Source organism: Aeromonas sp. s11, from assembly GCF_040907945.1.
Classification (GTDB): Bacteria; Pseudomonadota; Gammaproteobacteria; order Enterobacterales; family Aeromonadaceae; genus Aeromonas; species Aeromonas veronii.
This window is the reverse complement of the sequence record NZ_JBFOCU010000028.1, coordinates 1-54,974: the sequence shown is the minus strand read 5'-3', so window position 1 is coordinate 54,974 and position 54,974 is coordinate 1. Positions and strand designations below refer to the sequence as shown.

The following is a 54,974-nucleotide window of genomic DNA, read 5'->3' as shown; positions in this document are numbered from 1 at the left end:
CAACAGATCCCGAATGAGGTCTACACCCCGGATCAGCTCGGCACCTACTACTACGCCTTCAATACCCGTCAGGCGCCACTGAACGATGTGCGGGTGCGCAAGGCGCTCTCCTACACCATCGATCGCGCCCTGATCGCCGACAAGGTGCTCGGCACCGGCGAGAAACCGGCTTATCACTTCACTCCGGATGTGACCGCCAGCTTCACCCCGGCCGCCAACCTGCTCTCCACCAGCAGCCAACCGGCGCTGGACAGCAAGGCCAAGGCCCTGCTCAAGGAGGCCGGCTATGGCCCGGACAAGCCGCTCAAGCTGACCCTGCTCTACAACACCGCGGAAATTCACAAGAAGATGGCGCTGGCGATTGCCAGCATGTGGAAGCAGAAGCTGGGCGCAGAGGTCGAGCTGACCAATCAGGAGTGGAAAACCTATCTCGACAGCCGCCAAAGCGGGCAGTTCGAGGTGATCCGCTCCTCCTGGGTCGCCGATTACAACGACCCGTCAGCGTTCCTTGGCCTGTGGGGCTCTCGTCACAGCGGCAATATGGCAGGCTTTGCCAATGCCCGTTATGACCAGCTGCTGGCAGAGGCGGCCAGCACTCAGGATGCCGCCAGCCGCAGCAAGCTGTTTGGTGAGGCGGAGACGATCCTGCTGGCTCAAGCCCCCATCGCCCCCATCTACCAGTACACCAATGCCCGCCTCATCAAGCCATGGCTCAAGGGCTACCCCATCAACAACCCGGAAGATGTGGCCTACAGCCGCCAGCTGTACCTCGTCAAACACTGACACCGGCCACAACGATGCGAGGCCCCGCAGGGCCTCGCTATTGATACTGTTCACACCCCGATTTCCAGCCTAAAATGCCGCCCCTTCTGTTCAATTAATCTTCAATGCCCAGTCAGACATGCGTTATTTGATACTGCTCTCGTTGTTGTGGACCCTGCCTGCGCAGGCCAATAGCGAATCCCAATGCCAGCAAGAGTTTGTCGGCTGGATGCTGCACCAGCAGCAACAGTTCAGCGATCGCAAGTCTGACAAGATGGAGCGGCGCCGGGCCGAGCGGGCCATCGAGTTGGCTCGTCAGGAGTACGACAAACAAGCCAGCTTCTGCAAAACCATGCAGCTTGTACATGAGTACAAAGATGATGATCCTCGCCTCGCCCCAAGAAAGGGCGAAGTTCACGATTTCACCCCGGCCAGCTGACCCTTACTTCATCAATTCATTGTGTTGATTAATTGACCCAAGCCAAGTTCGGGTCACTGAAGAGCCTTAGAATGATTAACTGAGAACGACAATAAAAAACATAGTTATCAGTTATTTGGATTTTTCAGGAACGACACATGACCAGACTCCATCAGGAGGGGGAGATACACTTCCCCGACAACATCGCACTCATCTCGACCACGGATCCCGCCAGTCATATTACCTATGCCAACCAGCACTTCTGTGATGTGGCCGGGTATGGTGCGGCCGAAATGGAAGGGGTGCCCCACAATCTGGTGCGACACCCCGACATGCCCAAGGCGGCCTTCGCCGACATGTGGCAGCGGTTGCGACAGGGCAAAAGCTGGATGGGGCTGGTCAAGAACCGCGCCAAAAGCGGTCAGTTCTATTGGGTAAACGCTTACGTCACCCCGATCCTCAATGCGCAGAAGGAGATCGTCGAGTTCCAGTCGGTGCGCACCAAACCCGCCACCAGCGATGTGGCCTGGGCCGAGCAGCTCTATGGCCTGCTGCGAAGCGGCAAGGCACTTCCCTGGCTGAGCCGGTGTCACATTGAACCGGGTCAGCTGACCCTCTGGCTCTCCGTTTCTGCCTTGCTCACTACCCTTGCTACCTTTGCCACCGGCAACCTGTTATGGCTGCTGCCCACCGCTCTGTTGCTGTTGGCACAGGCAATCCACGGCTGGCGACTGCAGCAACGGCTGGCTCATCTGCTCACCCTTGCCGATCAAGACAAGGGAACCCGCCTCTGTCAGGTGCTCTACACCCGACGGCGCGACACTCTGGCGGCCGTCGAACTGGCCCTGCGGATGAAGCAGGCCGAGCTCAAGGCCGTGGTCGGGCGCAGTGCCGACACCAACCAGCAGATCCTGCAGGCAGCCGAAGATGACCGGGGCAATATCCAGACCATTGATACTCATCTGCAGCAGCAGCGCGCCCACAGCGAGCAGCTGGCGACCGCCATCACCGAGTTGAGCCACTCCATTCGGGATGTGGCCCACAGTGCCCATGAGGCAAGCAATCTGGTCATAGAGGTACAGCAGGTCTCCGATGAGGGGCTGCAAGCATTGGCGACCACCCGCTCCGCCGTCAACCAACTCCATCAGGAGTTGGATGCCAACCACGCCGTGCTGGCCCAGCTCACCAGCGACAGCCAGAAGATCAGCGGTATTCTGGAGGTGATCAGTCAAATCGCCGACCAGACCAACCTGCTCGCACTCAATGCAGCCATCGAGGCAGCCCGTGCTGGCGAACAGGGGCGCGGTTTTGCCGTGGTGGCGGATGAAGTGAGGGCGCTGGCTCAGAAGACCCGTGCCTCGACCAGCGAGATCCACGAGATGATCCAGGCGCTGCAACAGACTACACGACAGCTGTCGGACGGGATGACACAAGGGGCACAGACCTCGGTGCGCTGCCAGCAGCACGCGGGCACCACCGCCGACGTGCTCACCCAGATAAACCAAATGTTGGGGCAGGTGACCCGCACCAGTGACGAGATCGCCCAGGCGGTGAGTCAGCAGGCCGATGTGACGGCGACCCTCGATGAAGGGGTGCACCAGATCCACCAACTTGCCAGCCACACCGCCGACAACAGCAGGCAGGCCCTCGATGGCATCACCCTGCTGGTAGAGCGGCTGCAGGATCTCTCGCGGCTGATCAACCAGTTCAGACATTGAAGCGACAGCGATCAAAAAAGCGCGTCACAAGACGCGCTTTTTTCGCTTTGCCTGACAGGAGAGTTATTCGCCCTGCTCGCTGGCGGCAAACTCCGGCACCTTGGCCATGGCATCCAGCACCACCTGAATATCCGCTCCCGGTTTGCAGGCATTCTCGCTCAGGTGACGGCGCCAGGCGCGGGCCCCCTGCATGTTCTGGAACAGACCCAGCATGTGGCGGGTCATGTGAGAGAGGTAGTTACCCTTGGCCAGCTCCTGCTCGATATAGGGCAGCATCATCCGCACCACCTCGTGGCGGCTCGGCACGGCGTTATTCTGGCCGAACACCAGATTATCCACCTGCGCCAAAATGTAGGGATTCTGATAGGCTTCGCGCCCCATCATGACGCCATCAACGTGTTGCAGGTGCGCGAGAGTCTGCTCCATGGAGGTAACACCGCCGTTGAGGGCAATGGTCAGCTCCGGGTAATCCTGCTTGACCCGATAGACGCGAGGATAATCGAGCGGCGGGATCTCGCGGTTCTCCTTGGGGCTAAGGCCGCTCAGCCAGGCCTTGCGGGCATGGACGATGAAGGTGTCGCAACCGGCATCGCGCACCTGTTCGATAAAGGTCTGCAGAAATTCGTAGGAGTCCTGATCATCGATGCCGATACGGGTCTTCACCGTTACCGGAATATCGACCACATCGCGCATCGCCTTGACGCAGTCAGCCACCAGCGCCGGTTCACCCATCAGGCAGGCGCCAAAGCGACCGTTCTGCACCCGATCGGAGGGGCAACCGACGTTGATGTTCACCTCGTCATAGCCGCGCTCCTCGGCCAACTTGGCACAGCGCGCCAGATCGGCCGGATTGCTGCCACCCAGCTGCAGGGAAATGGGGTGCTCCTGCTCGCTGTAACCCAGATAATCCCCCTTGCCGTGGATGATGGCACCGGTGGTCACCATTTCGGTATAGAGCAAGGTCTGGCGGCTCATCAGTCGATGAAAGTAACGGCAATGCCGATCAGTCCAGTCCAGCATGGGGGCGATGGAAAAACGCTGCGCCTGCATAAAAATCATCCGGGTTGGCTAAAGAAAGGGGCGGATTTTATCACAACGTGAAGCAGCCCCAGAAAATGAATTTTGTCGCCGCGCCATGCGAGGCCCTGTGATAGTATCCGGCTAATAGAAAGGGTATCTGCGCGATCATGAATCAAGACCAACTTTTACAACGAGCCGAGCGACTCTGTATACAGCGAGGGATCCGCTTCACCCCGACCCGACGTCAGGTATTTCGCCTGCTGGCGGCACACGGCAACGCCATCAGCGCCTATGATTTGTTGGCCCAGCTGCAACAAACCGAAGCGAATGCCAAGCCGCCAACCGTCTATCGGGCACTCGATTTTTTGCTCGAACAGGGCTTTGCTCACAAGGTGGAATCTCTCAACGCGTTTATCTTCTGCTGCCACTTCGATCACGCTCACCCGATGCAGTTGTTGATCTGCGACGAGTGCGGGGATGTGGTCGAGCTTCACGATACGGCGATCGATAGCGCGTTTTCCGAGCAGGCCCACTTGCATGGTTTTACTATTACCAATAAGACGATAGAGGCACATGGCCAATGTGCCCGTTGTACGCCCACTGTAGGAAGTCATCATGAAGGCTGATTTTGTAAATCCGTTCCTGCTATCCCTGCTCAATGTGCTCTCGACCATGGCACAGCTGGAACTCAAACCGGGCAAACCGAAACGCAAGATGGATGAGCTGGCGCGCGGCGACGTCTCCGGCCTGATTGGCATGGTCGGCCCGCAGACCCGTGGCTCCCTCTCCATCAGCTTCGAGAAGGGGCTGGCGCTGGAGATCATGCGCCGCATGCTGGGGGAAGCTCCCGCCTCCATCAACGAAGAGGTGACCGACATGGTCGGTGAAATCACCAACATGGTGACCGGCGGTGCCAAGCGGATGCTGGGCGAGAAGGGCTACGAGTTTGACATGGCGACCCCCATCATCGTCTCCGGCCCCAACCACACCATTACCCACCGTGCCGATGGTACCAAGATCATGATGCCGTTCGAATCGGATTTCGGTCGCGCCACTATCGAAATCTGCTTCGAGTAACCCTATGTGGAAAGCATTGAAATGGATTTTCATCTGCTGGGCCCTGCTGTTGATCCTGTCGGACATTCAGATCAGCACCTCCCTCTACAAGTACGAAGATAACCGGGTGATCATCAACTTCCCGCGCTGGGAAGCCAAGCAGCCCTGGGGCACCTTCGAGTGGCATGCCGGACGGGTAGAAACCCACTGGTATGGTCTGGAGGGCAAACCCAAGCCGAAAGGCCCGCAAATCTGATCCGGTAACGGATCCGGCAGAAACAAAGAGGCCAGCAGTTGCTGGCCTCTTTGCTATCTCGTTGACCCTGAATCAAGCCGCTTCGGCAGCCAACTTCCCGCTTGGTCGCACCAGGATGCCGACGATGCAGGCCAGCAGAGTCGGCAGCAGCCAGGCAAGCCCCTTGTCGAACAGCGGCAGGAAGGCAAAGCCGTCCATCGCCATCCCGGCAGCCCCCAGCCCATCGAGGCAACCAAACAGAAAGGCGACCGTCAGCACGCCGCGAAACGCCAGCCGTGGCTGGGCAAACCATCCCTTGAGGAAGGTCACCAGCACCAGCGCGATGGCAACCGGATAGATGGCCACCAGCACCGGAATCGAGAGGCCGATCAGCTCGCTCAGCCCCACATTGGCCACCAGCGCACAGAGCGCCCCCAGCAGCATGACCCAACTGCGATAGGCCCAGCCAGTCAGACCATGGAAGTAGTCGGCACCGGCACAGAGCAGGCCGACCGCGCTGGTAAAGCAGGCCAACGTGATAATCGCCGCCAGAATGAACTGACCCGGCTGACCAAACAGGCTCAGGACGTAGGCATTGACGATGGCGCCGCCATTACTGATATCGCTTGCCACCCCACCGGCGCTGTTGCCCAGCTGAAAGAGCGAGACATACACCGCCGACAACCCGACCGCCGAGATCAAGCCCGCAATGGTCAGATATTTGAACTGGCTGCGATAATCCTCGATCCCCTTCTGGCGCAACAAACCGATGATCAGGGCACCAAACATCAGGGAGGCCAGGGTATCCATGGTGTTGTACCCCTCCAGCATTCCTTTGGTCAGGGCTGCATCTATGTACTCACCGCTGGCATCAGGCATGGTGCCCTGCGGCGTCATAAAGACCGCGACCGCCAGAATAAGCAGCATCGCCATCAGGGCTGGGGTCAGATACTTGCCGACCGCATCGAGCAGTTTGCCGCGATCGAGCGCCACCAGGATCACCAGCGCAAAGAAACTCAGGGTGTAGATCAGCAGTCCCGCATGACCGGCATCGCCGAGCCAGGGCTTGAGCCCCATCTCGTAGGCGACCAGACCGGTGCGGGGAATGGCAAAGGCTGGCCCCATGATGATATAGATGGTGATGGCCAGCGCCGTCGCCGCCCCGGCGGGCAGATAGCGGGTCATTCCGGTCCAGCCACTCGCGCCGCCCCCCGAACTCCCCTTGGCCACCGCAATCAGGGTGATCAGCGGCAAACCCACCGCCGTCAGCAAAAAGCCGCACATGGCGGCCAGCAGATGCTCACCCGCCATAAAACCGGCCAGCGGCGGAAAAATGATATTGCCTGCCCCCAGATAGAAGGCAAACGTCATAAACCCCAATCCGAATACATCGGACAACTTCAATGATTTCGTCAAACTCAACCTCATCTGCCTTATCAGCTTGTTATTGATTGCACCCACTGCCTGGCAGATAACCGGTAACAATACCTCTCGCCCCCACACGGCCCTCGGACCGGATGAGGCGCACCACCTTTAGCATAAAGAAGAGGAGTTCGATCTCAATCACCAATTAATATCTTGAAACAATTTACCGCTGTGGAATTAATCGCCGAACAACTCAGCGCTCCATAAACAGGTGTCGCATGTGGCGTATGGGAGGTGAGAGAGGGGAACCGGTTATAGCGGCAAAATACGGCTGCTCAGATGCTATCTGAGCACGGGGACAACTACGGCAGTGTAAAGCGAGGCGAGAAGCGAGGCTCACAGAAAACAAAAGAGCCTGCACGGGGCAGGCTCTTGGCAATATCAGATCGGGTATGATCAGGCAGCTTCGGCAGCCATCTCGGTCGGACGCACCATCACGCCAACTACGCAGGCCAGCAGGGTCGGCATCAGCCAGGCGAGGCCCTTGTCGAACAGCGGCAGGAAGGCAAACGCATCCATCTTCATACCGGCAGCACCCAGACCATCCAGGCACCCGAACAGGAAGGCAACCATCAACACGCCACGGAACACCAGACGGGGACGGCCGAAATAACCCTTCAGGAAGGTGACCAGTACCAGCGCCACAGCAACCGGATAGATGGCAACCAGCACCGGAATGGAGAGGCTGATCAGCTGGCTCAGGCCCACGTTGGCCACCACGGCACAGATAACGCCCAGCAACACCACCAGCTTCTTGTAAGCCATGCCGGTCAGATTGTGGAAGAAATCGGAACAGGCAGAGATCAGACCGACTGCAGTGGTAAAGCACGCCAGAGTGATGATGGCCGCCAGAATGAACTGACCCGGCTGACCAAACAGGCTCAGTACGTAGGCGTTGACGATTGCGCCACCATTGCTGACATCGGTCGCCACACCGGCGGCAGTGTTACCCAGCTGGAACAGGGAGACGTACACCACGCTCAGACCAACGGCAGAGATAAGGCCGGCAATGGCCAGATACTTGAACTGGCTCTTGTAATCGTTGATGCCTTTCTGGCGCAGCAGATCGACGATCAGAGCACCAAACATCAGGGACGCCAGGGTGTCCATGGTGTTGTAGCCTTCCAGGATCCCTTTGACGAAGGGGCTGTTCTGATAGTCACCGGACGCATCAGGCATGGAGCCTTGCGGCGCGACAAATACCCCGATCGCCAGAGTCAGCAGCAGCAGCATCAGTACCGGAGTCAGGTATTTGCCGATGGCATCCATCAGCTTGCCCTGGTTCATGGAGACCAGAATGGCCACACCAAAGAAGATCACGGTATAGGCCGCCAGACCCGCCTGCCCCATGTCACCGATGAATGGCTTGAGGCCCATTTCGTAGGCAACCAGACCGGTACGGGGCGCGGCAAAGGCCGGGCCTATGATGATATAGATGGCCACGGCCAGCGCAGTCGCGACACCGGCAGGCAGCAGCTTGGTCATGCCAGCCCAGCCGTTACCGGCTTTCGCCACGGCCAGAATGGTCACCAGAGGCAGGCCCACGGCAGTGACCAGGAAGCCAAACATCGCCAGGGAGAGGTGCTCACCAGCCATGTAACCGGCCAACGGCGGGAAAATGATGTTACCGGCGCCCAAGTAGAAGGCGAAGGTCATAAACCCTAATCCGAGTACATCGGACAATGTGAGTGATTTCGTCAAGTTCAACCTCGTCTGTCTTGTAAATTATTGCTTGTTATAGTTTTTATCGGTCGCTGACCGGGTGTGTTCGGGGGGTATAAAAAAAGAGCCCCGCATGTTTTTTCATCGCAACCAGTGGTTTTAGCTGGTCTGGAGCGGGCGCTCGATCTGGAACCAGCATAATGGCGTGAAAAAATAGTTCAAGACGAAATTTACATCTTCAAATAGAAGGGGTTGGTCAGTTGGATATATCTGTCGGAATAGGCCCCATCAGCAGAATGGATCACAATTTCACCCCTCTCACACCTGTTTAATCCTCTGCCAAGTAGCAATAAAACACGATTTGCCTCTTTACCCTCTCTGGTGATAACAGCTGTATAACAAATGCCATGCAGATCATAATTCGCCGAAATGCATAAAATTTCATCGGCCATCGCCGTCGGCAGCACCAGCGCTACCTGCCCGTTCGGGCTCAACAAACGATCGCAGGCCGCCAGTAATGCGTGGCTGTCGAGGGCGCCGGTATGGCGGGCCAACGCCCGCGCCGGATCGCTAAATGACTGGCCTGCCACGAAATAGGGAGGGTTGGAGACGACAAGATCGTAAGGGTCGGCCTGATAATCCTGAATGGCACTCTCTATGATGGTCACCCGATCGGCCCAGGGAGAAGCAGCCGCATTCTCCCGCGCCTGACTGGCCGCATTAATATCCAGCTCGACCGCATCAAGACGGCAGTCAGATCTGCTGCGTTGGGCCAGCATCAGGGCGATCAGGCCGCTGCCGGTGCCGATATCGAGCACTCGTCGCGCCTGTTCGACCGGCGCCCAGGCACCGAGCAAAATGCCATCGGTGCCCACCTTCATGGCGCAGCGATCGTGATTGATATGGAACTGTTTGAAGGTAAATCCGCGACTACGTCCCATCTGGCCCCCGTCATCTGCAAAAATGGTGGGCGATTATAGCGGCTAAGACACACTCACCAATAGGAGCCGACGAGATAATCGCCTATAATCTGCCGTTTCCTTAATGACCGAGTATTGCCATGAGCCAGTCCTTTGATGATTTCGACCTGCACCCAGCCCTCAACCGGGCCTTGGCCGAGATGGGATTCACCCGCCCCACCACCATCCAGCAGATGGTGCTGGAGCCAGCCCTGGACGGCCGCGATATTCTGGCATCCGCACCGACCGGTACCGGCAAGACCGCCTCTTTCCTGCTGCCGGCACTCCAGCACCTGCTGGACTTCCCGCGCCGCAAGCCGGGCCCCTGCCGCATGCTGATCCTGACCCCGACCCGCGAGTTGGCGCTGCAGGTGACCGCCCACGCCAAGGCGCTGGCGGCCCATACCAACCTCAGCATCGAAACCATCATCGGCGGCGTCAGCCATGAAGAGCAGTTGCCTGCCCTGACCAAGACCACCGACATAGTGGTGGCCACCCCGGGCCGTCTGCTCGAGTACATCGAGAAAGAGGAGTTCGAGAGCCACGACATCGAAGTGCTGGTGCTGGATGAAGCGGACCGCATGCTGGACATGGGCTTTATCAAGGATGTGAACCGCATCGTGGCCGAAGCGCGCTACCGCAAGCACACCATGCTCTTCTCCGCCACCCTGGAAGGGGCCGGCCTTGAGAAGTTCGCCAACGAGATCCTCAAGGATCCGGTGGAGCTGCACGCCGAGCCGCCCCGCAGCGAACGTCGCCCCATCACCCAGTGGATCCATCTGGCTGATGACGCCGCCCACAAGCTGGCGCTGCTGACCCATATCCTGAAAGATTCGGAAACCCAGAAAGCCATCATCTTCGTCAAGACCCGCGAGCGTCTGGCGGAGCTCTCCGGCCAGCTACAGGCGGCAGGCATCTCCTGCGCCTGGATCCGTGGCGAGATGGAGCAGAGCAAGCGTATCGAATCGATCCGCAAGTTCCACGAAGGGGAAGTACCCTTCCTGATCGCCACCGACGTCGCCGCCCGCGGCATCGACCTGCCGAACGTCAGCCATGTCATCAACTACGACATGCCCTACGGCGCCGACGTTTACGTCCACCGGATCGGTCGTACAGGCCGCGCCGGCAACCGTGGCTGTGCCATCAGCCTGGTGGAAGCCCACGACATGGCGATGGTCGCCAAGATCGAGCGCTACACCGAGGAGCGCCTCAAGCGCCGGGTGATCGACGAGCTGCGCCCGAAACACAAGGAAGCGCGGGTACCGGTGAAGAAGAAAAAGCCGGTCGACAAGAAGAAGTCCGCCAAGAAGAAAAAGAAGAAGTGATAGCCTGGCGATAAAGAGAAGGGCCATCCCGCGGGATGGCCCTTCTGCATTCTGAATCACTCTGACGAGTGGTTATGCCACCACTCTGCGCATCCCCATATGGGGGATATCATCTTCGAGATAGCCTTCCCCTTCCGCCACAAAACCGTGTTGGCCATAGAAGCCTTGCAGATGGGCCTGCGCCCCCAGCCAAATGCTGTGGGTCGGCCAGCGCGCCTCGCACGCCTTGACCGCCTCGCTGATCAGCTTATGACCGAGACCGCCGCCGCGCGCCTTGGGTGAGGTCACCACCCGACCGATGGCGGCGCCGCTCTCGTCGCTGATGCCGGGCGCCATGATCCGCGTATAGGCGGCCAGCAGCTCGCCCTGATAGCCGAGCAGGTGCCAGACCCCTTCGCGGCGATCGAGCCCGTCCAGATCCTGAAAGGGACAGGTCTGCTCCACCACGAATACCTCGGCCCGCAGCGCCAGCAACTCATACAACTCGTCAGTGGTCAGTTCAGACCAGGGTTTCAGGATCCAGTTCATCGGCAACTCCTTATCAGTTCGGCCTGCCAGCATAATCGTGGCGCCAGCGCCCTGCATTAACCTTTGTTAAGTTCTTTCAGCCGTTTGCGAATGCGACTAAGACTGATGGGAGTAATGCCAAGATAAGCGGCGATCTGGTGATCCGGCACTCTGGCATCAAGCGCGGGAAAGCTGTCGAGAAAGTGCTGATAGCGCGCCTGCGGGCTGCCGGTCAGCAGCAACTGCTCCTTCTCCTCCTTGATGCGCAGCTGCACCTCCAGCAGGTGCTGGTACCAGCGCGGCCAGCCGGGCAGCTGGCGCAGGTCGGCCAGACTGAACAGCTGCAGACGGCAAGACTCCAGCGCCTCCACGCTGTAGCGGGCCGGCTCGCCACTGAGCAGGTGGTGGAAGTCGAGAAACTCGTCCCCCTCCCAGTAGAACTCCTTGATGTACTCGCGGCCATCCTCCAGCACCAGCTTGGCCCGCAGCAGCCCCTGCTCCACCCTGACCAGCAGATCCGGGCTGTCGCCGGCGTGCCAGAGGCAGCTTTTCGAGCTGAGGGTCAGAGGGCGGGCAAAAGAGAGGAGGCGCGCGGCCTCCTCTTTATCTGCGACCTGCGCCCAATCGAAGGGGGGTCTGTCAGTCAGCATGATCAAGCACGGCGCTGGCGCACGGCTTCAAACAGGCAAACGCCGGTTGCCACCGAGACGTTGAGGCTGGATACCGCCCCTGCCATCGGGATGCTCACCAGCTCGTCGCAATGTTCGCGGGTCAGGCGACGCATACCTTTACCTTCGGCACCCATCACCAGCGCCATCGGGCCGGTCAGTTTGGCCTGATAGAGGTCGTGATCGGCCTCGCCAGCGGTGCCGACAATCCAGACGCCGCGCTCCTGCAATTCGCGCAGGGTGCGGGCCAGGTTGGTGACCTGAATGAGCGGCACCACTTCGGCCGCGCCACAGGCAACCTTGCGCACGATCGGGGTCAGGCCGGTGGCCTTGTCCCGCGGCACGATGACAGCATGAGCCCCGGCAGCATCGGCGCTGCGCAGGCAGGCGCCGAGGTTGTGCGGATCGGTCACGCCATCCAGCACCAGCAGGAAGGGCTGGTTCTGTTGTGCCGCCAGCTCGTCCAGCAGGCTGGCCAGATCGTGCTCGGCCAGCTTCGGCGCCTCTTTCACCCGGGCCATGATGCCCTGGTGATTGTTGCCTTCCGCTTTGTCATCAAGGGTCTTGCGGTTCACGCTCTGCACCTTGAGGCCGAGGGATTCCAGCTCGGTCAGCAGGGGTTGCAGCCGGTCGTCATCCCGCCCCTTGAGGGCCCACACTTCGATAAAGCGCTCCGGGGTGCGCTCCAGCAGCGCGGATACAGCGTGAATGCCGTAGATCAGTTCAGTACTCATTTAGTGCTCTTGGCCTTATCGCGAGCCTTTTTGCTCGGTCGTCTGTTGCTCGGTTTGGCACGGCCACCCTTGTCGGATTTACCGTGATCCTTGCCCTCTTTACGTTTTTCGTGGCGCTGGGCGCTCTTGGCCTTCTCTTTCTTGATCTCGGCCTGCTTGCGCGCCATCTCTTTGGCGTTCTTGCCGGTGGCCTTGAGCGGCTCTTCCACCATCACGAAGTCGATCTTGCGATCATCCAGATTGACGCCCATCACCTTGACCCGCACCTTGTCGCCCAGACGGTAGCGACGGCGGAAGTTCTCGCCAATCAGCTGCATGTGCAGGGGATCAAACTGGTAGTAGTCGTTGGTGAGGGTGCTGACGTGCACCAGACCGTCGATGTGGATCTCCGCCAGACGCACGAAGAAGCCAAAGCCGGTGACGCTGGCGATAACGCCGTCAAACTCGTCACCCACGTGATCCAGCATGTACTCGCACTTGAGCCAGTCGGCCACGTCGCGAGTGGCATCGTCGGCACGGCGCTCGGTCATGGAGCAGTGCTCGCCCATCGGGTCCACTTCTTCCAGCTGGTAGTGATAACCACCGCTCGGGGTCCACTTGTGGCGCAGGTTGCCCTGCTGCTCCTTGGCAGTCTGGTACTTGATCGCCCGGTGCAGGATCAGGTCTGGGTAGCGACGGATCGGCGAGGTGAAGTGCGCGTAGGACTTCAGGGCCAGACCGAAGTGACCGATGTTGTCGGCCTGATAGATGGCCTGACGCATGGAGCGCAGCAGCATGGTGGAGAGCAGCTCCGCATCGGGGCGCCCTTCAAACTTGGCAGCCAGCTCGGCGAAATCCTTCGGCTCGGGCTCGAGACCGCCCTTGAGCTCCAGACCCAGTTCGGCCAGGAAATCGCGGAAACCGGTCAGACGCTCTTCGCCCGGACGGTCGTGGACCCGGAACAGGGCAAAGGCTTCGTTCTTCTCGATGTAACGGGCAGCAGCCACGTTCGCCTGGATCATGCACTCTTCGATGATCTTGTGGGCATCGTTGCGCACCAGTGGCACGATGCGGTCGATCTTGCGCTGGGCGTTGAAGATGAAGCGAGTCTCCTCGCTCTCGAACTCCACCGCACCGCGCTGATGACGGGCATGCTTGAGCGCCTTGTAGAGGTTGTTGAGCTCCTCGATATGGCCCACCAGCGGATCATACTGCTGACGCAGCTTGGGATCGCCATCGAGGATCGCGGCAACCTTGGTGTAGGTCAGACGGGCGTGAGAGTTCATTACCGCTTCGTAGAACTTGTAGCCGGACATGCGGCCAGCGGCGGAGATGGTCATCTCGCACACCATGCAGAGGCGGTCAACTTGCGGGTTCAGGGAACATAAGCCGTTGGAGAGCACCTCCGGCAGCATGGGCACCACGAACTCGGGGAAGTAGACGGAGTTGCCGCGCTGATACGCTTCGGCATCCAGCGCCGTGCCAGGCTTCACATAGGCGGAGACGTCAGCAATGGCAACCCACAGGCGCCAGCCGCCACCACGTTTGGCTTCACAGAAGACGGCGTCATCGAAGTCACGGGCATCTTCCCCGTCGATGGTCACCAGCGGCAGAGCGCGCAGGTCGATGCGGCCCTCTTTGGCCTTCTCCGGCACCTGCTCACCGAGACCGGCAACCTCTTTGGTCACCTCTTCCGGCCAGGTATGCGGAATGCCGTGGGTACGCAGGGCAATTTCGATCTCCATGCCCGGCGCCATGTTCTCACCCAGCACTTCCAGTACGGTGCCGACGGCATTGATGCGGGAGGTGGCGCGCTGATTGATCCGCACAACCACGACCTGGCTCTGGCGAGCCCCTTTGTTTTCCCCTTCCGGGATGATGATGTCCTGGCCGATACGGCTGTCATCCGGCACCACGAAACCAACGCCATTCTCGACGAAGTAACGGCCGACAATGTCTGCCTCACGGGACTTGAGCAGGCGCACCAGACGCGCTTCCTGACGACCCTTGCGGTCAATCTCGGTCGGCTGCACCAGCACGTAATCGCCATGCATCAGGCGTTGCATCTCTCGGTTGTTCAGATACAGATCCGGACCACCACCTTCCGGACGCAGAAAACCGAAGCCATCCTTGTGGCCGATTACATAACCTTTGACCAGATTCAGGCGATCCGGCAGGGCATAACATTGGTTGCGAGTGAATACCAGTTGTCCATCACGCTCCATGGCGCGCAGACGACGACGCAAGGCTTCCAACGGCTCTTCATCTTTCAGCTTGAGGACCTTGGCCAACTCTTCACGGGACATGGGCTTTTCATGGCCCTTGATGAGTTCCAGGATCAACTCGCGACTGGCGATGGGGTTATCGTATTTTTCGGCCTCGCGTTCGAGGAAAGGATCTTTTTGAGACATAAGCAGGCCTTAGGGTAGGTGGTAACGGTGCCATTATATCGGAGGGGGGGGCGAATGGCATCCATCGGCTGCCTTTTGGCCAATCTCTCTGTCATACTATCTTCAGTTCGCTGGCATGATGAGACACAGAACTCATGAGTAAGGACACATTTGCCCAATCCGCCGCCTATCTCAAACAGGCGGTCCCTTTGATGATCAAGTACCAGATCCCCACGACGCCGGACAATTACCACCTATGGTACAACTATGTCTCGGCCAGCATGCCCGAGCTCAACCAGGCGATTGATCAGGCAGTCAAAATGCAGGGAACCTGCTCGCTCACCACCTGCGAGCGGCTCTATCACCAGTATCTGGCCGCTCAGGACGAGAAGCAGATGGAGGCGATGAAACTGAGCCTCGCCGCCATGGCCAACGAGCTAGGCCACTCCATGCAGGACGCCATCTCCGATACCGGCATGTTTCAGGAGATGCTCGACAAGAGTTTTGACAAGCTCAGCCGCATTGATGACGAGGGCTTCAGCCTGGAAGACACCATGGGGATCCTGCGGGAGCTGGTGCGCGAATCGCGGGATGTGCGCATGTCCACCATGCACTTTCGCAACCAGCTCAGCAATGCGGAGAAAGAGATCAAAGAGCTGCGGGCCGCGCTCAACGAGACACGCAAACTGGCCAACGAGGATGCCCTCACCAACCTGCTCAACCGCCGCGCCTTCGATCTGGAGCTGGAAGGATTGATCCGCAGCCAGCACCCCTTCTCGCTGATCCTCGCCGATATCGATCGCTTCAAGAACTTCAACGACGAGTACGGTCACCTGCTCGGCGATCAGGTACTGCGCGCCTTCAGCAAACGGCTGCGCGACGCCTGCAAGGAGGGGGTCACCGCCTATCGGCTGGGTGGGGAGGAGTTCGCCATGCTGGTCCCCCATCGCTCGCTGGCGCTGGCCAGACAGATGGCGGAGAGCATGCGCCGCGCCATCGAGCGGATGTCGATTCTGGATCGCAAATCGGGCCGCCGCATTGACCACATCACAGCCTCGTTTGGCGTGGGTGAGTTCAACGGTCAGGAGAGCGCAGACTGTCTGGTCGAACGTACCGACAAGCTGCTCTACAAGGCCAAGGAGCTGGGGCGCAACCGGGTGATGCCGCTCCCTTCCTGATTTAGTCCCCTGCCCGACCGCAATGCCAATGTAAAAAGCCAGTCAGATCAACTGACTGGCTTTTTGGTCTCTCTTGCTCCGACAGGAGCTGTTCATTCCAGCCCCATTGGAAACCTGCTCAGTGTGAAGGATTACTCCTGCACCTCGCTGACACCTTCGACTTTCACATCAACACGGCGATCCGGAGCCAGGCAGACGATCAGCTCACGCTTGGACTTGCTGACGCAGCTGTCGCCGGTAACCGGTGAGGATTTACCACGCCCTTCCACATTGATCTTGGCGGCCGGAATCCCTTTACCAACCAGATAGTTGGCAACGGTCTGGGCACGCTGCTCGGAGAGTTTCTGGTTGTAGGCATCGGAACCGATACGGTCGGTGTGACCAATTACAGTTGCCACACCATCTTTGGGTCGCGCCTCTTCAATCTGGCTATAGAGGCTATCCAGTGCCTGACTGGCCTCTGGCTTGAGAGTCGCCTTGTTGAAGTCAAACAGCACATCGGAGCTCAGGGTGAACTGCTTCTCAACCATCACAGGTGCAGGAGCTGGTTCCGGAGCCGGGGCGGGCGCCACAGGGGCAACCTGACCAAAGCGATAAACCGCTGCCAGTGAGAGCAGGCCGTTATCCATTCTCAAACCGGTATCATCACGACTGCCATACGGGGTGGTGTACTGGTACTCCAGGCGAGCGGCCCAGTCGAGATTGAACGCATACTCGGCACCCAATGCACCGACCATGACAAAGCGGCTGTCATCTTTGTAGACATCGCTCTTGGTATCAGCCCAGCCATAACCGCCACCGACACGGCCATACAGATCCAGATTATCGGTAACCGGGAAGCCCAGTTTCAGGGTCAGTTGAGCCAGCTGTGCTTTTACTTCATCACTGAAAGCGCCTGCCGCCGTAGTGGCATCGTATTTGTAATTGCCCAGATAGTCGTAACCCAGCTCCAACCCCAGATTCTTGTTGATCTGATAACCGCCAAACACGCCTGCACCCAAGGCATCGTTGGTTTCATTGCCAAGGGTCAGGGCATTGCTTTCATCAATGCCGTAGAAGTTGGACCAACCCAGTTTGGCACCGCCATACCAGGTGTTGTCCTGACCGGCAGCCTGGGCATTGGCCGCCAGCAAGCCGGTAACCAGCAAGGTAATCAATGATTTTTTCATGTTTGAGCCTCTGCAACTTTATGTAGGAGGAGGTTGATTGATATCACCTCGTCTTATAGGTGCAACCACCCAAAAGCGATCGCAGCATATCAACGTTAGCCTATTTTCAAGTCACTGATATCAATTAACAAAAAACACTCTAACGCAACCACGTTACAAAAACAGCAACAAGCGTTTGTTATTTGAACTGAATGTGACGCAAAAAGACGCACAAATGAGGGCGAATAGGAGAAAAAGGCCAGCAACATGCTGGCCCGAAGCGATATCAGTGACGAACAAACTCGTAGTGCTGATCGATAAAGTCAGCAACACGCTGGCTCAGTACCTTGTGCACCGTCTTGGTCGGATGCACCTGATCCCAGAACATATGCTCATCGCAGTTGAGAGTCGCTGCTCGCCCTTTTGCCTGCCCGCTCACCACCGCCTGCGCCAGGATCGGGTTACCGGCAATAGCCACTCTTTCGGAGACACTTAAAGCCGGGGTCGCAGCCACCTCGGCGGCGCTGCCGGAGAACGGCTTCCATGTATAGCCACCACCGTAGCAGGCGTGTTCTGTGTCACTCAGCCCGAACTGCTGAGGATCGCGCATCATCTCGTCAAACTGCTTGTCCACTTCGAACAGCTTCACGATGCCAAGGGGAGCCAGCTCTCGAGTGAGGTTCTGCAACTTCTGGTTGTGGTAACTGGCCACATGGCGCACCTTCTCCACCACCTTCATGCTGCGGGCTGACGGGGTCTGCCCCAGATCAGGAATGTTGAACAGCAGGATCTGCTGCGCGCCGTTGAGCACCAACCGGTTGGATGCCAGCCGGATGGTATCGATCACCCGATCCGCATCCCGCTCGGTGTTCCAGCCATAAGCCAGATAGTCGTTGGCACCGACCCAGATCACCACCAGATCATCGGGGCGGAACTTGTCCTTTTTCAGGAACTGATCGATCTCGTAATCGAGGTTGTTGATCACCTGATATTTGGGATCCCAGGACCAGAAACCGAGCCAGCCATTCAGGGCCCCCAGATGGTTATAGGCCACCGCGGTTGCACCGCCTTCAGCCTCGTTGGCCACGACCAGACCGGGAAAACGCTCGTCACCCAACTGCTCCAGCCATACCGGGCCGTTGCTGAATCGCCCGTTGAAGTAAGGTGGGCTGGAGGGGAGATACCCCCGCATCTTCTTGTACATCTTGCCGGTGTCGGAGAGGCTGTCACCAAACATCACAACCCGGGAAAAAGGTTGGCGTCCCTCTGCCGCTTGCGCGGTCAATGCCATTAACCCCAATAAACAAACAAGCCATTTTTTCATATTGTTATGCTCTTCGATTAAGCAGGTGAGACCTGCGGACTTCTCCTCGAGTGGCGACAGGCATGGGAAGAGTCTGCTGCCACTGACTCCTGGTGAAGGCGACAGATTACAGTTCCAGATGAAATCACACATGTTCCGCCACCGATGAAATCGCTTGCGCTCACAAAACAGACAATCACACCAGCCTATTTCTTTCACGCTTGTTTCACGCCCCCCCCGGCACAATGCCCTCATACCAACGACAGGAGTATGAAATGAACAAGGCAAGCGCAAGCGTAATCGGACTGTTGACCCTGATGTCTGTCTCCTCTTTTGCCATGGCGGCCTACACAGGCCCGCAAGAGCAGAACAAGGTTTCCGTTGCTCAGCTGAAAGATCTGGCCGATGACAGCTGGGCCACCCTGGAAGGGAAACTGGTCAAGCACCTGGGCGGCGAGAACTATCTGTTCCGCGATGCCAGCAGTGAGGTGGAGGTCGAAGTGGATCAGGATGTGTGGCGTGGCACCGAAGTGGGCCCGGATGATCAGATCCGCATCCGTGGTGAAGTGGACCACAGCTGGAACAAGACCGAAGTGGAAGTGAAAACCCTGGAGAAAGTGGGCGCGGCCCCGCAGACCAAGGGCGGCTTTATCGCCAAATAAGGCCACTTCAACGACGAACTGGCCAGACGTTAAAAGGGCGCTTGATATCAAGCGCCCTTTTGCATGGTTAACCCAGCGTCACCGCTTAACCGGCCCGACTGGCAAAGGCTCTCTTGAACCCCTTCTCGGCCTGATTGACCTTGTAGAGGTAACGGCGCGCCTCCTCTTTGGGATGCTGTTCGGTCAACACCTGATAGACCGCCTCGGGGGAGAGCCGGTTGATCCGGCCCGGCGCCGCCTTGCGATCGCTGGAGAAGGTATTGAGTACCCCGCCCGCACCACCGTTATAGGCGGAGATCACCGCATAGCGACGGGAGCGCGGATCCTGAATATCCGCCAGATAGACGGTCTGCAACAGGTGCAGATAGGCGGTACCAACATCGATGTTGTAGGCCGGGTTGAACAGCTCCTCCCGGGTCGGCTGACCGTTCTTGCCCTTGACCCGGACATAGACGTCACGACCGGCAGTGGCCGGAATCACCTGCATCAGGCCATAAGCGTTTGCATGGCTCACCGCATAGGGGTTGAAGCTGCTCTCGGTCTTGATCACCGCATAGATCAGGCTCTCCGGCACGCCGTATTTGCGCGACGCTTCCCGGATGATCCCCGCATACTTGTAGCCCCGTCGATCTTCATGGTTGGCCACCATGGGAATATCAACGAAGAAGATGGTGCGAATACCCAGAGTGCGCTTCTTCATCGCCGTATTGAGCAGGTAATCGGCATAACGCTCGGCGCGCCAGGAGGCGCGGATTGGCTGGCGCTGATTGTCCAGCACCTGACCATAGAGGAAAGGCTCGCCACCGGTCAGAATTTCCCGATCGGAGTAAAGATCCACTTCGGCCGGATCGTCCGGCGTCAGCAGGGTCTCGATGATGGCGCGACGCAGGTGAGCGCGGGGATCGATGCCCGAGACCGTCTCCACCATGATGTGACCGCTGGAGAAGTCGATGTGGGCCCGGCTCTTGTACTGATCCGTGTATTTGACGTAGTCAAACTTGCCCGCAAACAGCGCCTCCCGCCCCCATATCTCGTTCACGTTATGGGAGAGCGCGCTGATCATGTGTTCAAAACCGCGGATGTCCTTGCCGTTGACCAGATCGTCATCCTCACTCCCGCTGGGCTTGGGGGAGGATGAGCAGGCAGAGAGAAACAGCAGGGTGCACAGCAGCCAAAAAAATCGGCCCATAGGATCCTCAAACCGGGCAGCAGAGCTGCCCATCATTCATTTGCTGCGACTTCAGGAGCGGTCACGCCAGTGTGGCGCCATTCCCGCACCTGTTCACACGTACAACAGCCGGAGAGCTTACTGGGCAGGCGGGGTGTAACCTTCGATCTGCACTTCACCTGCATCAAACAGGTAGCTGACCATCTCTTTTTCCAGCAGTTGGCGATGCTCAAGATTCATCATGTTGAGCTTTTTCTCGTTGATCAGCATCACCTGCTTCTTCTGCCACTCAGCCCAGGCTTCCTTGCTGATGTTGTCAAAAATCCGCTTGCCGAGCTCACCGGGATAGAGTTGGAAATCCAGACCCGGGCCCTCTTTTTTCAGGCGTTGGCAAAATACAGTACGGCTCATGTTGACCTCTATGGTTGTAACTCTGGATAGGCGAGCAGACGGGCCGTGGCGGCCGCCAGCCCCACCTCGGCAGGATGGCGTAAGTTATACCAGAGTCGGTTATCTGCTTCCATGAGCCGCAGCGGCTGCGCCTCATCAATGTCAATCAGCAACGGCTGAATATCGAGATGGAAGTGGCTGAAGGTATGGCGAAAACCGGCCAGTTCACGATAACCGTGATGGCTCAGGCCGAGGGACGCCAGCAGACCATCCACCTCCGCCAGCGAGGCCACCTGCGGGAAGCAGTAGAGCCCGCCCCAGATCCCCTGCGGCGGCCGCTTCTCCAGCAGCAGCTCATCGCCGTGACGGATCAGCAGCATGACGCCGTCACGGGCCGGAATGCTCTTCTTGGGCTTGCTGTTGGGATAAGCGGTAGGCTTGCCTTGCGACAGCCCCTGGCAATCGGCCCGCACCGGACAGCGATCACAAGCTGGCTTGCTGCGGGTGCAGATAGTGGCCCCGATATCCATCATCGCCTGGTTGTAGTGCGCCACACCGAGCTTGGGGGTGAGCCGAATAGCGATCTCCCACAGCTCGTTCTCCACCGATTTTTGACCGGGCCAGCCCGGCAGCGCCAGCCAGCGGGTAAGTACCCGCTTCACATTGCCATCAAGGATGGCGTGGGGCTGACCCAGAGAGAGCGACAACACGGCCCCGGCGGTAGAACGGCCAATCCCCGGCAATGCCATCACCTCGTCAAAGCGCTCGGGAAAGAGGCCGTGGTGATGATCGCGGATCTGCTGAGCCGCCTTGTGCAGGTTGCGGGCCCGGGCGTAGTAGCCAAGTCCGGTCCAGTGGTGCAGCACCTCGTCGACAGGGGCATCGGCCAGCGCCACCACATCGGGGAAGCGCGCCATAAAACGCTGGTAATAGGGGATGACTGTGGCGACCTGGGTCTGCTGCAGCATGATCTCCGAGACCCAGACCCGGTAAGGGGTCTTCTCCTGCTGCCAGGGCAGGGTTTTGCGGCCATGAAGCTCGTACCACTCCAGAACCCGGCTTGCGAAGGTTGATTGATTCACGTTGTTCTCATGTCGTTGATATAAGGGGAACTCTGCGGTTCCTTCGGCTCATCTGGCCTGCGTGGGCATAAAGTCATCCCGCAGCACAGCGCCAGCTGTCTGGTGCGGCAGCGTAAGGCCTCGTCACGCCCAAGTCAAAGCCGCGCTGACTGACGCTGCGGGCAGGTGGTGCTCAGGCAGCAAAGCGGTAACAAAGACGATATACTCGGCCCCACGATTGATGACGGGAGAGACGGTTTGCAGACTTATCTGGTTGGGGGCGCAGTGCGGGATCGCCTGCTGGGATTGCCGCAGGGCGACAGAGATTATCTGGTGGTCGGCGCCACCGTGGAACAGATGCTGGCGCTGGGTTTTACCCAGGTCGGCCGCGACTTTCCCGTGTTTCTTCACCCCAAAACCCAGCAGGAGTATGCCCTCGCCCGTACCGAACGCAAACAGGGTCAGGGCTACACCGGCTTTGTCTGCCACGCCGCCCCCGATGTGACGCTGGAACAGGATCTGCTGCGCCGGGATCTCACCATCAACGCCATCGCCGAGGATGATCAGGGCCAGCTCCATGATCCCTACGGCGGCATCAAGGATTTGGAAAAACGGCTGCTGCGCCACGTCTCCCCCGCCTTTGCCGAAGATCCGCTGCGCATCTTGCGGGTCGCCCGCTTCGCCGCCCGCTTCCACGCTCAGGGCTTTACCATAGCGCCGGAGACCCTCGCCCTGATGAGCGAGATGACGGCCGCTGGCGAGCTGGCCCACCTCACGCCGGAGCGAGTCTGGAAGGAGCTGGAGAAGGTGCTGCTGGGACCAACCCCGCAGATCTTTATCGAGGTGCTGCGCCAGTGCGGTGCACTCAAGGCGCTCTTCCCCGAGATCGATGCCTTGTTTGGCGTGCCCGCCCCGGCCAAGTGGCATCCGGAGATCGACACCGGCATCCACACCCTGATGGTGCTGGAGCAGGCGTGCCGGATCTCCCCGGAATTGACCGTCCGCTTTGCTGCCCTCTGCCACGACCTTGGCAAGGGAGTCACCCCCAAGGAGTTCTGGCCAAGCCATCACGGTCATGGCCAGAAGGGGCTGCCGCTTATTCGCGCCCTGTGCGAGCGGTTCCGGGTTCCCAACGAGTGCCGGGATCTGGCGCTGCTGGTGAGCGATCTGCATACCCACATCCATATCGCCTTTGAGCTCAAGCCAGCCACCCTGCTCAAGGTGTTCGACAAGGCCGATGCCTGGCGCCGCCCCGAGCGCTTTGCCCAGCTGCTGGATGCCTGTCGCGCCGACTTCCACGGCCGCACCGGTTTCGAGGAGCGGGTCTACGCCGAGCCGGACTATGTGGCCGAAGCGCTGGCTGCCGCCCAGGCGGTGCCGGTGAAAGAGATTGTGGCGGCCGGTTTCAAAGGGGAAGAGATCAAGGAGCAGCTCGCCAAAAAGCGCACCGATGCCATCAGCCGCATCAAGGATGAGTGGACCTTTATCGAGGAGTAACCTCGGCCCCATAACAGACGGCCGCCCTGATGATGAGCTCCGCAAGGAGAACATCGCCAGGGCGGCCGTTTTGCATCCAGATTGATATGTGAGGGGGCGCTAACCCCTGCTGGTGCCGTTATGCCGGACCAATTCGCTCCATCAGGCTCATATGGGATGAGCCATCGTGGCGCTTGAGGTTCTGGCGATATTCGAACTGGCGCTGGCTCTCCTGCTTGAGCCCCAGCATCAGCGAATAGCACATCGCCAACATGATCACCGAGAAGGGCAGCGCGGCTATGATGCTGGCCGCCTGCAAGGCTGCCAGGCCGCCGGAGACCAGCAGGATAGCGGCAACCAGCCCCTGCCCCAGACCCCATACGGCGCGGTGCAGTACCGGCGGCTCCTGATCACCGATGGAGAGCAGAGTCGTGATGACCAGCGTGCCCGAGTCACTGGATGTGATGAAGTAGGTGCAGATGAGCAGGGTCAACACGGCCTTGGCGATCCAGCCGAAGGTATCCCAGTGCAGCAGCTCGACCGTCTTGTAGAGCGCCAGCGTCACATCCTGATTGACCGCAGCGACCACGCCGCCACCGCCAAACAGCTCCAGATTCATCGCCGTACCGCCAAACACGGTGAGCCAGAACATGCCGAGCAGAGAGGGTACCAGCAACACACCGAGCACAAACTCGCGGATAGTACGCCCTTTGGAGATGCGGGCGATAAACATGCCGACAAACGGCGCCCAGGCAATCCACCAGCCCCAGTAAAACGCCGTCCAGCTCGACTGCCAGGCCGAGGTGCCGTTGGCTTCAGTGTTGGTCCAGAAGCTCAGTTTGACGATGTTCTGCAGGTAATCACCGATGTTCTGTACATAGGCGTTGAGGATATAGGTGGTCGGCCCCAGCACCAGAAAGAGTGCGAGCACGAAGACGCTCAGCCAGATATTGAGCTCGGAGAGGATCTTCACTCCGCGCCCGACCCCGGAAACCGCCGACAGAGTGGCGATCAGGCTGATACCGCCAATCAGCCAGAGCTGGTTGGACTGCGACACCGCCATACCAAACATCTGGTTGAGACCGGTATTCATCTGGGAGACCCCCAGACCGAGGGAGGTCGCCACCCCGAACACGGTGCCGAACACGGCCAGCACATCGGCCGCATGGCCCCAGAAGCCGTAGATGCGCTCACCGAGGATGGGGTAAAGCACGGAGCGGATCGCCAGCGGCAACTTGCGGCGATAACTGAAAAAGGCCAGCGATAGGCCAACGATCACATAGATGGCCCAGGGGTGCAGGCCCCAATGGAAAAAGGTGAGGCGCATGGCGATCTGGGCCGCTTCCGGGGTCATCCCTTCGGTAATGAACGGATTGCCCTGCAGATGGTTCATCGGCTCGGCGATGCTCCAGAACACCAGACCGATACCCATGCCTGCGCTAAAGAGCATGGAGAACCAGGCGAAGTAGCCGAACTCCGGTACCTGGTCGTCGTCACCCAGCCGGATGCTGCCAAAACGGCTGAACATCAGGTAGACAGCGAAGAACAGGAACAGGGCGACCACCAGAATGTAGTACCACTTGAACCCGGCAATAATCTGATCCTTGGCACCGACAAACCAGGCGGCCGCGGTATCGGGAACAAATACGCCAAACAGCAAAAACAGGGTGATCACGGTGAGGGCCGTCATGGCCATAGTCGGGTTGAGGCCTTTCAATAGCCCTTTGCTTGCTCGCATCCAGCCTCCTTAGTCGTTGTTGAAAAAGTCTTCGCCCACATGATCACCGGCACCGCCGATGGCGCGATAGACCAGTTTGCCGGCCGTCTGTTCGCGGTGATCCACCAGCGAAACCGAGGGCTGGCCATTCACGGCGTGACGCTTGCCAAGGAAGATGGCCATGGGGACGCCCAGATTGGAGATACCGCTGGTGATCCAGAGGCGGTTGAAGTCGTAAGAGCCACCGATGAACTCCAGCTGGGCCAGGCCGGTATCGAGGCCGGTCAGATAGAAGTTCATGGCACTTTCGTCAGGAAAGAGGTGCACCAGCACATAGGCGTAGCGCAATTCGTTCACCAACTCCTTTATATTGAAAGTACCTGTCTCACTGCAAGAGAGGGGTAACTCACCATCATAGTGGTGTACCTTGAGGTTGTTCGGGTCTTCATCATAAGCAGGCTGATAGCGCACAAAAGCCGAGGTATCCGGCAGTTCATAGCGCACTCTGACCACACGTAACTCGGCCACCAGAGACTTGATATCCAGCTCGTCATTCATCATTTAGCTCCTCAAATGTCAGGGTGAACTCCGTGAAATGTCCGTCAACCTAACACAAAATTGATTAGAGCAGAAATTATTACAACAAAAACCATATTGACCTTGTGCCGAATTAGGCGGAAAATTTTCCCCTCTCCATAGCCCTCCAATGACGCACACCCCATGGAAAAACATGATGAAGTGCTGGTCGCCCTGCGCCAGATTATTCGTGCCATCGACATGCACTCCAGGCGCTTAATCAAAGAAGCCGGGCTCACCTCCCCACAACTCTTGCTGCTCAAAGGGATCGACGAGCTGGGACAGGTCTCCATGCGTCAGCTGGCCGATCACACCAACATGAGCCAGGCCACCGCCACCACCATCATGGACCGATTGGAGAGCCGCCAACTGGTGCAGCGCGTTCGCAGCAATACCGACAAGCGCAAGGTTCACGCGACACTGACTGACGCAGGCCGCGCCCTGCTGGCCCAGGCCCCGACCCCGCTGCAAGAGCGCTTCATCCAGCGTTTTCAGGCACTGGAAGCGTGGGAGCAGACCCTGCTGCTCTCTTCCCTGCAACGCATCTCCGCCATGATGAATGCAGACGAAATCGATGCCGCCCCGGTGCTGAGCGTCAGACCCCTCACCGAAGAGCAGGCATAAGCTGCTGAACAATTTCAGGCATAAAAAAAGCTCCCGAACGGGAGCTTTTTTCAATCAGGGGCCGCAGAGGATTACTCTTCCAGGCTGATCCCGATATTGGAGACGCCATCCTGAGAGGCGAATGCTCTTATGGCCAGGATTCGATCGCTGTCGCGCTCATGGGCAACCCGCTTGAGCAGCTCGACCTGGAACTCCAGCTCGGCTTCCATGTACTCGTGCTCGTAGAGCTCCTCTTCGGTCAGATCCCGCTCTTCCAGCAGCTCGATAAAACCGGCCACGGTACCGACCGACGCATGGCTGGCATCGTTGGCCTCTTCGCCGACCCGGCAGATCACCGAGTTGTAGGCGCAGCCCAGCGCAACACAGGCATCAAGCGCCGGATAGGCACCGTAGGATTCAAACTTGCGGGGATCCGGAATGTGAGACTCGAACTCTTCGAGAATGGCCCCCAGATTGACCCGGGATCCCTTGACGGTGAGGTAGACCCACATCTGATCCAGCGCATGCCGGAAAGCGCCAGCATTGCCAAAACCGGAGGCCTGACAGAACAGGGCATAGTTGGGGTACATGCGCTCTGCCAGCGCCAGGGTGTAGACGGTCTGTTGCCAAGGCTGTAGCTCGGCCAGTCGCTTATAAAACTTGTCACCAAACACTGGAGTCGGATCCTTTGCAAAATGTGGGGCAGATTGTAGCCCACGAGGCGCGCGGCGAAAACGAAAAAGCGCCCTGGTCGGCTATGTTGCGATATGAAGTCAGGTAAGATGGGTCGAGAGCGGCATCTTGTTGCGCCGCAAATTCTGATAAGGAACAAGAGTATGAGCCAACGTACCCTTCTTTTGCTCAGCCAGGATAATGCTCACTACGAACGGCTGCTCAAGGCCGCCAATCTCCCCCATCTGCGCATTCTGCGAGCCGATAACCAGAGCGATGCCGAGAAGCTGATCGGCGAAGCCCATATTCTGATGGCCGAACCGGCCCGTGCCAAACCGCTGCTGCCCAAAGCCAACAAGCTGAGCTGGTTCCAGTCCACCTATGCGGGAGTCGATGTGCTGCTCGACCCTGACAGTCGCCGCGACTACCAGCTCACCAATGTGCGCGGCATCTTCGGCCCGCTGATGAGCGAGTATGTCTTTGGTCATCTGCTCAGCCTGATGCGCCAAATCCCCCTTTATCGGGAACAGCAGAAACAGCGACTGTGGCAAAGCCACCCCTATCAGGGCCTCAAGGGGCGCACCATGCTGATCCTGGGGACCGGCAGCATTGGTCAGCATATTGCCCACACCGGCAAACATTTTGGCATGAAGGTGCTGGGCATCAGCCGCAGCGGTCGGGAGCGGGCCGGGTTTGATCAGGTTTATCAGCTACCTGCGCTCAACAAGATGCTGGCGCAGGCCGATGTCATCGTCAGCGTGCTGCCAGCCACCCGCGATACCCGTCATCTGTTCAATGCCGCCCGCTTCGAACACTGCAAACCGGGCGCCATCCTGTTCAACGTCGGTCGTGGCAGCGCCGTGCACTCGGGCGATTTGCTCACCGCACTGCGTACCGGCAAGCTGGCGATGGCGGTGCTGGATGTGTTCGAGCAGGAGCCGCTGCCCGCCGACAGTCCATTGTGGGGCCAACCCAACCTCATCGTCACCCCCCACAACAGCGCCTACAGCTTCCCGGATGATGTGGCCCAGATCTTTGTGCGCAACTACATCCGCTTTATCGATGGCCAGCCACTGGATAGCAAAATCGACTTCGACAAGGGTTATTGACCGTCACTGCGCATGTAAAAAGGCCCCGCCAATCTGGCGGGGCCTTTCATTTCAGGCTGTGACGACAGGAATCAACCCGCTGCCAGCTCCTTGCGGTAGCTCTTCACCTTGGCAAGGAACTGACGACGCTCCTTGCCGCTGAGCGGTTCAGCCATCGGCAGCTTGGCGGTCATGGCATTGACCGGGCGGTTGTTGATCCGCAGCTCGTAGTGCAGGTGAGCACCGGTCGAGCGACCTGTGTTGCCGGAGAGGCCGATCTTGTCGCCCATCTTCACTCGCTGACCGGTTTTGACCAGCAGCTTGCTCAGGTGCAGATAACGGGTAGAGAGAGTACGGCCATGCTTGATGACGATATAGGTACCCGCCAGCGGGTGGCTGGTTGCCTTCTGGACGATACCATCGCCAGTCGCCAGCACTGGCGTGCCCACCGGCACCGCAAAGTCAGTGCCCTCGTGAGGACGCACCATACCGGTTACCGGATGTTTGCGCGCTGGGTTGAAGTTGGAGCTGATCCGATAGCGGCTGTGGGTCGGGTAGCGGCGGAATCCGCGCTCCAGACTGTTGCCCTGACCGTCGTAATAGTTGCCGTCATCGGAGAGCCAGGCCGATACCGTCTTGCCCTGGCTGGTCACTTCCACACCCAGCAGCTGGCTGTTACCAGTGCTCTTGCCTTCCACCGTCTCCTGGCGCACAAGCACTTTGAACTTGTCGCCCTTCTGCAGATCCTTGGCAAAATTCATTCGCCACTGGAACAGGTTGGCAATTTTCTGGATATGGTTGGCCGGAATCCCCGCATTGCGGGCACTGACATAGAAGCTGCCGTTGATCACCCCGTTGTAACGCTGCGGTTGCCACTCAACCTTCTCATTGATCATGGAGGCGGTATAGGCATCGTCGCTGCGAGCCATCACCAGCGTCTGCTTGATGTTCAGGCGGATTTTGAGTTGCTGCAGGATGTTGTCCTGATCGATCAGCAGCTCGATATTCTGGCCCGGCTTGAGGCGCGCCAGATAGTTCTTGTTGTCCGCGTCCAGCACCTTGTAGAGGGTGGTGGTGGATAGACCGAGATTGTTAAAAATGGCGGTCAGGTTTTCGCCGTTGCGGACCCGGTAATCCTGCCACTGGGGGGTGGTGTCAACCGGGATGTCGTCATCCGGCGCACTCTGATCAACCAGTTCGTGATCGGGAATTTCGTTAAAGTCGGTGTTGTTTTCGTTGGTTGCCGTACCTGCGGTATCAATGGGCAACTCAAGACGCAGCGGCCGCTCGAGGATGTCACCCGGAGCTGGCAATAATGCCACTGCTGACAGGGTCATGGCCGTCAGCATCAGCATGGCGTAAAAGTGTTTGCGGGGAACCGGTGGTTCCCAATTGGCAGCCTGTACTACCAAGGGACGGAGACGTTTCATCCGCTATCCTGTATTTAGATCTAAAGAGTGTGAGTTGCGATGTCTGTTGTGACAAAACCGTATAAAACTGTTTGTTGGACACAAATAGTTACAAATAGTTCATCACAATCTGCATGAACCTCACATTTTATGCATAACCTGCCCGGATGGGCAGAAATGATCGTCTTTTTTAACCATTTTTTCCTATTTTTAAGAACCGGGTCGGATTCGATACTGAATAGAAACCTGAAATGTTGCGATAACTTTTCCATGGAGTGGATATGTCGTTAGCAAAACTGTTAATCAGAATAATTGTCGTCCTGTTCCTGATCGGTGCAGCGCTGCTGTTTGCACTGGAAGTCACGACGGTCCGCCAATCCATCCTCGACCAGATGTCAGCCAACCTGGAAACCGCCATCACCGCTCTCGGGCTGGTGCTGCAAGGAACCCTGCTCAATGACGACAATGTGCTGGCCGAGACCATCGTCAATGCCATGTTCGATGGCGGCTTCGTCAGCTCGGTCACCCTGATCGATCCCGATGGCCAATTGCTGTTTCAGAAGGTCTTCCACTCTACCCAGCAAAATGTCCCCGGCTGGCTTCCCTCGGTTATCGGCATGCCCCCCGTCAAGATTGAGCAAGAGTTGACCGATGGCTGGCGCATGCTGGGCACTCTGACCCTTGAGGGGCATAGCGGCTACGCCTATCAGCATCTGTGGAATGCCATCAGTCGCACCGGTCTGGCGCTGCTGGCGGGCCTCGTCGTATTTACCCTGATCATCTCTCTGGTGTGCAAACGCCTACTGCAGCCCCTGGAGCAGATCAACCTGCAGCTGATCCGTATCCGCAAACACCAGTTCAACAGCACCTTGCCCACTCCCTGGTTGCAAGACCTCAAAGAAGTGGCACTTTCCATCAACCAATTGGTTTCCGAACGCAAACGGGATCTGCTGCAACAACGACTCAAAATCACCCAGCTGGGAAAACAGCTGCCACTGACGCCCCCACAGCCGCTGCAAGGAGTGAGCCCACTGCCGGAAGGCGGGCAACTGCAAAAATTTGTCTCCACACAAGGGGAGATCGCGCTCTATCAGCGTTTCTTGCCCAGTCAACCCCTCGGTGCCGACAGCGAGCTCGCAACCATCCAGAGCGCCCTGCAACAGTGGCAGCACTCTCATATAGAAGGGATCTTGCTGCCCCTCTCCCTGCTCAATCACCCGCAATGGTCCGAGATTGCCCCTCTGCTAAGCCAGGGTCGAGGAAAAACACTGGATTGGCGCTGGGATGTGGCCACATTCCCCGCCCACGGCCAAGCCACATTGGCCGCGCTACAGGAACAGGGGTGTGAGCTCGCCTTCAGCGCCATTCCCCTCAATGCGGATACCTTCAATCAACTTGACCCGCTCAATCCCATCTTTATCAGCTGTCAGCTGACCGATGCGCCGCTCTACTGGAATCTGCTCTCCCAAACCATGCATGCCGCCGGTTATACCCTGCTGGCAGAATCGGGAGAGTGTCGCGACATCGACAAACTGCGGACCTGGGGTATCGATGGTTATGCCAAGGAGGCGCAATCATGAAGAAGCTCGCCATGCTGTTGCCCCTGCTGTGGCAACCCGGCCTGATGGCTGAAACCGTCACTATCACCACCGGGGGTGAGCAGGGGATTTATCACCAGATAACCAAAGAGTTTTGCCGTCTGGCCCATGAGGTCGATGAGCAACTTGCATGCACATTGCAGAGCTCATCGGGTTCAATAGAAAACCTGACGCGGCTGAAGAGTAGCGAGACCTCCTACGCCATGGTGCAGTCAGACTGGCTGTATCAGGCAAGCAAGGGCTTGGGCCCTTTTACCACCCAGCCGCAACCTGAGCTGCGCGCCCTGTTTGCCACCCATGCCGAGCCCTTCACCATAGTGATCCGTGCCGATGGCGATATCACGTCACTGGAACAGCTCAAGCTTGCTCCCATCGACATGGGGTTGAAGAGCTCGGGAACCCGCCAGACGGCGCTAACCCTGTTCAACATCTTGGGAGCGAAAGAACAGGATCTCGATCTGAAGAGCATGGCCAACCTGCCGGATGCGCTCTGTAGCAAGCAGATCGATGCATTTGCACTTGTGATGGGACACCCTAACCGGATTGTGCTCGACACCGCCAAACGTTGTGCGGTCACTTTCCTCCCCATCGATGGGGCCACCCGTGATCAGCTACTCAAGGGGGTCAAATATTACCAACGCAGTCAGGTGCCCGCCCGCATCTACCCCGGCAATCTGAAGGCGACCCCCACCTTTGCCATTGCCGCCACTCTGGTTACCAATGCCACCATGCCGGAAGAGTCTGTCTATCGCCTGACCAAGGCCATGCTGACCCAGCAGACCAAGTTCAATGAGCAGACTTATGGCTACGCCAATATGTTTCACCGGGCACGCAATAAAACCGGCCCGGTGCTGAGTATTGAGCAGCATCCGGGCGCAGCGAAATATTTCGATGAGTTGAAGGCGGCGGGCAAGCTATAGCTGACGACGGGGAGAGCGCAGTTGCTCGCTGGAGAAACGGGTCTTCATCGATGTCCACTGCGCCAGCCGATCGGCACTCCCCGCCAGCGTCCCTTCTCGCCGTGACTTCATGATCCAGATGCTTTTGGCATCGAAGCTGTAGACGGGGATGAGATCGGTTCGCTTGCTACCCGGCAGGATCCGGCTGTTGATGTTGTCGAGCACCAGTGGGTCAGCCTTGGGCGTAGGGAAGTAGAGCGTCACCATGTGGAACTGGTTGTAACGCACCGCCTTGACGTAGGCCAGCCGCAGCTTCTTCTCATCCACCCCCAGCTCCATCAGGGTGTAGTACTTGGATATGCTGTAATCCTCGCAATCCCCACCCCGGGCACCGATGAACTCCAGCGGATTGGCCCAGTAATCCTCATCTCCCCACAGCTTGGGATCCTCGCTGTAGGTCAGATTGTTGAAGTAGTTGTTCACCAGCTCGATCTTCTGCTGGTCGGTTGTACCCGCTCTGGGGGTGAGCAAGCGAGAGAATGCCTCGGCCCGCTGGATGGCCCGACCACCATAAACTTCCTGCAGCTTGGCCCGCAGGTCCGGACTGGCAATATATTCGGAAAGACGCGAAGCCTGCACGTTGGCGCAACATAGCGCCAGAGTACAGGCCGGGATCAACAACCATTTCATACCGGACACTCCATGTCAGATGCTGGAGGTCAGTATAGTCCCTCCGGATGAGAGGCTCAGCAGGCGATCAGCGACACTGTGCGAATGCGTCTGCCAGTTGCTGCATGAATTGAGGATAACCATCCGGACCGAGTGGCACCTGTTCACCCACCTCATCAAGCAACAGTACCTTGGCGCCGGTATTGCGTGCCACCGATTCGATCACAGCCGGTGAGAATTGCGGCTCGGCATAAATGCAGCTCGCCTGCTTCTCTTCCAGTGCCTTGCGGATATCCACCAGGGTCTTGGCGCCCGGGCGACGCTCAGGGCTCACGGTAAAGTGACCTTTTGAACTCATGCCGTAATGGCGCTCCCAGTAGCCATACGCCTCGTGGAATACAAAGTACCCCTTCTCATTCACCGCCTTCATCTGGCCAGCAATCACCTTGTCTTTGGCATCCACCTTGGTATCAAATGCCGCGAGGTTGGCGTCATAGCGAGCCTGATTGGCCGGATCCAGCTTGCCCAATTCACTTGCGATCGCCTTGGCAATCACTTTGGCCTGCGTCGGGCCAAGCCAGATATGGGGATCGACCCCTTCGTGATGATGTCCCTCATGCCCTTCATCATGGTCACCGTGCTCGTGGGCGGCATGATCGTGATCATCATGGTCATGGGAATCGTGACTATCCTGAGTCGCGTAGTTGAACAGCGGCATCCCCTCAACCTGAGTCAGGGCCAGAGCATGGGGATGGTTGGCCAGCGGCTTGGCCATAAACCCTTCCAGCTCGGGGCCAACCCACACCACCAGATCGGCACTGTTGATGCTGCGAATATCGGACGGACGCAGGGAGAAATCGTGGGGAGAGGCACCGGTGGGCAACAATACCTTGGGCTCGCTCACGCCGTCAGTGATCGCCGCAGCGATGAAGCCAAGGGGCTTGATGGTGGTCAGTACCTCAATGGCACGAACAGGCAAACTCACCGCCAGCAGGGCAGTGAAAAGCGCAATAATTCTCATTGGTGAATCTCGTCAGGGGGTGAGTATGTGATAATATAACAGCCGCTTTTTGTTATATTATAACTCTCACAGGCTGTAAACCCCGGAGTTGTCATGAGCCAACTGGTAGAGCTGAAAGAGGTCTCTCTCTCGTTTGATGGACGCTCTGTGCTCGACAAGGTCTCCTTTACCCTCAATAAAGGCAAAATCACCACGCTAGTCGGCCCCAACGGGGCAGGCAAGAGCACCCTGAGCAAGCTGGTGCTGGGTCTGCTCACACCGGATTCGGGCAAGATCACCCGCAGCCGCGACCTGAGAGTCGGCTATGTGCCCCAGCGCCTCTATCTGGATCCTACCCTGCCGCTGACGGTGCGCCGCTTCCTGCAGCTCGGCAAAAACAGCCGCCTCTCCATCGAGGAGGCGCTGGCCCAGGTGGGCGCAGAAGGATTGCTGGAGAACCGGATGCAAAAACTCTCCGGCGGCGAGATGCAGCGTGTGCTGCTGGCTCGCGCTCTGCTGGTCAAGCCCGAGCTGCTGGTGCTGGATGAGCCGGTACAAGGGGTCGATATCACCGGCCAGATCGAGCTCTACGCCCTGATCGGCCAGCTCGCCGCCGAATTCAATTGCGCCGTGCTGATGGTCTCCCACGACCTGCATCTGGTGATGGCCAGCACCCACGAGGTGATCTGCCTCAATCGCCACGTCTGCTGTCATGGCGAGCCGGAAAGTGTGGCCCGTCACCCCGAATTTGCCCGTCTGTTCGGGCGACCGGAGCAGGAGGTGCTGGCGGTCTATACCCACCATCACCACTGCGACGGCGAACACCATCATCATGAACCGCAGGCTCCCGTCATCCGCCTGCCCTCTCGTAACAACGCTCACAGCAAATAGCCCAAGCAACAGGACATTCAAGTGGACAGCTTTCTGTTATACGCCCTCGCGGCCGGTCTCGGCATCGCCCTGCTGGCCGGCCCCCTCGGCAGCTTCGTGGTATGGCGCAAGATGGCCTATTTTGGCGACACCCTCTCCCACGCCTGCCTGTTCGGTATCGCGCTGGGCATCCTGCTGCAGGTCGATCTCACCCTGGCGGTGGTGGTCTGCTGCCTCGCCATGGCGATGCTGCTGGTGATCATGAGTCGCAACCAGCAGGTGGCCACCGATACCCTGCTCGGCATTCTGGCCCACAGCGCCCTGTCCCTCGGTCTGGTTACCTTGAGTTTTATGGATAACGTGCGGGTGGATCTGATGGCCTACCTGTTCGGCGACCTGCTCTCGGTGCAACCGATGGACCTGCTCTGGATCTACGGCGGTGGCGCGCTGGTGCTGCTCACCCTGTGGCGATTGTGGGATCCCCTGCTCTCCATGACCATCTCGGAAGAGCTGGCACGGGTAGAGGGGATCCGGGTCGATGTGCTGCGCTGTGTATTGATGCTGCTCATCGGGCTGGTGATCGCCGTGGCGATGAAGTTTGTCGGGGCGCTGATCATCACCTCCCTGCTGATCATTCCCGCCGCCACCGCCCGCCGCTTCAGCCAGACGCCGGAGCAGATGGCTGGCTTTGCCTCGCTGATCGGCTGTCTCGCCGTGCTGGGTGGATTGACCCTCTCCTGGTATCAAGATACTCCGGCAGGGCCTTCGGTCGTCGTCTGCGCCACCAGCCTGTTTGTACTGAGCCAGTTCAAGAGAGCGTAACGTCGCAGGCTAGAGCGGCATGCTCTGGCGTGTCTCCATCATCAGCCACTGGCGCAACCGGCTGATGGCGGGCTCATGGGCCCGCGAGCGCTTGCAGGTAAAGTAGAAGGCATCCCCCGTCTCCAGCTGGTGTACCGGCAAGGCCACCAGCTGGGGATCATCGGGGCGCAGCATGTAGTCATTCACGAACGCCACTCCCTGATCCCAAGCCGCCGCCTCCATCGCCAGCAGCACATGGCTGAAATGGTGCATTCGCGCCTCGTCCGGAATCACCAGCCCACCCGCCTTGGCCCAGCGCTGCCAATCCTCCCCCCGCGCCTTGTAGATGGACTGCACCGAAAGCAGCGGCAGCTGCCAGATGGCCTCAGGCCACTCCCCGCTGATCTGCTGCAACAGGCGGCGACTACAGACCGGAAAGAGCCGCTCCTGATAAATAAGATCGTGGCAGTAGCCCCGCCCGTGGGGTGACACAGTGATAAAGCAGTCTGCCACCCGATCAGATAGCTCGGGATCCTCCGCCACCATCTCCAGACTCAAATCAAGCTCAGGGTAGAGCTGGCGCAATCCGGCCAACCGCGGGATTAGCCACTTCACCGCAAACGAGCTGTAGACCGCGAGCCGGACTCGCATCTCGCCACCACCACGCAGCTGTTCGCTGCTCTGGGCAATCTGGCTGAGCCCGGCGGCAATCCCCTCGAAGTAGCTCTCCCCCTGGGGTGTCAACGAGAGCAGCCGCCCCTGACGCAACAGCAAGCGCTCACCCAGAAAATCCTCCAGCAGGCGGATCTGGTGGCTGACCGCACTCTGGCTGACGTTCAGTTCAAGGGCGGCACGGGAGAAGCTGAGCAAGCGGGCCACCACCTCGAAATATTGCACCGCACGCAGGGGAGGAAGCTTCATTATCTAAATATCTCATGAGTGGTCATTTTTTATCATTTTACTGGATATCAACCGGCACGCTACCCTCCGCTCATCTGAAGTGGGAGGTGGTATGAATGCAGTAGGGATCGGCATCCTTTATCTGGTGCTGGGCAATATGGTGGCGGTCTTTTCCGATGCGCTGGTCAAGGTGCTAGAGCCAGATCAGCCCATCTTCCAGTTTGTCTTTTTCCGCCAGCTCTCGGCCGCCATTCTGCTGATGCCCTGGCTGCTCTGGTCATGGCGCCGCAATCCACCGGTGGCCATCAAGTGGCACCTGCTGCGGGCCCATATCTGGGCGGTCGGCGTCTGCCTGATGGTAGTGGCCCTCACCCGCTTGCCGCTCGCCACTGCCAATGCCCTCTTCTATGCCGCCCCCCTGATGATGGTGCCGCTGGCGGTGTGGATGGCGGGGGAAGCGATCTCGCGCCAGAAGGTGCTGACCGCGGTTATCGGGTTTATCGGGGTACTGATCGTGCTGCGCCCGACCGAAGTGAACTGGGCCGCACTGGCGGCGCTTGGGGTGGCGCTGTCGATGGCGCTCAACAACCTGCTGATCAAGCGGATCCCGCTCAAGCAGCCCATCGTCCAGACCCTGTTTTTCACCAACGTGCTGAGCATGCCCTTCATTCTGGCGCTGGCACTGTGGGAAGGGGGCGACTGGCAGTGGCAGATGTGGTGGCCCGCCTTCGGATCTTCGGCGCTGATCATGGTCTATGCGGGATTGTGCGTGGTGGCCTATCGCAAGGCGGAGGCTAGCAAGATCGCCTCGGCGGAGTACACCGGTCTGCTGATGGCGGTGGCCATCGGGGTATGGTTGTTTGACGAGCAGCCGGGCCTGCCGCTGCTGCTGGGCTGTATCTGCATCGTCCTGCCGCTTATCGCCATGGCGCGCAGCAAGCCAAAACCGCTGGCCGAGCCAGCGCTCTAATACTCAGGGTCTCCCCAGAAGCGGGGCGACCCTTTGCTGCAGATGGGGGACGATCTCCTCCTCGAACCAGGGATTCTTCCTGAGCCAGAGGGTGTTGCGCGGGGAGGGATGCGGCAACGGCAGCCAGCCGGGGCCATAGTCGGCCCAGCTGCGCACCGTGTCGGTGAGCGATCCCTTGGCCGCCCCCCGCAGGTAATGGGCTTGTGCATACTGGCCGATCAGCAGGGTCAGTTCGATATTGGGCAACAGCATCAATACCTTGTCGTGCCAGGTGGGCGCACATTCGGGGCGCGGTGGCAGATCGCCGGATTTTCCCCTGCCGGGATAGCAGAGCCCCATCGGCATGATGGCGATGCGGGATTCGTCGTAAAAGGTGGCCTTATCGACACCAAGCCACTGGCGCAGCCTGTCACCGGAGGGGTCATCCCACGGGATACCGCTGGCATGCACCCGGGTGCCGGGCGCCTGACCGATGATCAGCAGGCGGGCACTCTCGGCCCCGCGGATCACCGGACGAGGCCCCAGCGGCAGATGAGCCTCGCACAGACGGCATGCCCTGATTTGCTCAAACAACTTATCGATTCGCTGCATGACGTTGATAGTACCAGCATTTCCCTGTTTTCCCTCTTGTGGAAACAGGGCGCGCCCCCTACTATCGCCATGAGCGTTTAATTTAATAAACGGACAATAATGAAAAACTGGCTAGGTACCGGCACCGCGACCCTCTCCTTCATCCTGTGGGGGATGCTGCCGCTCTATTATCAATTCATGCCCGAGGTCAACATGTGGGAGCTGATCTCCCACCGGGTGCTCTGGTCTGTGGTGCTGCTGGGTGCCCTGTTTTTGCTGCTTGGCCACAAGGTGCCCTGGGCACAACTGCGCAGCGAGCCGCGCCAGCTCGGCCTCATTCTGCTGGCGGGCCCCGTTATGTCCATCAGCTGGTGCATGTTCACCTGGTGCCTCACTACCGGGCAAGTGCTGACCACCAGCCTCGCCTTCTTTATGACCCCGCTGTTCAATATCGTATTCGCCGTCATCTTCCTCAAAGAGCGACTCACCCCGCAAAAGCATCTGGCGGTCGCCCTGGCGCTGGCGGGGCTCGCCTACATGCTCTTCTGCTACGGCCAACTCCCCTGGTTCTCCCTCATCATGGGGGCCAACTTCGCCTGCTATGGCCTTATCAAGAAGAAGATCCACTACGACACCGGCACCAGCCTCTATCTGGAAGCCATGGTGCAACTGCCCGTCGCGCTGATCATCATCGGCACGCTGGCGTGGTACGGGGAAGGGGCATTCGTGAACGGGGATTTGGCCGACAAGCTGCTGCTGATGGGCAGTGCGCCCGCCACCCTGCTGCCGGTGGGGCTCTTCTGCTACGCGGTGGCGAGAACCCGGATGAGCACTGTGGGACTGCTGCAATATATCGAGCCCAGCCTCGCCTTCCTGCTCGCCATCTACTGGTTTGGTGAGGCGCCGGACCCCATCAAGGCAGTCGGTTTCGCCTTTGTCTGGGCTGGTCTGCTGGTGAGCCTGTTACCGCTGCACCGGCTCAAGCGCCGCCCTCAGAGCGTGCCGCGATAGGACTCCAGCACCTTGTGCCAACGGGGATCCCGGTCCATCTGCTCGGCGATGTCGTTGAGGGTGGCATGCAGCTCGGGACGGGATTTGGGCAGCAGGATATGGCGGGTATAGCTGGATTGGGGGAAGGGTGAGATAAACAGCTTGCCCTGATAGTGCTGTGCGTCGATGAAAAAGCCCAGCGATGAACCACTCACCAGCGTCACATCGATGCGGCCGCGCACCAGCAGCTCGAGGTTGGTCTTCACCTTCTTGGCATCCTGACGTACCAGCTCCCCGCGGCCAGCCGCATCATCGATCCCCTGATAGCGGTAACCCTCCACCCCGCCAAACACCAACCCCTTGAGGGAGTCGGGCCCGCGATAGGTGACCGGGTTGTCAATGTTCGAGACCAGCTCGTTGGTGTCGCGCATCACCGGGAAAGTCCAGAGATAGCGCTCGCGATGGGGATCCCCCACCCAGGCGGGATTGACCCAGACCACCAGACCGTCAAAGTCGGGATCCGCCATCTCCAGCGCCAGCCGGGCGCGATTGACCAGCCAAAGCTCGATTCTGGGTTCACCCCCCAGCTTTTCATTGAGATACTTGACCAGCTCGCGGCTCAGCCCTGCATCCACTCCGGTGTTGAAGGGGGGATGCTGATGGTAATCGTAGAGACGGATCGTCTCCCCCAGAGCCGGGACCGACAACAGTAACCACAACCAAAACCAGACTCTCATCGCACCTCCTTGAGCTGCCTCTGAGTTTGGCACAGAGAATTTGAATGAGAGAACCCGCGACCACCACTCCAGCGCCGCAACCTTCCGCCCCTTCCCGCTGGTCTGTCTACATGGTGCGTACTGCCACCGGCCTGCTCTATACCGGGATTAGCACGGATCCGCTGCGCCGCCTGCGCCAGCACCAGAGTGGCAAGGGCGCTCGCGCCCTGCGCGGCAAGGGGCCACTGACGCTGGCGTGGCAACAGGAAGTCGGCGAGAAGGGGGCGGCTCTGCGCATCGAATATCGCCTCAAGCAGCAGCCGAAATCCTTCAAGGAGCAGCTGATCCACAGCCCGGCACTCTGGCAGCGCTGGAGCCCCCAGTGGTTACCCGCAGCCACCCAGCCTTGAGGACGACAGGCAAAAAAAGGCCACTCGATGAGTGGCCGGAAAGGGGAAATCAGGGAGCATCACACAACGTCTTGCACAACCTCAGGCGGGTTAGAGGTAGGTATTGGAACGCTTGCTGCGGTTGCTGATCAGCCAGCAAACCGCCAGCACCAGCAGCAACCAGGGGGCCAGCTTGATGATCAGAGCAAGCATGCCGCCCAGTGCCCCAAGCAGCACAAACAGGCCGCTCACCAGCAACATGGCTACCAGGGTAAAACCGGTCAGTGCCATGACCAGCAGCACCACCAGCAAGATGAAAAATTCCAGCATAACTTGCTCCTTATCAGTACCTTGTCTGCCGACTGTTCAACCCTTCGGTCAATCCAGCCAGCGCTTCAATTCATAACGGGGCGGCATCACCAGCACCGCCAGCAGATAGGCGGCCAGAGCCAGCGGCGGCATCAGGATCAGGGCGAGCAGTGCCACCACCCGCACCGTGACTCTGGAGACCCCCAACCGCCTGGCAATACCGGCGCAGACCCCGGTCAGCTTGCGATGCACCAGATCCTTGGGCCAGGGGCTCATGATTACACCTCCGCCTTCTGGCCTTTGAGGCGAGCCAGCTCGCGCTCGATCTCGTCATTGAGCTCCAGCTCGCGGAACTGGGCCTCCAGCGAGGGATTCTGCCCCAGGGTGGCCGCCTCCAGCTGGGCTTCCAGCTGATCGACCCGGCCCTGAAAACCATCAAAGCGCGCCATCAGCTCATGCATGCGCTGGTTGTCCACCTGGGCGCGAGCACGAATGCGGCTGTGGGCAGTCTGCTCGCGCAGGGTCAGCAGTTTCTGCTTCTCGCGCGCCTCGGTCAGCTTGGCCGCCAGTCGCTCGCTATCGGCGGTAAGCTGGGCCAGCACCTCGGCGACCCGGGCCTTGTCCTGCTCCAGCTGTTCACATTTTTTGACCTCCGCCAGCTTCTCGGTAAGGGCGGCGCGGGCCAGATCCTCACGTCCCTTCTGGATGGCGAGCTCGGCCTTGGCCGACCACTCCAGGATCTGCGCCTGCAACACCTGCTGGTGACGCTCCAGCTGTTTCTGTTCGGCAATCACGCGGGCGGCCTGGGTACGCATCTCGACCTGCACCTGCTCCATCTCTTCGATCATCAGTCGCAGCATCTTCTCCGGCTCTTCACTCTTGTCGAGCAGGCTGTGCAGGTTGGCATTAATCACGTCGGTCAGGCGGCTGAATACGCTCATGGTCTGGCTCCTTGTTGATGGGATGGCTATCTCTTCCCATTGCATTACAAGAGCCGTGCCAAGAAAAATTATTGTTTTTTTACATATAGATGGGAATTTACCGAGGAAATTCAAGAAGCGTTTATTGGTGAGAATAGCCAACCAGGTGGTGATTTTTACCAACAAAAAAGGGAGCCTGTGGCTCCCTTGTCGATTCATCTGCGCTATCCGTCAGGCGGCGTGGCTGTGGCCCAGCTTGCTGTCCAGTTCGGCCAGCTTGGCCTCCATCCGGGCGCGGCAGGTGTCGGAGAGATCGCGAATGCCGCTGGCACCGTGCTCCTTGCTGCAGACCGGGGCCATCACTTCCACCAGCACTTCGCCGTTATCCCAGCGATTGAGGTCGACCTGACCGAAGTAGCTGGAGCAGACGATGGGCACTACCGGCACTTCAGCCTGTACCGCAGTGTGGAAAGCACCCGCCTTGAACGGCAGCAGGCCACGCCCCTGGGAGCGGGTCCCTTCCGGGAACATCCAGATGGAGGTGCCGCGGTTCTTGATGCGATCCACCACCTGACCTATGGTGCCGATGGCACGGGAGCGGTTGGAGCGGTCGATCAGCACGTTGCCGGAGAGCCAGAAGATAAGGCCGAACAGCGGCAGCCAGAGCAGGCTCTTCTTGCCCACCGCAACCACGCCGGGCTGCACCGCACCGGTCACGGTGAAGATGTCGAAGTTGCTCTGGTGGTTGCAGACGTAGACCGCCGGGCCGACCGATTTGACCTCGTCGGCCACCGTCACCTTGACTCGCAGTCCGATCAGCGGGCAGACCGCGTGATACATGCGGGCGAAGACATAGACGTTGTTGGGATGGCGCGGACGAACCAGACAGAGCATCAGGCCGAACAGGAACCAGAAAATGAGCAGCAGACCAAGCAGCAGCACACGGGCAATTTTGAGCATCGAACACCTCGAGTTTTAACTCGGCGCAGTATACTGATCCCCCTTTTAGCGAACAAGCGTTCGCCAAACAGAACCGACCACCCCGTCGCGCCACCCACATTGCTGCTCATCAATACGCCGCCGACTTGCCCCACCCGCCATTGGTCGTTAGGATGGCCCCATCTTGATGGACGGGGCGAACATGATGTTGCAACAACGGGTAGCGAAACATCTCCTGCTGCTGGTCTGCCTGCTGGTGCTAAATTGTGCGGCCCAGCCGCTGGCCCGGCTTGCCCTGCTCGATCACGCCCTCAGCTGTCAGGCACTGCCCGTTCCAGGCTCGGCAACGGATCAAGAGGATGCCAAACCGGCCAGCCCGCAACCCACCAGCTGCCAGCTCAACGGCAAGTGGTTAAGTGCCGCCACCCTGCTCTGCGTCGAACAGCTCTTCTTTGCCGTGGCGGTGCTGATCGCCCTGCTGGCCCCCCTTTGGCGCTACACACCGCCACTGCCCCCTCCCAGAGTCATCTCGCCGCCCGAGCGGCGTCTGCACCTCACCCTCTGCGTCTGGCGGGAATGAGTTCGGCAGCGTTCTTTCGTTAGCTGTCACTCAATTTTTGCGAGACCAAAAAGATGTCGAATCTCTTCAAGGCGGCCCTGCTACTGGGCGGTCTGCTGTGGCAATCCATGGGATTGGCCAGCGACACGGGCTGGCTCACCAGCCCACAGAATGATCACGCCCGGGTACGGCTGCAGGCCGACCGCAGCACGGCAGATCAGACCCGCATCCTGCTCGATGTCGAGCTGGAGTCAGGCTGGAAAACCTACTGGCACAGTCCGGGAGAAGGGGGCATTGCCCCCCAGATCCTGTGGGACGAGCCGGTCGGAGACTTTCAGTGGCGCTGGCCGGTGCCACGCCACTTCGAGGTAGCTGGGCTCAGCACCCAGGGTTATCAGGGGGACGTGACCTTCCCCCTCAGCCTCAACTACCCAACTGGGCAACCGCTCAAGGGAACTCTACGCCTCTCCACCTGCAGCAATGTCTGCATCCTGACCGACTTTCCCTTCACCCTCGCGGTGGATGGCGCAGCCCCGGCCGAATTCGATTTCGCCTGGACGAAGGCGATGAGTACCCTGCCCCAGCAATTGCCTGCCGAAACCCGGGTCGAGTTCGGTTATCAGCACAACCAACTGCAACTGCGCGCCGAGCGGGCAGAGGGCTGGCAATCACCAGCGCTCTTTATCGACGCTCTGGAGGGGGCCGAGTTTGGCAAACCGGCGCTTGAGGTTGAGGGCAACACCCTGATCGCCCGGGTGCCGGTGAGCGACGGCTGGCAGGGGGATGCGCCGGATCTGAGCGGTCGATCCCTCGGCCTGCTGCTCACCAGTGGCGAGCAGGCATGGCAGGGCAAGGGGACGATCGGCGCGCCACTCGCACTGCCCAACCAGAGCCATTCGCTGTTCTGGTTGCTGGGAGCTGCGCTGCTCGGCGGCCTCATCCTCAATCTGATGCCCTGCGTGCTGCCGGTGCTGGCACTCAAGCTGGGAACTGTGTTGCAACATCAGGAGCGTGAACAGGGAGCGGTGCGCAAACAGTTCCTCGCCGCCAGCGCCGGGATCATCGCCTCCTTCTGGGTGCTGGCGGCCATGAGCAGCCTGCTACGCGCCACGCAAGGGGCCGTCGGCTGGGGCATCCAGTTCCAGAGTGCCGGTTTTATCGGCTTGATGGTGCTGGTCACCCTGCTGTTTTGCGCCAACCTGTTGGGGCTGTTCGAGATCCGCCTGCCCAGCGCCCTCAGCACCCGCCTCGCCACCAGCGGCGGCAACGGCCTCGGCGGTCACTTCCTGCAGGGGAGCTTCGCCACTCTGCTGGCGACCCCCTGCTCGGCACCGTTCCTCGGCACCGCGGTGGCCTTTGCGCTGGCGGCGCCGCTCGGTCAGCTCTGGCTCATCTTCACCGCGTTGGGAATTGGCATGAGCCTGCCTTGGTTGCTGGTGGCAGCCCTGCCACGGCTCGCCCTTTGGTTGCCGAAACCGGGGCGCTGGATGAACCATCTGCGCATCCTGCTCGGCCTGATGATGCTGGGCTCCAGCCTCTGGCTCACCAGCCTGCTCGACAACCATCTCGGCAGCTATGCCACCGGCTGGCTGATGGTTGCCATGCTGCTGGCACTGCTGATTGGCATCATCTGGCGTTACGGCATGCGCGGCTTCACGCTGGCGATCGCCCTCGCCGCCCTGATTGGCAGCCCCCTGCTGCTGAGCGGCGCCTTTAGCGCGCAGGGCTCGACCAGCGTTGACAAGGTGGTCTGGCAGCCGCTCTCCGAACGCGCCATCACAGATGCGCTCGCCCAGAACAAGCGGGTCTTTATCGATGTCACCGCCGACTGGTGTGTCACCTGCAAGGCCAACAAATACAACGTGTTGCTGCGCGATGAGGTACAACAGGCCCTCTCGGCCCCCGATGTAGTGGCCCTGCGCGGCGACTGGAGCAAACCAAGCGACGCCATCGCCGCATTCCTGCGTAAGCGGGGTGCGGCGGCCGTCCCCTTCAACCAGATTTACGGCCCGGAGTTGCCGCAGGGGGTCACGCTGTCACCCCTGCTCGACAAGGACGATCTGCTGACCACATTGTACAAGGCTGGCCTGCTTCAGGCTGGCACCACCCGATTTTAAGGAGCAACCATGAAACCGACTCTGAGCGCCCTGACCCTGCTGGCCTCCCTTTCCGCAGCCCTGCTGGCTCCGGCCCTGCACGCTGCCCCCTTCACCCCGGAGCAGGAGACGCGCATCAAGGAGCTGATCCGCGAGACTCTGATAGCCAACCCCAAGATCCTCGACGAGGCCGCCGAATCCTGGGAGAAGCAGAACGCGGCTGCCCAACAGGCGCAGCTTGGCAACTTCATCAAGGGCAACAAGGATGTGCTGTTCAACAGCGCCACCAGCCCGCGCCTCGGCGCCAAGAACCCCAAGCTGACGCTGGTGCTGTTCACCGACTACAACTGCCCCTACTGCAAGCAGTTCGATCCCCAGCTGACCAAGCTGCTCAAGGCCTATCCGGACGATCTGGGGCTGGTGATCAAGTTGCTGCCGTTCAAGGGGCAGACCTCCGCCGAGGCGGCCCAATACAGCCTGACCCTGTGGCAACAGGATCCCGCCCGCTTCCTCACCCTGCATGACAAGCTGATGAGCAAGCAGGGGATGCTGACCGAGGCGGACATCAACAAGGCGCTGGCCGCCACCGGCAATACCGCGCTCAAACCGGCCGCCAAGGCGACCGAGGAGCTGCGCAACAGCCTGCGCATCGGCACCATTCTGGGGGTACAGGGCACACCGGCGACGCTTATCGGCAACCAGCTGGTGCCGGGCGCCATCCCCTATGAGGAGCTGGAGCAGCTGGTGAAGGCCGAACTGGCCAAGCAGGGGTAAATGATGACTACCAACCCTCAACCCCGCTGGCGCCGCTGGGGCAAGGAGGCGCTCTGGCTGCTGCTGATGGCGCTGATCATCTCGACCCTGCTGGATCTGTGGCGCAGCCCAACCCTGCCAGAGGGGGCGATGAGCGCCCCCGTCACTCTGCAGGATGGCAGCAGCACGGATCTCGCTACCTTAAGCCAGGGCAAGCCGCTGCTGGTCTACTACTGGGCCAGCTGGTGCGGTGTCTGCCGTTTCACCACCCCGGCGGTGCAACAGCTCTGGCAGGAGGGGGAAAACGTGCTGACGGTGGCGCTTCGCTCCGGCAATTCGGAGCAGTTAGCCAAGGGGATGAGCAAGAAGGGGCTCACCTTCCCGACCCACAATGACGAGTCGGGAGCGCTGGCCGCCAAGTGGCAGGTAGGGGTCACCCCGACTTTCCTCGTTATCAAGGATGGCAAGCTGGTGAGCAGCACCACCGGCTGGAGCTCGAAGTGGGGCTTGAAGCTGCGGCTCTGGTGGGCGTCGCTCTAGCCACGCAACAACGTTGCCTCAACAGGGCCATCCCACCGGATGGCCCTTTTTTATGCCGACATATTTATCCCGACATCAGACGGGGAGCTGCATCCCGCGCACCTGCTCCAACAGGGCAGTCACCGCTGCCGAGCGCAGCGCATCGGGGGCGTAGCAGAGCCCCACCCGCCGCTTGAAGGAAGAGGCCGCCAGCTCGGCGACCGAACAACCGGGCAAACAAAGCGAACGGGGCAACCAGGCAATCCCCGCCCCGGCGGCCACCATGATAGCCGCCAGTCGCAGCGACCCTGCCCGCCGTGGGTAGAGGGGCGCCTGATTGCCGAGAATGGCGATCAGCCGCAGATGGGAGTCGTGGCGCGGGCAGGTGACCCAGGGGTCATCCGCCAATGCTGCCGGGGTGAGCGCCCCCTTGCCCGCCAGCGGGTGATCCGGCGGCAGCACCAGCACGAACTCCTCCTCCAGCAGGGGGATAAAGAGCTCGTCACCACAGCGCAGGGATTCACACCCCAGCCGCACATCGCCACAGCAGCCCTCCTCCAGAGTCAGCAGGATCTCCTCGTGGGCGAGCGCCCCTTGCACCAGCGCCCCCACCACGCCATCCCCCAGATCCGCCTCAATTCCCACCGCCACCTCGAGGCAGGGGGAGGTTTCACGAAACTCGCGGGCGAGGGAGTCGGTGTCGGCGATCAGCCGCTTGGCGCGGGGATAGAGCCGGTGCGCCGCTTCGGTCCCCTCCACCCCGCGCGCCTGCCGCACAAACAGGGTCACTCCCAGCTCATCCTCCAGCGTCTTGATGGTGGTGGAGAGGGTGGGTTGGGTAATGAAGAGGCGGGTGGCTGCCGCCGTGATGTTGCGCTCCTCGAAGACAGCCACAAACGCACGCAGGGTTCGCACATCCATAGATTTCACCTATACCAGATAGTCATAAAAGCCATTTTTCACGGCGACACTGGGCAAATATAGTGGCTTACCTGCCACAAGGCATCCCAATTCTCTATATCAGCGTCTATCAACACCGTCAGGAGCCATCATGCGCCATCTCTCTGTCATCGGCCTCGGGGCCATGGGCTCCGCCCTCGCCACCACCTTGCTCAAGGCGGGCCATCCGGTCACCGTCTGGAATCGCAGCGCCGCCAAGGCGGCCCCGCTGCAAGCGCTGGGAGCAACACTCGCCCCCTCGGTTGGCGCGGCCATCGCCGCAAGCTATATCACCCTTGTCTGCGTCGATAACTACACCGTCAGCCAGCAGCTGCTGGACGAAGCGCGCGACGCCGTGGCGGGCAAGCTGCTGGTGCAGCTCTCCACAGGCAGTCCGCAGGGGGCCAGAGCGCTGGAGAACTGGAGCCACGCCCGCGGCGCCCGTTATCTCGATGGCGCCATCCTCTGCTTCCCGGATCAGATCGGCACCACTGATGCCAGCATCATCTGCTCGGGGGCCAGCGCCGCCTTTAGCGACGCCGAGCCGGTGCTGCGCCTGCTCGCCCCTACCCTCGACCATGTGGCCGAGGCGGTGGGCGCCGCCGCGGCGCAAGATTGTGCCGTCGCCGCCTACTTTGCCGGTGGTCTGCTCGGTGCCCTGCACGGCGCGCTGATCTGCGAGGCAGAAGGGCTGCCGGTGGCCAAGGTGTGCGCCCAGTTCAGCGAGCTCTCGCCCATTCTCGGTGGCGATGTGGCCCACCTTGGCAAGACGCTCGCGAGCGGCGATTTCGATCACCCCTACGCCAGTCTGAAAACCTGGAGCGCCGCCATCAGCCGCTTGGCCGGTCATGCCACCGATGCAGGGATCGACAGCCGCTTCCCGCGCTTTGCCGCCGACCTGTTTGAAGAGGGGGTGTTGCAAGGGTTTGGTCAGCAGGAGGTATCGGCCCTCATCAAGGTGCTGCGGGCGCGCAATGGAGCGGCACAATGAACGAGTTGACCAACCACACCCCAATTGCACTGGTCACCGGCGCCGCGGGCGGGATTGGCCGCCAGCTCTGCATCGGGCTGGCCGAGGCGGGTTATCGGGTGATCGCCACCGATCTGGCTCCTCACGCTTTCGACCATCCCGAGATCCACTTTCACCCGCTCGACTTGCGGGACGAGCAGGCCATCGAACGCCTCTTTGCCGAGGTGCGCGCGCAGCATGGCGGCGTCCATCTGCTGATCAACAACGGCGCCATCAGCAAGTTCCACACCCGCTTCGAGGATCTGAGCGCAGCCCAATTCGATCAGGTGATGACGGTCAATGTGCGCGGCGCCATGCTCTGCGCCCGCGCCTTTGTGCAGGCCAACCGCGGGTTGCCCTATGGTCGCATCATCAATATCGCCTCCACCCGCTGGCAGCAGAACGAACCGGGTTGGGATGCCTACGGCGCCTCCAAGGGGGCGCTGGTCGCCCTCACCCAGTCCCTCGCCAACTCGCTGGCCGACTACCCCATCACGGTCAATGCCATCAGTCCGGGCTGGATCCAGGCGGAGGATTACCACACCCTGACCGAGGCGGATCATCGCCAGCACCCGAGTGGCCGGGTCGGTCGCCCCGACGACATCACCCGCGCCAGCCTCTTTCTGGCGGATCCTCGCAACGACTTTATCAACGGTGCCAATTTGGTGATCGATGGCGGGATGAGCAAGAAGATGATCTACCACACCTCCGCCTCCTTCTGGGAGGAGTAACCCCTTCGGCGGCAGCCCGATTTGCGCTGCCGCCGCCATCTCACCCCACACTCGCCCCTGACCATTTTTTCATCGCCTTCCCGTGCCCGCCCCTTGCACTGGCCAGATCGACTGGCAACAATAGACGCTCAACTGACCCCTCTTCATCTCGCCCGTTAATTGATCGCCCAACTCATCGCGTTGGCGGGCTGTTTCCGTTAAAATGACGGGTTTTTGCCGTGCCTGGTTTGCCAATCCCCACCATCAGGCACTCGCAGCGTGAATCCTATGATGCCAGTGATGCAGGATCTGCCATGAACAACTACTTTCGGGTGCTGGGCGTCAAGTCCAACGCCAGCGAAAACGACATCAAGAAAGCCTATCGTCGGCTGTCGAACCAGTACCACCCCGACAAGCTGCACGGGGCCAGTGAAGAAGAGAAAGAGCAGGCAGCCATCAAGCTGCACCAGGTAAAGCAGGCCTATGAAGTGCTGTCCGATCCGAAACAGCGGGCCGCCTTTATCAAGGATTTCAACAACGTCATCGTGACCGACCCCGCCTCCGCCATGCAGGAGATGTGGGATCAGTTCTACCCCTGAAACAGCAGGCAGAAAGAGCAACTATGCAAAAGAGATGGGACCAGGCGCGGCTCAAGTCGCTGCAAAGCGATGCCAGCGAAAACATCGAATCCTACCGGGATCAGGACGACCCCAAGGGGCTGGAACAGTTCACCGACCAGATGAAGAGCCTGTTGCTGGCCGATATGAGCATGCTGGAGTTTATGCCCGAGTATCTGCCGCTGGCCCTCTATGGCCGGGTGCAGTTCCCGGCCAAGGCCAAGTCGCAGTGGAACAAGTGGCTCGCCAGCGGCGAGCAGCCGGGCTGGGACGAGTTCAAGGTGAGCGTCGGCTTCAACAACGCCGCCCTGCCGCTGGTCAAGGCGGTGCGGGCCCAGAGCGAAGATCAGCTGATGGAAGCCTGCGCCGTGCTGTTCCTGCTCGACAACCCGCTGCCACGCGGCAGCCACCGCGGTGATGATGACTATGAGCTGCGCGACGAAGAAGATGAAGACGGGGAAGATGCCGACGCCGACTACCACGGCGGCAGTGACCGCTATGGTGATGACGACGGCGATCAGGATATGTACGACGAAGTCCGTTTCTAATTGGGGCAAGGCATGAGCAACAGTCTGATAGAAATTACCGCCATCGAGATCAAAGAGCTGGCCGTTATCGAGCCGAAGCAGGCCAGCGAGAAGTTCGAGCTGATCGCCAAGACCATGTCTGACGACCAGCTGGCAGAAGTGATTGAAAACATTGATATCGTTACCCTGACCCAGATTAACGGCCAGCACGATATCTCCTTCCCCTCCATCATCTCCGAGCTGATGACCCCGGAGCGGATCCGCGACATCGTCTGCCAGCAGCCGCTCTATTGGGAAGAGGCGATCAAGAACAACGCCGACGAGCTGCAACAGCACACCTTCGACTTCCTCAACTACCTGATCCGCACCCAGGATAGCGAAGCCAAGCAGCGCGAGATCCTCGAGTGCGTGGCCGAAGATCCGGCCGGTCTCTTCTACCTCGCCATCCCCTTTATCGAGTTCTATCGTGGCGATCGCTATGAAGAGGACGAAGGCTATCGCGACGTGCTGCACGCCGAAGAGGAAGATCTCGAAGAGTCCCTGCGCTACAGCGAGCGCCAGCAGAGCGAGGATGTCCACGACTACGCGCTGGATGACCCGCGCAGCCTCTTGATGCTCATTCGCGAGCTGGCCCCCGAGGTGGAGAAAGCCATCAAGGCGCTGCTGCGCAACGAGCACTCAACCTGGGACGGCATCATCAACAAGTTTGCCGCCGAACTGGTGATGCAGGCCAAAGAGAAGAACAAGGTCGAGGAAGACGAGTACGGCGACGTCGACGACATGTTCAGCTTTCTGGATTAAGGAGCCCATTCATGCAGTTAGTCATTCGCGATGCCAACCAGGGCCCCTTTCTGACCCAGGTGCTGCGCTTTGGCCGCGACAACGAACTCTTGAGTCAGCAGCAGCTGGCCGCCATCAAGGGCAAGGCGGTGCTGATGAGCCTCAAATTCGCCGACAAGTACTACAACAAGTACAAGATGCACCTGCTGGAGCAGGCCGCCCACGACGTCATCGGCGTGGTGAGCCTCGGCCTGCAGGAGCTCTCGGCGCGGGATCCGGCCAAGGCGCTGGCGCTGCTGCAGGCGCCGGAAGGCCCCATCAAGCCGTTCCAGAAGGGCTGGTCAATGCTCATTACCGTCAGCCCCAAGCAGGTTGGCAACAGCCTCTACGGTGACGTGGATGCGCGGCTCTTGGACAAGATCTCGAGCCCGCCCGATGTGGAGGAGTGGCAAGGGTGGCAGGAGTACGAGAAGGCGCTGACCGAGCACAACAAGAGCCGCCTGATGGAGCTCATCGACCAGCACTTCTTCGCCTGCGAGAGCGACCACCCCACCATGGAGGACAAGCTGGCCGAAGCGCTGCTCTACCGCATTCTCTGCGGCAAGGGCAGTGGCGCCGCCCCGCTCAAGGTGAAGCAGGATCTCAAGCGCAAACTGGCGCGGGAGATTGAGCTCGACGAGGGCTGGTATGACACCGACTACCTGGCGACCCAGCTCACCCTGATGCTGAGCGCGCTACCCGCCGACATGGCCGCCGCCCTGCGCCAAGAGCTGAGCCCGGGCTTTGTGCCCAACCTGCTGCACACCCTCGGCTTTGTGCGCCAGTACCAGCTGCTGCAAAAAGAGAACGCCTCGCCGGAGAAGCTCGACAACGTCGAGATGCGCGCCGGTCTCAAGCACCCGCTGCTCGGCTGGCCGCTCTACCACGACTTCTAAGGCCGCTTTCGCCGCCCATCAGTCGCACCACAACGCCCGGCCTGCCGGGCGTTGTTCTATCCTCCCCTCACCCTCTCGACAGCAAAGAGAGAACACACGCAAGTCACCCTGCTGCGCCCCCTTCTCTTACCGATATTTATTCACTCAATACCCAAGGATGAATAAACAACCTGCGATACAACCGCTTGGCGCCAGCTGCGTTTCGGGACAACAAAGCGGGATGCAGATCCCGCTACAGCGCCAGAATCAGCACCAAATAGCCGACTGGATCACATCAACCGTGCCGCAATCGCGTGGTAAGCCGAGCTACAACCACGACTCAATCACGCATAAAAAGGCGGAATAGATCAATAAAAAGCAATTAATCGCGCCGGATTAAATTTCAGGTATGGCTATTTGCACCGCTTGGCCGCTAAATGACAGACCGGCCTTCAGACCAGCATGGAAGCGCACAAGGCTAGCCGGCAGCAGACCGGCACGCTCTCAGGACGAGTAATGACTTTCTTCTCTCACAGGAGACAGACCGTGAGCGCTTCGAATCAACACCCCACCATTCCCCCCGGCTCCGGGGCGCTGTTCTTTATCCAGACCTTCTCGACCCTGGGGTTTGCCGTGCTCTACTCCACCCTGGTGCTCTACGCCACCAAGCGGCTCGGCTTTAGCGAATCCCAAGCCAATGCCATGATGGGGGTCTTCGGGGCCTTCAACTATGGCCTGCACCTGTTTGGCGGTTATCTCGGCGGGCGCTACCTCAGCAACCGCAACCTGTTCGTGATGGGGATGGTGCTGCAGGTGATCGGCTGCTACTTCATCGCCGAGATGGGGATCACCGGCCTCTACTGGGGGCTCGCCATGTTCCTTACCGGCAGCGGCCTCAACGTCACCTGCCTCAACATGATGCTGACCCAGCGCTTCGCCCCGGATGATCACCGCCGCGAGAGCGCCTTCCTATGGAACTACGCCGGGATGAATCTGGGCTTCTTTATCGGCTTCACGGTGGCGGGCTACTTCCAGCTCACCGAGGATTACCGCACCCTGTTCCTGTTTGCGACGCTGGGCAACATCATCGCCATCATTGCTACCTTCGCCTGCTGGCCGATTCTGGCGGATATCAGCACCCCGCTGCGCCATATCAAGGGGAGCGGTTTCTACCGCCGCATGCTGGCCGGGATCGCCATTCTGGCCATGCTGGTGCCGGCGCTGCGTCTGTTGCTGACCCACGCCAGCTTTAGCGGCAGCTTCGTGCTGATCCTGGGGGCCGTGGTGCTGGTACTGCTCTGCGTGATGACCGCCCGCCACCCGGACGCCGCCGAGCGCAGCCGCATGGTGGCCTATCTGATCCTCGCCTTGGGATCCCTCATCTTCTGGTCGCTCTACCAGTTGGCGCCCATGGGACTGATGCTCTTCTCCGAGCACAACATCAACCTCAACGTGTTCGGGCTGCGGGTCGCCCCCCAGTGGATCCAGAACATCAACACCCTCGTCATCGTTATCGGTGGCCCGCTGATGGCGCTGCTATTCAAGCGACTGCGCGAACAGGGGTGGAATATCGATATCCCCTCCCAGTTTGCCGCCTCCCTGTTCTGCATGGGGCTCGGCATGCTGGTGCTGCCGATCGGCATTCATCTGGCGGGGGCAGACGGACTGGTCGCCTTCAAGTGGATCGCCATCAGCTATGTGCTGCAGAGCTTTGGCGAGCTGCTGATCTCCCCCATCGGCTACGCCATGATTGGCAAGCTGGCCCCCGCCAGCCTGCAAGGCTTGATGATGGGCTGCTGGATGATGGTGACCGGCATCGCCTCGGTGCTGGCGGGCTATGTCTCCGGCGCCATGCCGCAAAATATCGGCAACACCCCGGTCGCCACCAACCCGGGCTACAGCTCGGTGTTCAATATGCTGGGCTGGGGTTCGCTGGCAGGCGGCGTGGTGTTGCTGCTGCTGGTGCCCCGCCTGCGCCAACTGATCGCCTCGAAAATTGCTCCGCCACCGGCGGCGACAGCTATCCCCGTCTGATCGGTTTGAACCACTTGGCGGCGTGAGCCGCAGAGAAGACCAGAGGCCCCGCCATCATGGATTGCGGGGCCTCTGCTTTTGGTGGGATGGATCGTTTAGACTTCGCTAATCAGCGCAAATCGCCTTATCCAGCAAGGCAATCCGGTTACCTTCAGAGTCCTGAAACTCGGCCACCTTGATGGCTTCCCCCACCAGGGTCACGGGATAAAGTAACTTGGCGCCCGCCGATAGAGCAGCCGCCATGACACGATCAATATTGTTCACGGTCAGATAAATACGCGTGCCATCCAGACTCGGAACATAGCTCTCCCCTTTAGCCAACGCACCGGAACAGCCCTCAGCACCATCAATAAGCGGGAATAGCGCCATCTCATTGCCATCGATATCAGCACGCTCGAACTCGATATCAAAAACAGCAGAATAAAAGGCGATTGCCCGCTGCATATCCGTCACCGGAATTTCAAAATGCATCCCAATATTTACCATCTAACCCCTTCCTTGTTAGCTAAATAACTGATCCCAATAGTGCTACACCTTCGCTGTGCCATAGCCATTCCCCGGGAAAGGAGACACGGTATCCATGAAGTGTTTCACTCGGGCCAGCAGGTTTGCCATCCCTCTGCATTGATGATTGCGCGTGATGGTTTCATGTAACTTGTGCCATAGCCGTTCTATGTGATTAACCCAAGGGCTGTAAACTGGCTGGAACACCAGGCAGAACTTGGGATTCTTCTTCAACCATCGCTCGGTCTGTTTGCTTTTGTGAATGATGTAGTTATCGAGGATCAACGTGATGGTTTTGGCTCGTCGGTAGTGGTGGCGCAGCTTTTCCAGCATGGCAATAAACAGCGATGAGTTTTTCTTGATCCCGCTGACGTAAAGTACCCTTCCGTTGCCTGCGTGGAGAACGCCTGCCAGATAATGCTTGGCATTCTGCCCCGGTGTGACAACCCGCTTTTGCTGCGCTCTGAACATCCAGTCGGCTCCTAATTTGGGATTGAGGTCTATATCGACTTCATCCTCATAAAACACCGGATTATCGGCATCACAGCGGGCCAGCGCGGCGTCGATATTCGCCATTTTTTCCTGATAGGCTGGGTCTTTTATCCGCAAGGTCGGCACGGGCCTGCGCCAGACAATGCCCATACGAGGTAACCATCGGCGGAGCGTGGAGGCTGCCACATTGAGCCCTGTTAACCGATTGATTTTTATAGCCAATAGTTCAGTACACCAACGGCTGCGCTGATAACCAAAATCTTGCGGAGAAAACTGCATGAGCAGCACCAGTAAGGTGACAATCTTGGCGATAGGTAAGACTGGGGCACGGCCAGCCGGTAAGGCTTCTAGCGCATCTATGCCTTCATCTCGATACCACCGAAGCCAACGACCGATGGTCGAGCGCGCAGCGCCGGTAAGGTGATGAACATCGGTGATCGTGCGTCCTTCATGTAACAGCAAGATGGCCATCAAGCGACGAGCATGTCCTTTATCACGGGTGGCATGGATGATTTTGTGAATGCGGCGCCGTTGTGGTCGTGGCAGAGGTGGTAGGATAGGCATCAACTCAGTCCTTTGGGTGTGGCTTGTTTTGTTTAGCGACTAATCAGATCGCACAAACTGGACTGAGTTCCCTTCCTCCGGTGATCTACTATTCGGAACAGCTATTTA

General features: G+C 59.5%; 59 protein-coding genes (1 of these 59 running past the window's edge). 30 read left to right on the top strand and 29 right to left on the bottom strand.

The window, feature by feature from the left end; all coding sequences use genetic code 11:
- From AB5Y84_RS08800 to AB5Y84_RS08790, 3 genes are all read left to right on the top strand, one after another.
- A protein-coding gene (locus AB5Y84_RS08800; RefSeq protein WP_368176785.1) for an ABC transporter substrate-binding protein crosses the window boundary here: on the top strand, positions 1-783 show its 3' end. 822 nt of this gene lie to the left of the window's left edge; only the last 783 of its 1,605 coding nucleotides appear in the window; the start codon falls outside the window, past its left edge; it ends in the stop codon at positions 781-783.
- A 118-nt stretch (positions 784-901) separates the two neighbouring features.
- Positions 902-1,201: a hypothetical protein gene (locus AB5Y84_RS08795; RefSeq protein ID WP_013723462.1), complete on the top strand. Its 300-nt coding sequence runs from the start codon at positions 902-904 to the stop codon at positions 1,199-1,201.
- 137 nt (positions 1,202-1,338) lie between these two features.
- A complete protein-coding gene (locus tag AB5Y84_RS08790; RefSeq protein WP_368176784.1) occupies positions 1,339-2,898 on the top strand; it encodes a methyl-accepting chemotaxis protein in 1,560 nt (519 codons plus the stop codon).
- A gap of 63 nt (positions 2,899-2,961) precedes the next feature.
- Here the strand turns inward: AB5Y84_RS08790 and dusA are convergent, their stop codons facing one another.
- Complete coding sequence (gene dusA / locus AB5Y84_RS08785; RefSeq protein WP_201953508.1) at positions 2,962-3,948, bottom strand: tRNA dihydrouridine(20/20a) synthase DusA; 987 nt, start codon at positions 3,946-3,948, stop codon at positions 2,962-2,964.
- Between the two features lie 137 nt (positions 3,949-4,085).
- Between dusA and zur the strand changes: the two genes are divergently transcribed.
- The 3 genes from zur to AB5Y84_RS08770 are packed head-to-tail and all read left to right on the top strand — an operon-like array spanning position 4,086 to position 5,230.
- The gene (zur, locus tag AB5Y84_RS08780; protein WP_005335805.1) at positions 4,086-4,544 is read left to right on the top strand and encodes a zinc uptake transcriptional repressor Zur; all 459 of its coding nucleotides are present in this window, start codon (positions 4,086-4,088) and stop codon (positions 4,542-4,544) included.
- Positions 4,534-4,995 carry a chemotaxis protein CheX gene (locus tag AB5Y84_RS08775; RefSeq protein WP_005343179.1) on the top strand — a complete coding sequence of 154 codons (462 nt, stop codon included), beginning with the start codon at positions 4,534-4,536 and terminating at the stop codon, positions 4,993-4,995. Before zur ends, AB5Y84_RS08775 begins: the two co-directional genes overlap by 11 nt.
- Before the next feature lie 4 nt (positions 4,996-4,999).
- A complete protein-coding gene (locus tag AB5Y84_RS08770; RefSeq protein WP_368176783.1) occupies positions 5,000-5,230 on the top strand; it encodes a hypothetical protein in 231 nt (76 codons plus the stop codon).
- Positions 5,231-5,302: 72 nt separating this feature from the next.
- Here the strand turns inward: AB5Y84_RS08770 and brnQ (AB5Y84_RS08765) are convergent, their stop codons facing one another.
- The 3 genes from brnQ (AB5Y84_RS08765) to AB5Y84_RS08755 form a co-directional block, all read right to left on the bottom strand.
- The gene (gene brnQ, locus AB5Y84_RS08765; RefSeq protein ID WP_368176782.1) at positions 5,303-6,637 is read right to left on the bottom strand and encodes a branched-chain amino acid transport system II carrier protein; all 1,335 of its coding nucleotides are present in this window, start codon (positions 6,635-6,637) and stop codon (positions 5,303-5,305) included.
- A 393-nt stretch (positions 6,638-7,030) separates the two neighbouring features.
- Positions 7,031-8,335 carry a branched-chain amino acid transport system II carrier protein gene (gene brnQ / locus AB5Y84_RS08760; protein WP_005335813.1) on the bottom strand — a complete coding sequence of 435 codons (1,305 nt, stop codon included), beginning with the start codon at positions 8,333-8,335 and terminating at the stop codon, positions 7,031-7,033.
- 191 nt (positions 8,336-8,526) lie between these two features.
- Positions 8,527-9,237, bottom strand: a complete 711-nt coding sequence (locus AB5Y84_RS08755) for a tRNA1(Val) (adenine(37)-N6)-methyltransferase (protein WP_113739846.1) — start codon at positions 9,235-9,237, stop codon at positions 8,527-8,529.
- Positions 9,238-9,356: 119 nt separating this feature from the next.
- Here AB5Y84_RS08755 and srmB point away from each other — a divergent pair, with 119 nt between their 5' ends.
- Positions 9,357-10,580 carry an ATP-dependent RNA helicase SrmB gene (gene srmB, locus AB5Y84_RS08750; protein ID WP_113739847.1) on the top strand — a complete coding sequence of 408 codons (1,224 nt, stop codon included), beginning with the start codon at positions 9,357-9,359 and terminating at the stop codon, positions 10,578-10,580.
- 72 nt (positions 10,581-10,652) lie between these two features.
- On the opposite strand, the gene AB5Y84_RS08745 is transcribed toward srmB, so the two are convergent.
- The 4 genes from AB5Y84_RS08745 to rnr are packed head-to-tail and all read right to left on the bottom strand — an operon-like array spanning position 10,653 to position 14,879.
- A complete protein-coding gene (locus AB5Y84_RS08745; protein ID WP_113739848.1) occupies positions 10,653-11,108 on the bottom strand; it encodes a GNAT family N-acetyltransferase in 456 nt (151 codons plus the stop codon).
- A 56-nt stretch (positions 11,109-11,164) separates the two neighbouring features.
- The gene (locus AB5Y84_RS08740; RefSeq protein WP_368176781.1) at positions 11,165-11,737 is read right to left on the bottom strand and encodes a Crp/Fnr family transcriptional regulator; all 573 of its coding nucleotides are present in this window, start codon (positions 11,735-11,737) and stop codon (positions 11,165-11,167) included.
- Positions 11,738-11,739: 2 nt separating this feature from the next.
- Positions 11,740-12,489 (bottom strand): 23S rRNA (guanosine(2251)-2'-O)-methyltransferase RlmB, encoded by a 750-nt coding sequence (rlmB, locus tag AB5Y84_RS08735; RefSeq protein ID WP_368176780.1) that lies wholly within the window; start codon positions 12,487-12,489, stop codon positions 11,740-11,742.
- Complete coding sequence (gene rnr / locus AB5Y84_RS08730; protein WP_005354835.1) at positions 12,486-14,879, bottom strand: ribonuclease R; 2,394 nt, start codon at positions 14,877-14,879, stop codon at positions 12,486-12,488. Before rnr ends, rlmB begins: the two co-directional genes overlap by 4 nt.
- A 134-nt stretch (positions 14,880-15,013) precedes the next feature.
- On the opposite strand from rnr, the gene AB5Y84_RS08725 reads away from it, so the two are divergent.
- On the top strand, positions 15,014-16,036 hold the full coding sequence (locus AB5Y84_RS08725) for a GGDEF domain-containing protein (protein WP_019445736.1): 1,023 nt from the start codon (positions 15,014-15,016) through the stop codon (positions 16,034-16,036).
- 131 nt (positions 16,037-16,167) lie between these two features.
- Here AB5Y84_RS08725 and ompA read toward each other — a convergent pair whose 3' ends face one another.
- Positions 16,168-17,205 carry a porin OmpA gene (gene ompA / locus AB5Y84_RS08720; RefSeq protein ID WP_005335824.1) on the bottom strand — a complete coding sequence of 346 codons (1,038 nt, stop codon included), beginning with the start codon at positions 17,203-17,205 and terminating at the stop codon, positions 16,168-16,170.
- 265 nt (positions 17,206-17,470) lie between these two features.
- Positions 17,471-18,508 carry an SGNH/GDSL hydrolase family protein gene (locus AB5Y84_RS08715; RefSeq protein ID WP_069526899.1) on the bottom strand — a complete coding sequence of 346 codons (1,038 nt, stop codon included), beginning with the start codon at positions 18,506-18,508 and terminating at the stop codon, positions 17,471-17,473.
- Positions 18,509-18,762: 254 nt separating this feature from the next.
- Here AB5Y84_RS08715 and AB5Y84_RS08710 point away from each other — a divergent pair, with 254 nt between their 5' ends.
- Positions 18,763-19,149: a YgiW/YdeI family stress tolerance OB fold protein gene (locus AB5Y84_RS08710; RefSeq protein WP_368176779.1), complete on the top strand. Its 387-nt coding sequence runs from the start codon at positions 18,763-18,765 to the stop codon at positions 19,147-19,149.
- Between the two features lie 85 nt (positions 19,150-19,234).
- Here the strand turns inward: AB5Y84_RS08710 and mltC are convergent, their stop codons facing one another.
- The 3 genes from mltC to mutY all read right to left on the bottom strand — a co-directional run bounded on the left by mltC (position 19,235) and on the right by mutY (position 21,789).
- Complete coding sequence (gene mltC / locus AB5Y84_RS08705; protein WP_368176778.1) at positions 19,235-20,338, bottom strand: membrane-bound lytic murein transglycosylase MltC; 1,104 nt, start codon at positions 20,336-20,338, stop codon at positions 19,235-19,237.
- Positions 20,339-20,455: 117 nt separating this feature from the next.
- The gene (locus AB5Y84_RS08700) at positions 20,456-20,728 is read right to left on the bottom strand and encodes an oxidative damage protection protein (RefSeq protein ID WP_005335828.1); all 273 of its coding nucleotides are present in this window, start codon (positions 20,726-20,728) and stop codon (positions 20,456-20,458) included.
- An 8-nt stretch (positions 20,729-20,736) separates the two neighbouring features.
- The gene (gene mutY, locus AB5Y84_RS08695) at positions 20,737-21,789 is read right to left on the bottom strand and encodes an A/G-specific adenine glycosylase (protein WP_368176777.1); all 1,053 of its coding nucleotides are present in this window, start codon (positions 21,787-21,789) and stop codon (positions 20,737-20,739) included.
- Positions 21,790-22,026: 237 nt separating this feature from the next.
- Here mutY and AB5Y84_RS08690 point away from each other — a divergent pair, with 237 nt between their 5' ends.
- On the top strand, positions 22,027-23,265 hold the full coding sequence (locus AB5Y84_RS08690) for a multifunctional CCA addition/repair protein (RefSeq protein ID WP_069526901.1): 1,239 nt from the start codon (positions 22,027-22,029) through the stop codon (positions 23,263-23,265).
- Positions 23,266-23,383: 118 nt separating this feature from the next.
- Here AB5Y84_RS08690 and AB5Y84_RS08685 read toward each other — a convergent pair whose 3' ends face one another.
- Together AB5Y84_RS08685 and AB5Y84_RS08680 are read right to left on the bottom strand one after the other, a co-directional pair.
- A complete protein-coding gene (locus tag AB5Y84_RS08685; RefSeq protein WP_005335834.1) occupies positions 23,384-24,982 on the bottom strand; it encodes a BCCT family transporter in 1,599 nt (532 codons plus the stop codon).
- Positions 24,983-24,991: 9 nt separating this feature from the next.
- Positions 24,992-25,519 carry a hypothetical protein gene (locus tag AB5Y84_RS08680; RefSeq protein WP_368176776.1) on the bottom strand — a complete coding sequence of 176 codons (528 nt, stop codon included), beginning with the start codon at positions 25,517-25,519 and terminating at the stop codon, positions 24,992-24,994.
- A gap of 162 nt (positions 25,520-25,681) precedes the next feature.
- On the opposite strand from AB5Y84_RS08680, the gene AB5Y84_RS08675 reads away from it, so the two are divergent.
- Positions 25,682-26,161, top strand: a complete 480-nt coding sequence (locus tag AB5Y84_RS08675) for a MarR family winged helix-turn-helix transcriptional regulator (RefSeq protein ID WP_368176775.1) — start codon at positions 25,682-25,684, stop codon at positions 26,159-26,161.
- Between the two features lie 71 nt (positions 26,162-26,232).
- Here AB5Y84_RS08675 and AB5Y84_RS08670 read toward each other — a convergent pair whose 3' ends face one another.
- Positions 26,233-26,814 (bottom strand): YjaG family protein, encoded by a 582-nt coding sequence (locus AB5Y84_RS08670; protein WP_021231718.1) that lies wholly within the window; start codon positions 26,812-26,814, stop codon positions 26,233-26,235.
- A gap of 162 nt (positions 26,815-26,976) precedes the next feature.
- On the opposite strand from AB5Y84_RS08670, the gene AB5Y84_RS08665 reads away from it, so the two are divergent.
- Entirely contained in the window at positions 26,977-27,921 is a 945-nt protein-coding gene (locus AB5Y84_RS08665) for a D-2-hydroxyacid dehydrogenase (protein ID WP_216947400.1), read from the top strand.
- A 71-nt stretch (positions 27,922-27,992) separates the two neighbouring features.
- Here the strand turns inward: AB5Y84_RS08665 and mepM are convergent, their stop codons facing one another.
- Complete coding sequence (gene mepM, locus AB5Y84_RS08660; RefSeq protein ID WP_005354854.1) at positions 27,993-29,330, bottom strand: murein DD-endopeptidase MepM; 1,338 nt, start codon at positions 29,328-29,330, stop codon at positions 27,993-27,995.
- A gap of 260 nt (positions 29,331-29,590) precedes the next feature.
- On the opposite strand from mepM, the gene AB5Y84_RS08655 reads away from it, so the two are divergent.
- Together AB5Y84_RS08655 and AB5Y84_RS08650 are read left to right on the top strand one after the other, a co-directional pair.
- Complete coding sequence (locus tag AB5Y84_RS08655) at positions 29,591-30,889, top strand: LapD/MoxY N-terminal periplasmic domain-containing protein (protein ID WP_338773673.1); 1,299 nt, start codon at positions 29,591-29,593, stop codon at positions 30,887-30,889.
- Positions 30,886-31,827: a TAXI family TRAP transporter solute-binding subunit gene (locus AB5Y84_RS08650; protein ID WP_368176774.1), complete on the top strand. Its 942-nt coding sequence runs from the start codon at positions 30,886-30,888 to the stop codon at positions 31,825-31,827. The genes AB5Y84_RS08655 and AB5Y84_RS08650 overlap by 4 nt, the downstream gene beginning before the upstream one ends.
- Here AB5Y84_RS08650 and AB5Y84_RS08645 read toward each other — a convergent pair.
- Positions 31,822-32,496, bottom strand: a complete 675-nt coding sequence (locus AB5Y84_RS08645; protein WP_005335848.1) for a transglutaminase-like cysteine peptidase — start codon at positions 32,494-32,496, stop codon at positions 31,822-31,824. The two genes, AB5Y84_RS08650 and AB5Y84_RS08645, sit on opposite strands and share 6 nt — an antisense overlap.
- Before the next feature lie 67 nt (positions 32,497-32,563).
- On the bottom strand, positions 32,564-33,496 hold the full coding sequence (gene znuA / locus AB5Y84_RS08640; protein ID WP_005335850.1) for a zinc ABC transporter substrate-binding protein ZnuA: 933 nt from the start codon (positions 33,494-33,496) through the stop codon (positions 32,564-32,566).
- 93 nt (positions 33,497-33,589) lie between these two features.
- Here znuA and znuC point away from each other — a divergent pair, with 93 nt between their 5' ends.
- Positions 33,590-34,366 (top strand): zinc ABC transporter ATP-binding protein ZnuC, encoded by a 777-nt coding sequence (gene znuC / locus AB5Y84_RS08635; RefSeq protein ID WP_076493392.1) that lies wholly within the window; start codon positions 33,590-33,592, stop codon positions 34,364-34,366.
- A 21-nt stretch (positions 34,367-34,387) separates the two neighbouring features.
- A complete protein-coding gene (gene znuB / locus AB5Y84_RS08630; protein WP_368176773.1) occupies positions 34,388-35,167 on the top strand; it encodes a zinc ABC transporter permease subunit ZnuB in 780 nt (259 codons plus the stop codon).
- A gap of 9 nt (positions 35,168-35,176) precedes the next feature.
- Here the strand turns inward: znuB and AB5Y84_RS08625 are convergent, their stop codons facing one another.
- Entirely contained in the window at positions 35,177-36,067 is an 891-nt protein-coding gene (locus AB5Y84_RS08625) for a LysR substrate-binding domain-containing protein (protein ID WP_042052463.1), read from the bottom strand.
- A 91-nt stretch (positions 36,068-36,158) separates the two neighbouring features.
- Between AB5Y84_RS08625 and AB5Y84_RS08620 the strand changes: the two genes are divergently transcribed.
- Entirely contained in the window at positions 36,159-37,016 is an 858-nt protein-coding gene (locus AB5Y84_RS08620; protein WP_368176772.1) for a DMT family transporter, read from the top strand.
- Positions 37,017-37,019: 3 nt separating this feature from the next.
- Here the strand turns inward: AB5Y84_RS08620 and AB5Y84_RS08615 are convergent, their stop codons facing one another.
- Positions 37,020-37,607, bottom strand: a complete 588-nt coding sequence (locus AB5Y84_RS08615) for a uracil-DNA glycosylase family protein (RefSeq protein WP_368176771.1) — start codon at positions 37,605-37,607, stop codon at positions 37,020-37,022.
- 99 nt (positions 37,608-37,706) lie between these two features.
- Between AB5Y84_RS08615 and rarD the strand changes: the two genes are divergently transcribed.
- Positions 37,707-38,597, top strand: coding sequence for an EamA family transporter RarD (gene rarD, locus AB5Y84_RS08610; RefSeq protein WP_368176770.1), 891 nt, complete (start codon positions 37,707-37,709; stop codon positions 38,595-38,597).
- Here the strand turns inward: rarD and AB5Y84_RS08605 are convergent.
- Positions 38,579-39,313, bottom strand: a complete 735-nt coding sequence (locus tag AB5Y84_RS08605) for a substrate-binding periplasmic protein (RefSeq protein ID WP_368176769.1) — start codon at positions 39,311-39,313, stop codon at positions 38,579-38,581. The two genes, rarD and AB5Y84_RS08605, sit on opposite strands and share 19 nt — an antisense overlap.
- A 44-nt stretch (positions 39,314-39,357) precedes the next feature.
- Here AB5Y84_RS08605 and AB5Y84_RS08600 point away from each other — a divergent pair, with 44 nt between their 5' ends.
- The gene (locus tag AB5Y84_RS08600) at positions 39,358-39,702 is read left to right on the top strand and encodes a GIY-YIG nuclease family protein (protein WP_368176768.1); all 345 of its coding nucleotides are present in this window, start codon (positions 39,358-39,360) and stop codon (positions 39,700-39,702) included.
- Between the two features lie 90 nt (positions 39,703-39,792).
- On the opposite strand, the gene pspG is transcribed toward AB5Y84_RS08600, so the two are convergent.
- The 4 genes from pspG to AB5Y84_RS08580 form a co-directional block, all read right to left on the bottom strand.
- Positions 39,793-40,011, bottom strand: coding sequence for an envelope stress response protein PspG (pspG, locus tag AB5Y84_RS08595; RefSeq protein ID WP_005335871.1), 219 nt, complete (start codon positions 40,009-40,011; stop codon positions 39,793-39,795).
- Between the two features lie 48 nt (positions 40,012-40,059).
- Positions 40,060-40,266, bottom strand: a complete 207-nt coding sequence (locus AB5Y84_RS08590) for a PspC domain-containing protein (RefSeq protein WP_005335873.1) — start codon at positions 40,264-40,266, stop codon at positions 40,060-40,062.
- Between the two features lie 2 nt (positions 40,267-40,268).
- Positions 40,269-40,931 carry a phage shock protein PspA gene (gene pspA / locus AB5Y84_RS08585; RefSeq protein ID WP_139461369.1) on the bottom strand — a complete coding sequence of 221 codons (663 nt, stop codon included), beginning with the start codon at positions 40,929-40,931 and terminating at the stop codon, positions 40,269-40,271.
- Between the two features lie 210 nt (positions 40,932-41,141).
- Positions 41,142-41,870: a 1-acylglycerol-3-phosphate O-acyltransferase gene (locus AB5Y84_RS08580; RefSeq protein ID WP_368176767.1), complete on the bottom strand. Its 729-nt coding sequence runs from the start codon at positions 41,868-41,870 to the stop codon at positions 41,142-41,144.
- 181 nt (positions 41,871-42,051) lie between these two features.
- Here AB5Y84_RS08580 and AB5Y84_RS08575 point away from each other — a divergent pair, with 181 nt between their 5' ends.
- Genes AB5Y84_RS08575 through AB5Y84_RS08560 form a run of 4 tightly spaced genes read left to right on the top strand, consistent with a single transcriptional unit; the run spans position 42,052 to position 45,797 of the window.
- Complete coding sequence (locus AB5Y84_RS08575; RefSeq protein WP_005354882.1) at positions 42,052-42,429, top strand: hypothetical protein; 378 nt, start codon at positions 42,052-42,054, stop codon at positions 42,427-42,429.
- Positions 42,430-42,482: 53 nt separating this feature from the next.
- Entirely contained in the window at positions 42,483-44,525 is a 2,043-nt protein-coding gene (locus AB5Y84_RS08570) for a protein-disulfide reductase DsbD family protein (RefSeq protein ID WP_368176766.1), read from the top strand.
- 9 nt (positions 44,526-44,534) lie between these two features.
- Positions 44,535-45,278, top strand: a complete 744-nt coding sequence (locus AB5Y84_RS08565; protein ID WP_368176765.1) for a DsbA family protein — start codon at positions 44,535-44,537, stop codon at positions 45,276-45,278.
- A 3-nt stretch (positions 45,279-45,281) separates the two neighbouring features.
- Positions 45,282-45,797: a protein disulfide oxidoreductase gene (locus AB5Y84_RS08560; RefSeq protein ID WP_368176798.1), complete on the top strand. Its 516-nt coding sequence runs from the start codon at positions 45,282-45,284 to the stop codon at positions 45,795-45,797.
- 75 nt (positions 45,798-45,872) lie between these two features.
- Here the strand turns inward: AB5Y84_RS08560 and AB5Y84_RS08555 are convergent, their stop codons facing one another.
- Positions 45,873-46,697, bottom strand: coding sequence for a LysR family transcriptional regulator (locus AB5Y84_RS08555; RefSeq protein WP_267512507.1), 825 nt, complete (start codon positions 46,695-46,697; stop codon positions 45,873-45,875).
- 130 nt (positions 46,698-46,827) lie between these two features.
- On the opposite strand from AB5Y84_RS08555, the gene AB5Y84_RS08550 reads away from it, so the two are divergent.
- The 7 genes from AB5Y84_RS08550 to AB5Y84_RS08520 all read left to right on the top strand — a co-directional run bounded on the left by AB5Y84_RS08550 (position 46,828) and on the right by AB5Y84_RS08520 (position 53,306).
- Entirely contained in the window at positions 46,828-47,706 is an 879-nt protein-coding gene (locus AB5Y84_RS08550) for an NAD(P)-dependent oxidoreductase (protein WP_368176764.1), read from the top strand.
- Entirely contained in the window at positions 47,703-48,455 is a 753-nt protein-coding gene (locus AB5Y84_RS08545) for an SDR family NAD(P)-dependent oxidoreductase (RefSeq protein ID WP_179903114.1), read from the top strand. Before AB5Y84_RS08550 ends, AB5Y84_RS08545 begins: the two co-directional genes overlap by 4 nt.
- A 293-nt stretch (positions 48,456-48,748) precedes the next feature.
- Positions 48,749-49,033: a DnaJ domain-containing protein gene (locus AB5Y84_RS08540; RefSeq protein ID WP_005343121.1), complete on the top strand. Its 285-nt coding sequence runs from the start codon at positions 48,749-48,751 to the stop codon at positions 49,031-49,033.
- 23 nt (positions 49,034-49,056) lie between these two features.
- Positions 49,057-49,599, top strand: coding sequence for a hypothetical protein (locus AB5Y84_RS08535; RefSeq protein ID WP_113739871.1), 543 nt, complete (start codon positions 49,057-49,059; stop codon positions 49,597-49,599).
- 12 nt (positions 49,600-49,611) lie between these two features.
- Positions 49,612-50,379, top strand: coding sequence for a hypothetical protein (locus AB5Y84_RS08530; RefSeq protein WP_005335887.1), 768 nt, complete (start codon positions 49,612-49,614; stop codon positions 50,377-50,379).
- A gap of 11 nt (positions 50,380-50,390) precedes the next feature.
- Positions 50,391-51,293 (top strand): hypothetical protein, encoded by a 903-nt coding sequence (locus AB5Y84_RS08525; RefSeq protein ID WP_139443441.1) that lies wholly within the window; start codon positions 50,391-50,393, stop codon positions 51,291-51,293.
- 525 nt (positions 51,294-51,818) lie between these two features.
- Positions 51,819-53,306, top strand: a complete 1,488-nt coding sequence (locus AB5Y84_RS08520; protein WP_368176763.1) for a peptide MFS transporter — start codon at positions 51,819-51,821, stop codon at positions 53,304-53,306.
- A gap of 105 nt (positions 53,307-53,411) precedes the next feature.
- Here the strand turns inward: AB5Y84_RS08520 and AB5Y84_RS08515 are convergent, their stop codons facing one another.
- Complete coding sequence (locus AB5Y84_RS08515; protein ID WP_124241602.1) at positions 53,412-53,792, bottom strand: VOC family protein; 381 nt, start codon at positions 53,790-53,792, stop codon at positions 53,412-53,414.
- 42 nt (positions 53,793-53,834) lie between these two features.
- On the bottom strand, positions 53,835-54,866 hold the full coding sequence (locus AB5Y84_RS08510; RefSeq protein ID WP_001809438.1) for an IS630-like element ISAhy2 family transposase: 1,032 nt from the start codon (positions 54,864-54,866) through the stop codon (positions 53,835-53,837).
- Between the last annotated feature and the right edge of the window lie 108 nt (positions 54,867-54,974).

Coding starts and splice junctions, on each gene's coding strand:
- AB5Y84_RS08795 (WP_013723462.1), top strand. CDS start 902: ATGCGTTATTTGATACTGCTCTCGTTGTTGTGGACCCTGCCTGCGCAG.
- AB5Y84_RS08790 (WP_368176784.1), top strand. CDS start 1,339: ATGACCAGACTCCATCAGGAGGGGGAGATACACTTCCCCGACAACATC.
- dusA (WP_201953508.1), bottom strand. CDS start 3,948: ATGCAGGCGCAGCGTTTTTCCATCGCCCCCATGCTGGACTGGACTGAT.
- zur (WP_005335805.1), top strand. CDS start 4,086: ATGAATCAAGACCAACTTTTACAACGAGCCGAGCGACTCTGTATACAG.
- AB5Y84_RS08775 (WP_005343179.1), top strand. CDS start 4,534: ATGAAGGCTGATTTTGTAAATCCGTTCCTGCTATCCCTGCTCAATGTG.
- AB5Y84_RS08770 (WP_368176783.1), top strand. CDS start 5,000: ATGTGGAAAGCATTGAAATGGATTTTCATCTGCTGGGCCCTGCTGTTG.
- brnQ (WP_368176782.1), bottom strand. CDS start 6,637: ATGAGGTTGAGTTTGACGAAATCATTGAAGTTGTCCGATGTATTCGGA.
- AB5Y84_RS08755 (WP_113739846.1), bottom strand. CDS start 9,237: ATGGGACGTAGTCGCGGATTTACCTTCAAACAGTTCCATATCAATCAC.
- srmB (WP_113739847.1), top strand. CDS start 9,357: ATGAGCCAGTCCTTTGATGATTTCGACCTGCACCCAGCCCTCAACCGG.
- AB5Y84_RS08745 (WP_113739848.1), bottom strand. CDS start 11,108: ATGAACTGGATCCTGAAACCCTGGTCTGAACTGACCACTGACGAGTTG.
- AB5Y84_RS08740 (WP_368176781.1), bottom strand. CDS start 11,737: ATGCTGACTGACAGACCCCCCTTCGATTGGGCGCAGGTCGCAGATAAA.
- rlmB (WP_368176780.1), bottom strand. CDS start 12,489: ATGAGTACTGAACTGATCTACGGCATTCACGCTGTATCCGCGCTGCTG.
- rnr (WP_005354835.1), bottom strand. CDS start 14,879: ATGTCTCAAAAAGATCCTTTCCTCGAACGCGAGGCCGAAAAATACGAT.
- AB5Y84_RS08725 (WP_019445736.1), top strand. CDS start 15,014: ATGAGTAAGGACACATTTGCCCAATCCGCCGCCTATCTCAAACAGGCG.
- ompA (WP_005335824.1), bottom strand. CDS start 17,205: ATGAAAAAATCATTGATTACCTTGCTGGTTACCGGCTTGCTGGCGGCC.
- AB5Y84_RS08715 (WP_069526899.1), bottom strand. CDS start 18,508: ATGAAAAAATGGCTTGTTTGTTTATTGGGGTTAATGGCATTGACCGCG.
- AB5Y84_RS08710 (WP_368176779.1), top strand. CDS start 18,763: ATGAACAAGGCAAGCGCAAGCGTAATCGGACTGTTGACCCTGATGTCT.
- mltC (WP_368176778.1), bottom strand. CDS start 20,338: ATGGGCCGATTTTTTTGGCTGCTGTGCACCCTGCTGTTTCTCTCTGCC.
- AB5Y84_RS08700 (WP_005335828.1), bottom strand. CDS start 20,728: ATGAGCCGTACTGTATTTTGCCAACGCCTGAAAAAAGAGGGCCCGGGT.
- AB5Y84_RS08685 (WP_005335834.1), bottom strand. CDS start 24,982: ATGCGAGCAAGCAAAGGGCTATTGAAAGGCCTCAACCCGACTATGGCC.
- AB5Y84_RS08680 (WP_368176776.1), bottom strand. CDS start 25,519: ATGAATGACGAGCTGGATATCAAGTCTCTGGTGGCCGAGTTACGTGTG.
- AB5Y84_RS08675 (WP_368176775.1), top strand. CDS start 25,682: ATGGAAAAACATGATGAAGTGCTGGTCGCCCTGCGCCAGATTATTCGT.
- AB5Y84_RS08665 (WP_216947400.1), top strand. CDS start 26,977: ATGAGCCAACGTACCCTTCTTTTGCTCAGCCAGGATAATGCTCACTAC.
- mepM (WP_005354854.1), bottom strand. CDS start 29,330: ATGAAACGTCTCCGTCCCTTGGTAGTACAGGCTGCCAATTGGGAACCA.
- AB5Y84_RS08655 (WP_338773673.1), top strand. CDS start 29,591: ATGTCGTTAGCAAAACTGTTAATCAGAATAATTGTCGTCCTGTTCCTG.
- AB5Y84_RS08650 (WP_368176774.1), top strand. CDS start 30,886: ATGAAGAAGCTCGCCATGCTGTTGCCCCTGCTGTGGCAACCCGGCCTG.
- AB5Y84_RS08645 (WP_005335848.1), bottom strand. CDS start 32,496: ATGAAATGGTTGTTGATCCCGGCCTGTACTCTGGCGCTATGTTGCGCC.
- znuA (WP_005335850.1), bottom strand. CDS start 33,496: ATGAGAATTATTGCGCTTTTCACTGCCCTGCTGGCGGTGAGTTTGCCT.
- znuC (WP_076493392.1), top strand. CDS start 33,590: ATGAGCCAACTGGTAGAGCTGAAAGAGGTCTCTCTCTCGTTTGATGGA.
- AB5Y84_RS08625 (WP_042052463.1), bottom strand. CDS start 36,067: ATGAAGCTTCCTCCCCTGCGTGCGGTGCAATATTTCGAGGTGGTGGCC.
- AB5Y84_RS08620 (WP_368176772.1), top strand. CDS start 36,159: ATGAATGCAGTAGGGATCGGCATCCTTTATCTGGTGCTGGGCAATATG.
- AB5Y84_RS08615 (WP_368176771.1), bottom strand. CDS start 37,607: ATGCAGCGAATCGATAAGTTGTTTGAGCAAATCAGGGCATGCCGTCTG.
- rarD (WP_368176770.1), top strand. CDS start 37,707: ATGAAAAACTGGCTAGGTACCGGCACCGCGACCCTCTCCTTCATCCTG.
- AB5Y84_RS08605 (WP_368176769.1), bottom strand. CDS start 39,313: ATGAGAGTCTGGTTTTGGTTGTGGTTACTGTTGTCGGTCCCGGCTCTG.
- AB5Y84_RS08600 (WP_368176768.1), top strand. CDS start 39,358: ATGAGAGAACCCGCGACCACCACTCCAGCGCCGCAACCTTCCGCCCCT.
- pspG (WP_005335871.1), bottom strand. CDS start 40,011: ATGCTGGAATTTTTCATCTTGCTGGTGGTGCTGCTGGTCATGGCACTG.
- AB5Y84_RS08590 (WP_005335873.1), bottom strand. CDS start 40,266: ATGAGCCCCTGGCCCAAGGATCTGGTGCATCGCAAGCTGACCGGGGTC.
- pspA (WP_139461369.1), bottom strand. CDS start 40,931: ATGAGCGTATTCAGCCGCCTGACCGACGTGATTAATGCCAACCTGCAC.
- AB5Y84_RS08580 (WP_368176767.1), bottom strand. CDS start 41,870: ATGCTCAAAATTGCCCGTGTGCTGCTGCTTGGTCTGCTGCTCATTTTC.
- AB5Y84_RS08575 (WP_005354882.1), top strand. CDS start 42,052: ATGATGTTGCAACAACGGGTAGCGAAACATCTCCTGCTGCTGGTCTGC.
- AB5Y84_RS08570 (WP_368176766.1), top strand. CDS start 42,483: ATGTCGAATCTCTTCAAGGCGGCCCTGCTACTGGGCGGTCTGCTGTGG.
- AB5Y84_RS08565 (WP_368176765.1), top strand. CDS start 44,535: ATGAAACCGACTCTGAGCGCCCTGACCCTGCTGGCCTCCCTTTCCGCA.
- AB5Y84_RS08560 (WP_368176798.1), top strand. CDS start 45,282: ATGACTACCAACCCTCAACCCCGCTGGCGCCGCTGGGGCAAGGAGGCG.
- AB5Y84_RS08555 (WP_267512507.1), bottom strand. CDS start 46,697: ATGGATGTGCGAACCCTGCGTGCGTTTGTGGCTGTCTTCGAGGAGCGC.
- AB5Y84_RS08550 (WP_368176764.1), top strand. CDS start 46,828: ATGCGCCATCTCTCTGTCATCGGCCTCGGGGCCATGGGCTCCGCCCTC.
- AB5Y84_RS08545 (WP_179903114.1), top strand. CDS start 47,703: ATGAACGAGTTGACCAACCACACCCCAATTGCACTGGTCACCGGCGCC.
- AB5Y84_RS08540 (WP_005343121.1), top strand. CDS start 48,749: ATGAACAACTACTTTCGGGTGCTGGGCGTCAAGTCCAACGCCAGCGAA.
- AB5Y84_RS08535 (WP_113739871.1), top strand. CDS start 49,057: ATGCAAAAGAGATGGGACCAGGCGCGGCTCAAGTCGCTGCAAAGCGAT.
- AB5Y84_RS08530 (WP_005335887.1), top strand. CDS start 49,612: ATGAGCAACAGTCTGATAGAAATTACCGCCATCGAGATCAAAGAGCTG.
- AB5Y84_RS08525 (WP_139443441.1), top strand. CDS start 50,391: ATGCAGTTAGTCATTCGCGATGCCAACCAGGGCCCCTTTCTGACCCAG.
- AB5Y84_RS08515 (WP_124241602.1), bottom strand. CDS start 53,792: ATGGTAAATATTGGGATGCATTTTGAAATTCCGGTGACGGATATGCAG.
- AB5Y84_RS08510 (WP_001809438.1), bottom strand. CDS start 54,866: ATGCCTATCCTACCACCTCTGCCACGACCACAACGGCGCCGCATTCAC.